48 protein-coding genes (2 of these 48 cut by a window edge) are annotated in these 57,398 nt (G+C 72.7%); 30 read left to right on the top strand and 18 right to left on the bottom strand.

What is annotated here, in order from left to right; genetic code table 11:
- Nucleotides 1–295 carry the 5' portion of a DUF1003 domain-containing protein gene (locus tag Sri02f_RS20570; protein ID WP_109002782.1) on the bottom strand. 329 nt of this gene lie to the left of the window's left edge, so the window shows 295 of its 624 coding nt (coding positions 1–295); its start codon is at nt 293–295; its stop codon lies beyond the left edge, outside the window.
- Entirely contained in the window at nt 285–1,595 is a 1,311-nt protein-coding gene (locus tag Sri02f_RS20565; protein ID WP_109002781.1) for a magnesium transporter MgtE N-terminal domain-containing protein, read from the bottom strand. Before Sri02f_RS20565 ends, Sri02f_RS20570 begins: the two co-directional genes overlap by 11 nt.
- Before the next feature lie 211 nt (nt 1,596–1,806).
- On the opposite strand from Sri02f_RS20565, the gene Sri02f_RS20560 reads away from it, so the two are divergent.
- Nucleotides 1,807–2,556, top strand: coding sequence for a hypothetical protein (locus Sri02f_RS20560; RefSeq protein WP_109002780.1), 750 nt, complete (start codon nt 1,807–1,809; stop codon nt 2,554–2,556).
- Nucleotides 2,557–2,611: 55 nt separating this feature from the next.
- Here Sri02f_RS20560 and Sri02f_RS20555 read toward each other — a convergent pair whose 3' ends face one another.
- Both Sri02f_RS20555 and Sri02f_RS20550 read right to left on the bottom strand, forming a co-directional pair.
- Nucleotides 2,612–3,142: a hypothetical protein gene (locus Sri02f_RS20555; RefSeq protein ID WP_109002779.1), complete on the bottom strand. Its 531-nt coding sequence runs from the start codon at nt 3,140–3,142 to the stop codon at nt 2,612–2,614.
- A 49-nt stretch (nt 3,143–3,191) separates the two neighbouring features.
- Entirely contained in the window at nt 3,192–4,322 is a 1,131-nt protein-coding gene (locus Sri02f_RS20550; RefSeq protein WP_109002778.1) for a magnesium and cobalt transport protein CorA, read from the bottom strand.
- 514 nt (nt 4,323–4,836) lie between these two features.
- Here Sri02f_RS20550 and Sri02f_RS20540 point away from each other — a divergent pair.
- A complete protein-coding gene (locus tag Sri02f_RS20540) occupies nt 4,837–5,421 on the top strand; it encodes a suppressor of fused domain protein (RefSeq protein WP_109002776.1) in 585 nt (194 codons plus the stop codon).
- Nucleotides 5,422–5,488: 67 nt separating this feature from the next.
- Here the strand turns inward: Sri02f_RS20540 and Sri02f_RS20535 are convergent, their stop codons facing one another.
- Nucleotides 5,489–6,712: an MFS transporter gene (locus Sri02f_RS20535; protein WP_109002775.1), complete on the bottom strand. Its 1,224-nt coding sequence runs from the start codon at nt 6,710–6,712 to the stop codon at nt 5,489–5,491.
- 168 nt (nt 6,713–6,880) lie between these two features.
- Here Sri02f_RS20535 and Sri02f_RS20530 point away from each other — a divergent pair, with 168 nt between their 5' ends.
- The 3 genes from Sri02f_RS20530 (at nt 6,881) to Sri02f_RS20520 (ending at nt 9,252) form a co-directional block, all read left to right on the top strand.
- Nucleotides 6,881–7,522 carry a DUF6758 family protein gene (locus Sri02f_RS20530; RefSeq protein WP_109002774.1) on the top strand — a complete coding sequence of 214 codons (642 nt, stop codon included), beginning with the start codon at nt 6,881–6,883 and terminating at the stop codon, nt 7,520–7,522.
- 213 nt (nt 7,523–7,735) lie between these two features.
- On the top strand, nt 7,736–8,593 hold the full coding sequence (locus tag Sri02f_RS20525; protein WP_109002773.1) for a PHP domain-containing protein: 858 nt from the start codon (nt 7,736–7,738) through the stop codon (nt 8,591–8,593).
- Between the two features lie 53 nt (nt 8,594–8,646).
- Nucleotides 8,647–9,252 carry a MarC family protein gene (locus Sri02f_RS20520; protein ID WP_109002772.1) on the top strand — a complete coding sequence of 202 codons (606 nt, stop codon included), beginning with the start codon at nt 8,647–8,649 and terminating at the stop codon, nt 9,250–9,252.
- A gap of 85 nt (nt 9,253–9,337) precedes the next feature.
- Here the strand turns inward: Sri02f_RS20520 and Sri02f_RS20515 are convergent, their stop codons facing one another.
- Nucleotides 9,338–9,490: a DUF8834 family protein gene (locus tag Sri02f_RS20515; protein WP_007384531.1), complete on the bottom strand. Its 153-nt coding sequence runs from the start codon at nt 9,488–9,490 to the stop codon at nt 9,338–9,340.
- Nucleotides 9,491–9,692: 202 nt separating this feature from the next.
- Here Sri02f_RS20515 and Sri02f_RS20510 point away from each other — a divergent pair, with 202 nt between their 5' ends.
- Nucleotides 9,693–10,586: an NYN domain-containing protein gene (locus Sri02f_RS20510; protein WP_109002771.1), complete on the top strand. Its 894-nt coding sequence runs from the start codon at nt 9,693–9,695 to the stop codon at nt 10,584–10,586.
- A gap of 104 nt (nt 10,587–10,690) precedes the next feature.
- On the opposite strand, the gene Sri02f_RS20505 is transcribed toward Sri02f_RS20510, so the two are convergent.
- Together Sri02f_RS20505 and Sri02f_RS20500 are read right to left on the bottom strand one after the other, a co-directional pair.
- Entirely contained in the window at nt 10,691–11,560 is an 870-nt protein-coding gene (locus Sri02f_RS20505; RefSeq protein WP_109002770.1) for an alpha/beta fold hydrolase, read from the bottom strand.
- A gap of 115 nt (nt 11,561–11,675) precedes the next feature.
- Nucleotides 11,676–14,468 carry a DEAD/DEAH box helicase gene (locus tag Sri02f_RS20500; RefSeq protein ID WP_245970705.1) on the bottom strand — a complete coding sequence of 931 codons (2,793 nt, stop codon included), beginning with the start codon at nt 14,466–14,468 and terminating at the stop codon, nt 11,676–11,678.
- A gap of 513 nt (nt 14,469–14,981) precedes the next feature.
- On the opposite strand from Sri02f_RS20500, the gene Sri02f_RS20495 reads away from it, so the two are divergent.
- A complete protein-coding gene (locus Sri02f_RS20495) occupies nt 14,982–15,725 on the top strand; it encodes a ferritin-like fold-containing protein (RefSeq protein WP_109002768.1) in 744 nt (247 codons plus the stop codon).
- Between the two features lie 182 nt (nt 15,726–15,907).
- Here Sri02f_RS20495 and Sri02f_RS20490 read toward each other — a convergent pair whose 3' ends face one another.
- The 4 genes from Sri02f_RS20490 to Sri02f_RS20475 all read right to left on the bottom strand — a co-directional run bounded on the left by Sri02f_RS20490 (nt 15,908) and on the right by Sri02f_RS20475 (nt 17,759).
- Nucleotides 15,908–16,177, bottom strand: coding sequence for a hypothetical protein (locus Sri02f_RS20490; RefSeq protein ID WP_109002767.1), 270 nt, complete (start codon nt 16,175–16,177; stop codon nt 15,908–15,910).
- Nucleotides 16,178–16,344: 167 nt separating this feature from the next.
- Nucleotides 16,345–16,572, bottom strand: coding sequence for a DUF3107 domain-containing protein (locus tag Sri02f_RS20485; protein WP_020130831.1), 228 nt, complete (start codon nt 16,570–16,572; stop codon nt 16,345–16,347).
- 146 nt (nt 16,573–16,718) lie between these two features.
- Nucleotides 16,719–17,360, bottom strand: a complete 642-nt coding sequence (locus Sri02f_RS20480) for a TetR/AcrR family transcriptional regulator (protein ID WP_069771643.1) — start codon at nt 17,358–17,360, stop codon at nt 16,719–16,721.
- Nucleotides 17,361–17,540: 180 nt separating this feature from the next.
- Entirely contained in the window at nt 17,541–17,759 is a 219-nt protein-coding gene (locus tag Sri02f_RS20475; RefSeq protein WP_109002766.1) for an Rv3202a family protein, read from the bottom strand.
- 229 nt (nt 17,760–17,988) lie between these two features.
- Between Sri02f_RS20475 and Sri02f_RS20470 the strand changes: the two genes are divergently transcribed.
- The 12 genes from Sri02f_RS20470 to moeZ all read left to right on the top strand — a co-directional run bounded on the left by Sri02f_RS20470 (nt 17,989) and on the right by moeZ (nt 32,837).
- Complete coding sequence (locus Sri02f_RS20470) at nt 17,989–18,960, top strand: alpha/beta fold hydrolase (protein ID WP_109002765.1); 972 nt, start codon at nt 17,989–17,991, stop codon at nt 18,958–18,960.
- A 7-nt stretch (nt 18,961–18,967) separates the two neighbouring features.
- Nucleotides 18,968–20,392 (top strand): DUF3152 domain-containing protein, encoded by a 1,425-nt coding sequence (locus Sri02f_RS20465; protein ID WP_373865107.1) that lies wholly within the window; start codon nt 18,968–18,970, stop codon nt 20,390–20,392.
- 56 nt (nt 20,393–20,448) lie between these two features.
- A complete protein-coding gene (locus tag Sri02f_RS44120) occupies nt 20,449–20,541 on the top strand; it encodes an Ms4533A family Cys-rich leader peptide (RefSeq protein ID WP_359441884.1) in 93 nt (30 codons plus the stop codon).
- Nucleotides 20,542–20,691: 150 nt separating this feature from the next.
- Nucleotides 20,692–22,410 carry an ABC transporter substrate-binding protein gene (locus Sri02f_RS20460; RefSeq protein ID WP_109002763.1) on the top strand — a complete coding sequence of 573 codons (1,719 nt, stop codon included), beginning with the start codon at nt 20,692–20,694 and terminating at the stop codon, nt 22,408–22,410.
- A gap of 4 nt (nt 22,411–22,414) precedes the next feature.
- Entirely contained in the window at nt 22,415–23,464 is a 1,050-nt protein-coding gene (locus Sri02f_RS20455; protein WP_109002762.1) for an ABC transporter permease, read from the top strand.
- Nucleotides 23,465–23,559: 95 nt separating this feature from the next.
- Nucleotides 23,560–24,558 carry an ABC transporter permease gene (locus tag Sri02f_RS20450; protein WP_109003185.1) on the top strand — a complete coding sequence of 333 codons (999 nt, stop codon included), beginning with the start codon at nt 23,560–23,562 and terminating at the stop codon, nt 24,556–24,558.
- Nucleotides 24,555–26,369, top strand: coding sequence for a dipeptide ABC transporter ATP-binding protein (locus Sri02f_RS20445; protein WP_109002761.1), 1,815 nt, complete (start codon nt 24,555–24,557; stop codon nt 26,367–26,369). The genes Sri02f_RS20450 and Sri02f_RS20445 overlap by 4 nt, the downstream gene beginning before the upstream one ends.
- A 233-nt stretch (nt 26,370–26,602) precedes the next feature.
- On the top strand, nt 26,603–28,384 hold the full coding sequence (locus tag Sri02f_RS20440) for a DUF3492 domain-containing protein (RefSeq protein WP_109003184.1): 1,782 nt from the start codon (nt 26,603–26,605) through the stop codon (nt 28,382–28,384).
- Nucleotides 28,381–29,622 carry a hypothetical protein gene (locus Sri02f_RS20435; protein WP_174855678.1) on the top strand — a complete coding sequence of 414 codons (1,242 nt, stop codon included), beginning with the start codon at nt 28,381–28,383 and terminating at the stop codon, nt 29,620–29,622. The genes Sri02f_RS20440 and Sri02f_RS20435 overlap by 4 nt, the downstream gene beginning before the upstream one ends.
- Before the next feature lie 264 nt (nt 29,623–29,886).
- Nucleotides 29,887–30,849: an NAD-dependent epimerase/dehydratase family protein gene (locus tag Sri02f_RS20430; protein WP_109002760.1), complete on the top strand. Its 963-nt coding sequence runs from the start codon at nt 29,887–29,889 to the stop codon at nt 30,847–30,849.
- Nucleotides 30,837–31,595 carry a spherulation-specific family 4 protein gene (locus tag Sri02f_RS20425; protein ID WP_109002759.1) on the top strand — a complete coding sequence of 253 codons (759 nt, stop codon included), beginning with the start codon at nt 30,837–30,839 and terminating at the stop codon, nt 31,593–31,595. Before Sri02f_RS20430 ends, Sri02f_RS20425 begins: the two co-directional genes overlap by 13 nt.
- A 63-nt stretch (nt 31,596–31,658) precedes the next feature.
- Nucleotides 31,659–32,837 carry an adenylyltransferase/sulfurtransferase MoeZ gene (gene moeZ, locus Sri02f_RS20420; RefSeq protein ID WP_109002758.1) on the top strand — a complete coding sequence of 393 codons (1,179 nt, stop codon included), beginning with the start codon at nt 31,659–31,661 and terminating at the stop codon, nt 32,835–32,837.
- An 84-nt stretch (nt 32,838–32,921) separates the two neighbouring features.
- On the opposite strand, the gene Sri02f_RS20415 is transcribed toward moeZ, so the two are convergent.
- From Sri02f_RS20415 to Sri02f_RS20405, 3 genes are all read right to left on the bottom strand, one after another.
- Nucleotides 32,922–34,484 (bottom strand): alpha/beta hydrolase, encoded by a 1,563-nt coding sequence (locus Sri02f_RS20415; protein WP_109002757.1) that lies wholly within the window; start codon nt 34,482–34,484, stop codon nt 32,922–32,924.
- Nucleotides 34,485–34,639: 155 nt separating this feature from the next.
- The gene (locus tag Sri02f_RS20410; RefSeq protein ID WP_109002756.1) at nt 34,640–36,196 is read right to left on the bottom strand and encodes an alpha/beta hydrolase; all 1,557 of its coding nucleotides are present in this window, start codon (nt 36,194–36,196) and stop codon (nt 34,640–34,642) included.
- 85 nt (nt 36,197–36,281) lie between these two features.
- Nucleotides 36,282–38,972 (bottom strand): lysylphosphatidylglycerol synthase domain-containing protein, encoded by a 2,691-nt coding sequence (locus Sri02f_RS20405; protein WP_174855677.1) that lies wholly within the window; start codon nt 38,970–38,972, stop codon nt 36,282–36,284.
- Nucleotides 38,973–39,158: 186 nt separating this feature from the next.
- Between Sri02f_RS20405 and Sri02f_RS20400 the strand changes: the two genes are divergently transcribed.
- From Sri02f_RS20400 to nudC, 5 genes are all read left to right on the top strand, one after another.
- Nucleotides 39,159–39,545, top strand: a complete 387-nt coding sequence (locus tag Sri02f_RS20400) for an MGMT family protein (protein ID WP_109002754.1) — start codon at nt 39,159–39,161, stop codon at nt 39,543–39,545.
- 347 nt (nt 39,546–39,892) lie between these two features.
- Entirely contained in the window at nt 39,893–43,483 is a 3,591-nt protein-coding gene (locus Sri02f_RS20395; RefSeq protein WP_109002753.1) for an ATP-dependent DNA helicase, read from the top strand.
- A 199-nt stretch (nt 43,484–43,682) separates the two neighbouring features.
- Nucleotides 43,683–47,246 carry an ATP-dependent helicase gene (locus tag Sri02f_RS20390; RefSeq protein WP_109002752.1) on the top strand — a complete coding sequence of 1,188 codons (3,564 nt, stop codon included), beginning with the start codon at nt 43,683–43,685 and terminating at the stop codon, nt 47,244–47,246.
- Nucleotides 47,247–47,256: 10 nt separating this feature from the next.
- Entirely contained in the window at nt 47,257–48,669 is a 1,413-nt protein-coding gene (locus Sri02f_RS20385; RefSeq protein ID WP_109002751.1) for a dipeptidase, read from the top strand.
- A 155-nt stretch (nt 48,670–48,824) separates the two neighbouring features.
- Nucleotides 48,825–49,766, top strand: a complete 942-nt coding sequence (gene nudC, locus Sri02f_RS20380; protein WP_109002750.1) for an NAD(+) diphosphatase — start codon at nt 48,825–48,827, stop codon at nt 49,764–49,766.
- A gap of 90 nt (nt 49,767–49,856) precedes the next feature.
- Here the strand turns inward: nudC and Sri02f_RS20375 are convergent, their stop codons facing one another.
- Nucleotides 49,857–50,099, bottom strand: coding sequence for a mycoredoxin (locus Sri02f_RS20375; RefSeq protein ID WP_069771661.1), 243 nt, complete (start codon nt 50,097–50,099; stop codon nt 49,857–49,859).
- Nucleotides 50,100–50,293: 194 nt separating this feature from the next.
- On the opposite strand from Sri02f_RS20375, the gene Sri02f_RS20370 reads away from it, so the two are divergent.
- From Sri02f_RS20370 to Sri02f_RS41285, 5 genes are all read left to right on the top strand, one after another.
- Nucleotides 50,294–52,507 carry an ATP-dependent DNA helicase UvrD2 gene (locus tag Sri02f_RS20370; RefSeq protein WP_174855676.1) on the top strand — a complete coding sequence of 738 codons (2,214 nt, stop codon included), beginning with the start codon at nt 50,294–50,296 and terminating at the stop codon, nt 52,505–52,507.
- 189 nt (nt 52,508–52,696) lie between these two features.
- Nucleotides 52,697–53,014 carry a hypothetical protein gene (locus tag Sri02f_RS20365; protein ID WP_167467585.1) on the top strand — a complete coding sequence of 106 codons (318 nt, stop codon included), beginning with the start codon at nt 52,697–52,699 and terminating at the stop codon, nt 53,012–53,014.
- 178 nt (nt 53,015–53,192) lie between these two features.
- Nucleotides 53,193–53,561 carry a WhiB family transcriptional regulator gene (locus tag Sri02f_RS20360; protein WP_109002747.1) on the top strand — a complete coding sequence of 123 codons (369 nt, stop codon included), beginning with the start codon at nt 53,193–53,195 and terminating at the stop codon, nt 53,559–53,561.
- Nucleotides 53,558–53,881 (top strand): putative WhiB-interacting protein, encoded by a 324-nt coding sequence (locus Sri02f_RS20355; protein WP_109002746.1) that lies wholly within the window; start codon nt 53,558–53,560, stop codon nt 53,879–53,881. Before Sri02f_RS20360 ends, Sri02f_RS20355 begins: the two co-directional genes overlap by 4 nt.
- 140 nt (nt 53,882–54,021) lie before the next feature.
- On the top strand, nt 54,022–54,270 hold the full coding sequence (locus Sri02f_RS41285; RefSeq protein ID WP_159106754.1) for a hypothetical protein: 249 nt from the start codon (nt 54,022–54,024) through the stop codon (nt 54,268–54,270).
- 38 nt (nt 54,271–54,308) lie between these two features.
- Here the strand turns inward: Sri02f_RS41285 and Sri02f_RS20350 are convergent, their stop codons facing one another.
- Nucleotides 54,309–55,715 carry an ABC1 kinase family protein gene (locus Sri02f_RS20350; RefSeq protein ID WP_109002745.1) on the bottom strand — a complete coding sequence of 469 codons (1,407 nt, stop codon included), beginning with the start codon at nt 55,713–55,715 and terminating at the stop codon, nt 54,309–54,311.
- Entirely contained in the window at nt 55,708–56,922 is a 1,215-nt protein-coding gene (locus tag Sri02f_RS20345; RefSeq protein ID WP_109002744.1) for a TOMM precursor leader peptide-binding protein, read from the bottom strand. The genes Sri02f_RS20350 and Sri02f_RS20345 overlap by 8 nt, the downstream gene beginning before the upstream one ends.
- A 239-nt stretch (nt 56,923–57,161) precedes the next feature.
- On the opposite strand from Sri02f_RS20345, the gene Sri02f_RS20340 reads away from it, so the two are divergent.
- A protein-coding gene (locus Sri02f_RS20340; RefSeq protein ID WP_109002743.1) for a M48 metallopeptidase family protein crosses the window boundary here: on the top strand, nt 57,162–57,398 show its beginning. It continues 360 nt past the right edge of the window; only the first 237 of its 597 coding nucleotides appear in the window; it begins with the start codon at nt 57,162–57,164; its stop codon lies beyond the right edge, outside the window.

Here is a 57,398-nt window from a genome sequence, read left to right as displayed (position 1 = left end):
GGTAGTTGTCGAACCGCAGGTTCGGCGGGGCGAAGATGTTCCACAGGACCCAGGCGATGATGACGACCGTCATCCAGACGATGAACCGGCCGGTGCCCAGGAAGCGTGCGATGCGCTCCGACAGCCGTCCGAAGGCCTCCGGGTCCCACTCGGGCAGGATCCGGTGCCGGGGCGACCGCGGCTGGTCCAGCCGGGGCCGGGCCCGGCCGGTCGCCGTGGCGCCCGTGGGGGTGCGCTCGCGGCCCGCGCCGGCCTGGGCGCGCTCACGGCCCGCGCTCTCGCGTTCAGGAGCCATGCCGACCGGCCCCCTCGGTCTCGGGCTCGCCCGCGGGCTCGCCCTCCAGGTGGAACTCCGTCTCCCGCCAGTCCTCCGGCAGCATGTGGTCCAGGACGTCGTCCACGGTCACCGCGCCGAGGAGCGAGCCCGCCTCGTCCACCACGGGCGCCGCGACCATGTCGTACGTCGCGAAGAACCCGGCGACGACCGGCAGGGCCGCGTCCGGCGCCAGGGCCTGCAGATCGTCGTCGAGGAGCGAACTGACCAGCGTGTACGGGGGATCGCGCAGGAGCCGCTGGAAGTGGACCGTGCCCAGGTACTTGCCGGTCGGGGTCTCGTCGGGCGGGCGGCAGACGTAGACCTGCGCGGCGAGCGCGGGGGAGAGGTCCGGGTTGCGCACCCGCGCCAGGGCGTCGGCGACGGTGGCGTCGGGGCGCAGGACGATCGGCTCGGTGGTCATCAGCCCGCCCGCCGTGTGCTCCTCGTACGCCATCAGGCGCCGCATGTCGGCCGCGTCGTCGGGCTGCATCAGACTCAGCAGCCGCTCCTTGTCCTCCTCCGGGAGCTCGGAGAGCAGGTCGGCCGCGTCGTCGGGGTCCATCGCCTCCAGGACGTCCGCCGCGCGCTCCTCCTTCAGCTTGCCGAGGATCTCGATCTGGTCGTCCTCCGGCAACTCCTCCAGGACGTCGGCGAGACGGTCGTCGTCGAGGGCGGCGGCCACCTCGGCGCGCCGCTTGGCGGAGAGATGGTGCAGGACGTTGGCCAGGTCGGCGGGGCGCAGCTGCTCGAACGTGGCCAGCAGACTCTCCGCGCCCTGCCCGTGCTCCTCCAGCGAGAACCCGGTGACGGCCGACCACTCCACGGTCAGCGTCTCGCCCTTGGCCCGCCGGAAGGCGGTCGCCTTCTTGCCCTTGCGGACGAAGACCCGGTCGATCTCCCAGTCGCGGCGGGCCGGCAGCTGCTGCACCGACGCGTCGAGGACGGTGACCTCCTCGCCGGTCTCGACGAGCGTGACGCGCCGGTCGAGCAGCTCCCCGAACACCAGCCGCTCGGTGGGCCGCTGCTCGAAGCGGCGGACGTTGAGCACGCCGGTGGTGATGACCTGACCGGACTCGACGCCGGTCACCCGGGTCATGGGCAGGAAGATCCGGCGCCGGGTGGACAGTTCGACGACCAGCCCGAGCACTCTCGGCGGCCGCCGCCGCACGCGCAGCACGACGACGAGGTCGCGTACGCGGCCCACCTGGTCGCCGTTCGGATCGAACACGGGGATGCCCGAGAGGTGCGAGACGAAGATCCGGGGGGCTCCCGCTGCCATGACCGCCCCTCCTTGTCGTACGCGCAGATGCGCGCTGTTGCCGGTGGTGCTCTTTTCCCGATTGCCCGCTCGTGCGGGCTTCAGGCTAGCCCGTCCCGATCGGATACGCCCTGGTGGGGCGTCCGGACGGACTGGCTCCGCCCGGGTCGCGCGACCCCGGTACGCTGCCGTACGCCGCTCAGCACACCCGCGCAGAAAGGCAGCCTTCTCTGTGACTGCGATTCCCCAGGGCCGTACTCGCCGGACCCCGCTGGTGAGCACGGTGTGCGCACTGGTCGTGGGCATGGGACTGGCCGGGTGCAGCGAGGATCCGGACGCGGGCACGAACGGGGTGGGCAAGCTGTCCGCCGCGCAGATCCAGGAGAAGACCAAGGCGGCCGCCGGCTCCGTGGACGCGGTGCGGCTGTCGGGCAGCGTCGTCACCAGCGGGCGCACGTACAAGCTCGACATGAGCCTGAAGGCGGACGGGGGCGCCGGGTCGGTCACCGCGCAGGGGGCCACCTTCCATCTGCTGCGGGTGGGCGAGCAGCTGTTCCTCAAGGCGGACGCGGCGTTCTGGAAGAAGGAGGACGGCAAGTCCGGCGACGGCTCCGACGCGGCGGCCGCCGACAAGCTCGACGGCAAGTACGTCAAGGTGCCGGCGGGCGATCCCTCGTACAAGAAGTTCAGCGGGTTCACGGACAAGGACCTCCTCCTCGACGGTCTGCTGACGCTGCACGGCGCGCTGGCCACCGACGGCCACCACGAGCAGGCCGGGGTGCGCACCGTCCGCATCACCGGCGACGGCGGTTCCGGCGGCACGCTGGACGTCTCGCTGGAGGGCAAGCCGTACCCGCTGCTGCTGGAACGCGCGGGCGGGGCCGGGACGCTGCGCTTCTCGTCATGGGGCAAGGACTTCGCCCTGGAGGAGCCGGCGAAGGACGAGACGGTGGACTACGGCAAGCAGCTGCCGACGTCGTGACCTGCCGCTGAGCGCGCCATGGACCGGCCGCTGCGCGGATCGGCCGATCCGGCCGCTACTTTCGTCTGCGCTTGCGCAGCAGCAGCTTCGGCAGTCCGGCGGGCGCCGGCTCCCGCGTGGTGGCGGGCGAGGGGACGGGCCGTGCGGCGAGACTCCCCTGCGGGAGCGGCGAGGTGGCGCCCGTCGGCTCCAGGCGGAGCACCCGGCACTCGCGCGCCCAGCGCTCGGTCATGGCCTCGCCGTCGGGCGCGTTCAGCCGCTTGCCCTTGAGCTCGGCGACGGCCGCCTCCCAGGCCTGGGAGCCGGGCGCGAGCTCGGCGACCTTCGCCGTCCAGGTGACCAGCCGGCCGCCCTTGTCCTTGCTGCGGACGGTGACCTCGGCCGAGCCGCCCTCGACGAGTCCCGGCAGCGGCTGCTCGCCCGGCCCGTCGCCGACCAGACAGGCGGCGCCCTCGTGCCACACGTGCCACAGCGCTCGCGCGGCCGTCCCGTCCGCGCCCCGGACCCAGACGAGGCCGGACTTCTTGGTCGCTTCCTCGACGAGGGTCCGGTCGACGAGGGCCTGTCCGAGCAGCTCGCTTGTCATGCCGCCCAGCCTATCCGGGGCAGGTCCGGGCGGGTCCTCGGCGAGGTCCTCACAGCCAGCCGTTGCGCTTCAGCGTGCGGTGGATGCCCACACAGAGGGCCACCATGGCCGACATGACCACGGGGTAGCCGTACTTCCAGTGCAGTTCCGGCATGTAGTCGAAGTTCATCCCGTACACCCCGCACACCATCGTCGGCACGGCGATGATGGCGGCCCAGGACGTGATCTTGCGCATGTCCTCGTTCTGCGCGACGGAGGCCTGCGCGAGGTTGGCCTGCAGGATCGAGTTGAGCAGTTCGTCGAAGCCGATGACCTGCTCCTGGACCCGGGCGAGGTGGTCGGCGACGTCCCGGAAGTACTTCTGGATGTCGGGGTCGACCAGTCGCATCGGGCGCTCGCTCAGCAGCTGCATCGGCCGCAGCAGCGGCGACACCGCCCGCTTGAACTCCAGCACCTCGCGCTTGAGTTGGTAGATCCGGCTCGCGTCCGTGCCGCGCGGGGTGCCCTTGCGGCCCGGCGAGAACACCTCGGTCTCGACCTCGTCGATGTCGTCCTGCACGGCGTCCGCGACCGCGATGTAGCCGTCGACGACGTGGTCGGCGATGGCGTGCAGCACCGCCGAGGGGCCCTTGGCGAGGAGCTCGGGGTCGTCCTGAAGGCGGTGGCGCAGTGCGCGCAGCGAGCCCTGGCCGCCGTGCCGGACGGTGATGAAGAAGTCCTTGCCGGTGAAGCACATGACCTCACCGGTCTCCACGACCTCGCTGTTGGCCGTGAGCCGGTCGTGCTCGATGTAGTGGATGGTCTTGAAGACGGTGAAGAGGGAGTCGTCGTAGCGCTCCAGCTTGGGCCGCTGGTGGGCTTGCACCGCGTCCTCCACGGCCAGCGGGTGGAGTCCGAACTCGCTGGCGATACCGGCGAATTCGGCCTCGGTCGGCTCGTGCAGGCCGATCCACACGAAGCCGCCGTCGCGCCGTACCTGGCGCATGGCCTCCTGCGGGGTCGGCGCCTGCGGGAACACGACGCGCGAGCCGTCGCGGTAGACGGCGCAGTCGACGACTGCCGACGGGGTTCCGGGGTCGCGGGTGGTGTCGTAGGCGCCGGTGTCCGTACGCCCGCCCCCCTTGCGCAGGGAGGGGCGGGCGGGACGGACGACGGCACGGAGGTCGCGGATCATCGACATGGCAGGCTCCTTCGCGACGAGCAAAGAAAGACCGCCACGACGGGTGGAACTGCCCGGAATGGGGACGTCCTGACCGGGGTCTCCCCGGCCTTCGGGCTGGGAAAGGGTTTGGCACGTCCACAAAGCGGGGAGCACCGCTCCGTCGCGGTGGCGAGCTTCGCTGCTGGATCAGACCGGAGAGATCTGCAGATCGGGTGGATCGGGCAGATCGGGCAAAGAACGAACGACGTGCTCTTCCGCATGAAGATGAGCGCGAGAGGCGGCGACCAGCCGGAGGCGAAGAGGCCAGAGCAGCGGTATCAGCGGCGGGAAGAGCGAGTGGTACTGCACGGGTGACTTCGATCCATGACAGCCCCACCTCCTCCAGCCGGTCCCTCGTAAGGGAGTCTCGTCTGCGTCGAGGCAAGATAGCGACGCTTCTGCGTGCTGCCCCGAACCACCGCGCCAGAGTATCAGCCGCCCGAAGTGTCAAGGCGCTGCTTTGCCCCGCCCAGACGAGTTCTATGCTCGCCGCATGGCTGATGTTCTCCCTCTGGTCGAGGCCCGTCTGCGTTCCGCGCTGGGCGAGCCGGACGCCCGTGCCGCGGTCACCTTCCTCGGCACGGACCGCGTCGAGGTGCTGCGCTTCCGCGAGGGCGACGTCGTCCGCTACGCCACGCTCGGCATGTCCGCGCAGCCGATGGGCGATCCCACGGCGATGCTCGCGGATCCGGTCCGGGGGCCGCGCGCCGAGCTGCTCCTGTCCGTCCGGCCGGGCGGCGCCGACACCGACAAGGTGCTCCGACCGCTCGCCGTGCTCGCGGCGTCCCCGCAGGTCGAGGGGGTCGTCGTGGCTCCGGGGGCGTCCCTCGACGTGGGCGGGCCGTTGTGGCCCGGGGCTGCCTTCACCTCGGTCCTGGTCGCCGAGCCGGGCGGTCTGGTCGAGGACCTCGACCTCGACGAGCCCCTCGACCCGGTCCGTTTCCTGCCGCTGCTTCCCATGACCCCCAACGAGGCCGCCTGGAAGCGTGTCCACGGCGCCCAGGCGCTTCAGGAGCGCTGGCTGACGAACGGGACGGACCTCCGGGATCCGTCCCGGACATCCGTCCCGCTCGGCTGAGGCTCCGTGAGGAAGGTCACCAACACGCGGCCCGTAGAGGCCGGTTGACCCGGCCGGGGCGCGAGGCTCAGTTCGCGAAGACCGTGACCCCGTCCTCCGTGGCGTGCTGCGGCTCCAGTTCCCGCGCCTCGTGCGTCAGCGCCGTGCGCCGTACGAGGACCACGACCGCGCCGAGCACCGCCGTCACCGCCGCGACCACGAACGGCATGTGGATGTCGCTCCATTCCTCGATCTTCGGCGCGAAGTAGGGCGCGGCCGCGGCCGCGAACCACCGCACGAAGTTGTAGCCGGCGCTCGCCACCGGGCGCGGCGCGTCCGACACGCCGAGCGCCAACTCGGTGTAGACGGTGTTGTTCACGCCGATGAACGCGCCGGACAGGATCGTGCAGACGACCGCCGTGGTGTGGTCGCCGTAGCCGAGGGCGAGCACGTCGGCGGCGAGCAGCACCAGTGAGCCGCCGAGCACCTTCAGCGAGCCGAACCGCTTCTGCAGGCGCGGCGCCACGAGCACCGAGAAGACGGCGAGCAGCACGCCCCACGCGAAGAACACCGCACCCGACTTGTAGGGGGTCATGTTCAGCACGAACGGGGTGAAGGCCAGCACGGTGAAGAAGGTGTAGTTGTAGAAGAACGCCGAGGCCGCCACGGAGGCGAGACCGCCGTGGCCGAGCGCCTTGAGCGGGTCGAGCAGCGAGGTCCTGCGGGCCGGCTTCGGCTGCTCCTTCAGGAACGCCGTGATGCACAGGAAGCCGACGGCCATCAGGAACGCGGTGCCGAAGAACGGGTAGCGCCAGCTGGCGTCGCCCAGCAGCGCGCCCAGCAGGGGGCCGCAGGCCATGCCGAGGCCGAGGGCGGACTCGTACAGCAGGATGGCCGCCGCGCTGCCGCCGGCCGCCGCGCCGACGATCACCGCGAGGGCGGTGGAGACGAAGAGCGCGTTGCCCAGTCCCCAGCCCGCCCGGAAGCCGACGAGTTCGGCGACCGAGCCCGAGGTGCCGGCGAGGCCCGCGAACACGACCACCAGGGCGAGGCCGAGCAGCAGGGTTCGGCGTCCGCCGATGCGGCTGGAGACGAATCCGGTGACCAGCATCGCGAGCGCGGTGATCAGGAAGTAGGAGGTGAAGAGCAGGGAGACCTGACTGGCCGTGGCGTTCAGTCCCTGGGCGATGGACGGCAGGATCGGATCGACCAGGCCGATGCCCATGAAGGCCACGACGGAGGCGCCTGCCGTCGCCCACACCGCCTTCGGCTGCCGCAGGATGCTTCCGGCTCCGGCGTCGAACGTGTCCATGGTTCCCCTCGTCCCGTAGATGGTTGGTATATACACACAGTAAGTTAGGTCGCCTAATGAATGCAAGTTGCATCTATAACTTTCCGGTGCGGCGCTCCTCGGCCGGATTCGGTCCGGACGGGTGATCGTCCTTGACGCGGGCGGGCTCGGGTAGGACCGTGGGGCCCTATGAGGGGCGAACCCAGTTGCCCGAAGTGTGGTGGCCGGGTCAGGGCTCCCGGACTCTTCGCCGATTCCTGGCAGTGCGATGTGCACGGGACGGTGCATCCGCTGCAGCCCGTGATCCCGCCCAGCGTCGAGGCCCTCAGCGTCGTCGTGCACCGCACGCAGGTGCCCGTGTGGATGCCGTGGCCGTTGCCGGTCGGCTGGCTCTTCACCGGTGTGACGTACGCGGGCGACGATCGCAGCGGGGGCCGTGCCACCGTCGTGGCCTGCTCCGGGCCCGGTCCGCTCGGCGGCATGGGCGAGCTGATCCTGGTCGCCGAGGAGCTGGGCGTCGGCCTCGGCGCGCGGTACGCCGGCGTCGACGGGCCCGATCCGGGGCCCTATATGAGCGTCGAGAAGCCCCCGCAGGCCAAGGTGCTCGCCGCAGGCCGCCCGACCCCCCTCTGGCACGTCTCCGCCACCCCGGACGACCGCGCGGTCTTCGCCGGGGAGGCCCTGGGACTGTGGCTGTGGGCGGTGGTCTGGCCCGAGCAGTCCGGACTGCTGATGTACGACGAACTCGTGCTGACCGACCTGCGGGACGCGGGTGCGGAGGTCGAGCTGGTGCCCTGCGGGGCGCTGTCGCCGCGCCTGCTCGAGCCGTAACGCTCCGTCGTAGCCGCTCGGCCGTAACGCTCAACGCTCCGCCCTAACGCTCCGCCGGAGCGGGCTGCCCGGGTGGTTTCCCTGGCCTCCTCCGGGAAGTGGCGGACGCTGCGTGTAGGGGGTGCTCGGGGGTTTCAGGTGTGACAGGGGTGGGCTGGCGACCGGCTATGCTGGAGCGTCCCCTTCCGTCCGTCACCGCCTGGAGTCCGCGTCGTGCGCATCGATCTGCACTGCCACTCCACGGCGTCCGACGGCACGGACACCCCGGCGGAGCTGGTCCGCAACGCGGCCGCCGCAGGCCTGGACGTCGTCGCGCTGACCGATCACGACACCACCCGTGGATACGCCGAGGCCGTCGCCGCGCTGCCGTCGGGACTCACGCTCGTGACCGGCGCCGAGCTGTCCTGCCGGATCGGCGGCGTCAGCATGCACATGCTGGCCTATCTCTTCGACCCGGAGGAGCCCGCCCTGCTCGCCGAGCGCGAGCTGGTGCGCGACGACCGGGTGCCCCGGGCGCGCGCGATGGTGGCCAAGCTGAACGAGCTGGACGTGCCCGTCACCTGGGAGCAGGTCGCGCGGATCGCGGGGGAGGGGTCCGTCGGGCGGCCGCATGTGGCCGCCGCCCTGGTCGAGCTCGGCGTCGTCCCCACCGTGAGCGACGCGTTCACCCAGGACTGGCTCGCCGACGGCGGGCGCGCCTACGCCGAGAAGCACGAGACCGACCCCTTCGAGGCGATCCGGCTGGTCAAGGGCGCGGGCGGGGTCACCGTCCTCGCGCACCCGGCCGCCGCCAAGCGGGGGCGCACGGTGCCGGAGTCGGACGTCGCCGAGCTGGCCGCCGCCGGCCTCGACGGCATCGAGGTCGACCACATGGACCACGACGCGGACACGCGTGACCGGCTGCGCGGGCTGGCGAAGGATCTGGGGCTGCTGGTCACCGGCTCCTCGGACTACCACGGCAGTCGCAAGACGTGCGAGCTCGGCGAGTACACGACCGACCCCGAGGTGTACGGGGAGATCACCCGGCGCTCCACCGGGGCGTTCCCGGTGCCGGGCGCCGGCGGAGCCTGAGGCACCCCCGCGCGTCCCCCTTCTGACCTCTTCCCCGCAAGGCTCCTGCACTGATGTTCGACGTCGCCGTCTTCGGCTCCCTGTTCCTCACCCTTTTCGTCATCATGGATCCCCCAGGGATCACCCCGATCTTCCTCGCGCTGACCGCCGGACGCCCCGGCAAGGTGCAGAAGCGGATGGCCTTCCAGGCGGTCTGCGTGGCCGGCGGTGTGATCGCCGTCTTCGGGCTGCTGGGCCACCAGATCCTCGACTACCTGCACGTCTCGGTGCCCGCGCTGATGATCGCGGGCGGCCTGCTGCTCCTGCTGATCGCGCTCGACCTGCTCACCGGCAAGACCGACGAGCCGAAGCAGACCAAGGACGTCAACGTCGCGCTCGTCCCGCTGGGCATGCCCCTGCTGGCCGGACCGGGTGCGATCGTGTCCGTCATCCTCGCCGTGCAGAAGGCCGACAGCGTCGCCGCGCAGGTGTCGGTGTGGGCGGCGATCCTCGCCATCCACGCGGTGCTGTGGGTGGTGATGCGCTACTCGCTGCTGATCATTCGGGTCATCAAGGACGGCGGCGTGGTCCTGGTGACACGGCTCGCGGGCATGATGCTCTCCGCGATCGCCGTGCAGCAGATCATCAACGGAGTCACCCAGGTGATCCGGGGGAGCTGAACGGCCCCGGCGCACACAGAGCCCCCCACGGCCGTGCCGTGGGGGGCTCTGAAATCTGTGCGGGACCGTGTTGCCGGGACCGGTGTTATGAGGCCGAGGTGTCGGCCGGACGGATCCACAGCCGCTGCCCGATGGCGGCGGCCTGCTGAACGATCCGGTTGACGGAGGCGGCGTCCACGACGGTGCTGTCCACGGGCGTGCCGTCGACGTCGTCGAGTCGCATGATTTCGAAGCGCATGGCTTCTCCCTTCGTCTGGTCATCCCCCTCGCGGAGGATTGCTGTGCTTGTTGCTACATGAGTAGTCAACGCGGTGCGTGTTACGAACATTCCCTACGCTAAAGAAATTTTTCGAACAACTAATTACTAACGAGTAAGTATTTACGGAGACTGAACGGGACCGGTTGTGTTCGCAGCGTGACCACCGGGACAATGGGAGGCGATGAACGACGACCTCCCGGCCCTCGCCGCCCGCATCGACCGCACGAACGAGCTGCTCACCCGCATGCTCGCCGAGGTGGCCAAGACGCCCTCCACCCACGCGATCTTCGTCGACGCGGGTTACCTGTACGCGGCGGCGGGCCGCCTCGTGGCCGGGACCGAGGACCGCCGGGCCTTCGACCTCGACGCCGAGGGCCTGATCGAGGCGCTCATCGACCGCGCCCGTTCGATCTTCGCCGACAGCCGGCTCCTGCGGGTCTACTGGTACGACGGCGCCCGGCGCCGGATCCACACCGCCGAGCAGCAGTCCATCGCCGAGCTGCCGGACGTCAAGGTCCGGCTGGGCAACCTCAACGCCAACAACCAGCAGAAGGGCGTCGACTCGCTCATCCGCTCTGACCTCGAGTCCCTGGCCCGCCATCGCGCCATCAGCGACGCGGCCCTGCTGGGCGGCGACGAGGACCTGGTCTCGGCGGTGGAGGCCGCCCAGGGGTACGGCGCGCGCGTCCACCTGTGGGGCATCGAGGCGCCGGACGGCCGCAACCAGGCCGAGCCGCTGCTCTGGGAGGTCGACAGCCAGCGCACCCTCGACCTCGACTTCTTCAAGCCGTACGTCTCACGGCGCACCGCCGCCTACGAGGCCAACGGCGCGAGCCGCCCCACCCGCGAGGCCGTCCGCTTCGTCGGCGCGCAGATCGCGGCGAAATGGCTGGCGGCGCGGGGCAGGGAGGCGCTGGCCGAGCTGCTGCCGGGCCACCCCTATCTCCCCGGCTCCGTCGACCAGGACCTCCTCGTGGAGGCCGAGGGCATGCTGCAGTACTCCCTGCGCGGCCAGGCGGACCTCAGGCGCGCGCTGCGCGACGGCTTCTGGGAGCACGTGCAGACCCAGTACTAGCCCCGCGCGCCCGCGGCGCCGGAACAACGCGCGGGGCCCGCACAACACGCGGCGCCGGAACAACACGCGGGGCCGGAAGAGCAGCCGACGCCGGCGGCGCCGGCTCAGCGGTCCCAGAAGTCGGCGAGTGCGTGGGCCGTCAGCAGCGGCTTGTCCAGGTTCGGCGAGTGCTCGGCGCCCGGCACGACCGACCGGTGCGCGCGCAGGTCCACGGCCATGGCGTCCAGAAGGGGCACAGGCCAGGTGTCGTCCCGCGCGCCCGACAGGACGTGCAGCGGCAGCGGCACCGCCGCCAGTTCGCCGACACGGTCCGGCTCGACGCACAACTGACGTCCCGTGGCGAGGAGTTGGGCAGGCTTGTGGTTCAGCCAGCGCAACCGCATCTGATCCAGTTTGCCGAAGCCGCGGGCCGGGCCGCCGACCTCCTCGGGCGGGCCCATCGCCAGGATCGCCGTCCACACCTGCGGCATGGACATCACCGCGAGCGCGTCGTGCAGCAGCTTCACCCGCTGCTTCTGGGACTCCGAGATCTCGCCGGGGCCCGAGGAGACGAGCGTGAACGAGACGAAGGGGGAGTGGTCCAGCAGCACGGCGGCGCGGGCGATCTGGCCGCCCAGGGAGTGCCCGACCAGATGCACCGGAGCGTCGAGGGCGGCCGCCTGCGCGAGCACGTCCCTGGCCAACTCCTCCTGGGCGTACGGTGATTCGTCCTCCGCCGGGCCGTCGGACTCGTTCTGGCCGCGGCCGTCCACGGCGATGCTCCGGTAGCCGCGGGCCGCGAGCGGCTCGTGCAGCCGGTGGAAGTCCTCCTTGCTCCCGGTGAAGCCGGGCAGCAGCAGCGCGATGCCGCGCGGCTCGACACCGGCGGCCACGGGGGCGTCGACGACGGCGAACTCACCGCGCTCGGTCCGCAGCGCGTACGCGCGCGCGCCGGGCGGCGGCGGGAAGGGAGTGGCGATGCTCGGCCTGGTCACGTGCCGAGGCTACCGGCAGGGTCCGCGACGCGCCCTCGCCGGGACCCGCTCCGGGGAACGCCGACGGCCCGGCCCCTCACGAGGAGGGACCGGGCCGTCTGGTCATGCCGTTCGCTCAGCTGTCCGCGGGCTCCGCTGCGGCCGTCGCCTTGCGGGCGCGGCGCACCCGGGGCTTCGCCTCGGCCGCGGCTTCGGCCTCGGCGGGTGCCGGGGCGGTGGCGGCGGTCTTGCGGGTGCGGCGCGGCTTGGCGGGTGCCGCTTCCTGGGTGGCCTGGGCCGGGATCTCGGCGGTGGTGGCCGTCGTCTCGGGCTGGGCCGCCTTGCGGGTGGTCCGGCGGCGCGGCGTGGCCTCGGTCGCTTCGGTCGTGTCGACCGCGCTCTCCGCGGCGGCCGCCGTCTTGCGGGCCCGGCGCGGCCTGGCCACGACGGCCTCGGCGACCGGCTCGGCCTCCGCCTCCGTCGCCTTGACGGCCGCGGCGGCGGTCTTGCGCGTGCGGCGCGGCTTGGCTTCCGTGCCCTCCGCCGTGTCGACCGCGGCCTCGGCCGGAGCCGCGGCTGCCTTACGGGCGCGGCGCGGCTTGGCCTCGGCCTCGACGGCGTCCGCGGCCTGCGCGGTGACCGCGGTCGCCGCCGCGGTCTTGCGGGTGCGGCGCGGCTTGGCCTCGACGGCCTCGGCCGCGTCCACGGCGGCCTTGCGGGTGGCGCGGCGGCGTGGCGTGGTCTCCGTGCCCTCCGCCGTGTCGACGGCGACCTCGGCCGCGGCTTCGGCCTCGGCGGGTGCCGGGGCGGTGGCGGCGGTCTTGCGGGTGCGGCGCGGCTTGGCGGGTGCCGCTTCCTGGGTGGCCTGGACCGGGATCTCGGCGGTGGTGGCCGTCGTCTCGGGCTGGGCCGCCTTGCGGGTGGCGCGGCGGCGCGGCGTGGTCTCCGTGCCCTCCGCCGTGTCGACGGCGACCTCGGCCGCGACCTCGGCGGGTGCCGGGGCCGTGACCGCTGCCTTGCGCGTGCGACGCGGCTTGACCTCGGCTGCCGGAGCCTCGACTGCCTCGACCGCGGCGACTGCCTCGGTCTCGGCCGCAGCCGTCGCCTTGCGGGTCCGGCGGCGCGGCTTGGTCTGCGTGCTCTCCACGGCCTCGGCCGTGTCGACGACGGCCTCGGCCGCGGGGGCCGCGGGGGCCGCGGGGGCCTCGGAGGTCGCCGGCTCCGTCACGGTGGCGGGCGCGGCCTCGGCGCTCTTGCGGGTGCGGCGGCGGCGCGGCGTGGCCGAACCCTCCGTCGCGTCCTGCGCGGGGGCGCTCACGGTGTCCAGGGCGGGGCTCTCCACCGTCGCCACGGCGGCCACGGCGGCCTCGGCGACGGGGTCGGCGGCACTCGTCACGGTCGTCGCGGTCGTCGCGGCGATCTCCGGCGCGGACCCGTTGCGGGTACGACGACGGCGGCGCGGGGTGCGCGGACCGGCCGCCTCCTCCGCCACGGGCGTCTGCTCGGCCGGCAGAGCCTGCTCGACGGCGGCGGTCCCGGTGGGTGCGGCCGTCGCGTCGAGGGGGGAGCCGTTGCGCGTACGGCGGCGACGGCGCGGCGTGCGCGCCGAACGCTCGCGCTCGTCGGAGCGCTCCGCGGGCCGCTCGCCCGAACGCGACTCGCTCCGGCCGCCCCGGTCACCGCGGCCGCCGCGATCGCGGCCGCCCCGGTCGCTGCGACCGCGTGCGTTGCGGCCGCCCGGCTCGCCCAGGTCCTCGAGCTCCTCGGCGTCGAGCCCGGCGCGGGTGCGCTCCGCGCGCGGCAGGATGCCCTTGGTGCCGGCCGGGATGCCGAGCTCCTCGTAGAAGTGCGGGGAGGTGGAGTACGTCTCCGGCGGGTCGCTGAAGTCGAGCTCCAGCGCCTTGTTGATGAGCTGCCAGCGCGGGATGTCGTCCCAGTCGACCAGGGTGATCGCGATGCCCTTGGCGCCCGCGCGGCCGGTGCGGCCGATGCGGTGCAGGTACGTCTTCTCGTCCTCGGGGGACTGGTAGTTGATGACGTGGGTGACGCCCTCGACGTCGATGCCGCGGGCGGCGACGTCGGTGCAGACGAGGACGTCGACCTTGCCGTTGCGGAAGGCGCGCAGGGCCTGCTCGCGGGCGCCCTGGCCGAGGTCGCCGTGGACCGCGCCGGAGGCGAAGCCGCGCTGCTGGAGCTGGTCGGCGAGGTCGGCCGCCGTGCGCTTGGTACGGCAGAACACCATGACCAGGCCGCGGCCCTCGGCCTGCAGGATGCGCGCGACCATCTCGGGCTTGTCCATGTTGTGCGCGCGATACACGTGCTGCTTGGTGTTCGCCACGGTGCGGCCCGCGTCGTCGGGCGACGTGGCGTTGATGTGCGTGGGCTGCGACATGTAGCGGCGCGCGAGACCGATGACCGCACCCGGCATGGTCGCCGAGAACAGCATGGTCTGGCGCTTCGCCGGAAGCATGTTGATGATCTTCTCGACGTCGGGCAGGAAGCCCAGGTCGAGCATCTCGTCTGCCTCGTCGAGGACGAGCGACCTGATGTGCTTGAGGTCGAGCTTGCGCTGGCCCGCGAGGTCCAGCAGCCGGCCCGGGGTGCCGACGACGACGTCGACGCCCTTCTTCAGGGCCTCGACCTGCGGCTCGTAGGCGCGGCCGCCGTAGATGGCGAGGACGCGCACGTTGCGGACCTTGCCGGCGGTCAGCAGGTCGTTGGTGACCTGCGTGCAGAGCTCGCGCGTGGGGACGACGACGAGCGCCTGCGGCGCGTCCGTGAGGGACTCGGGCGCGGCGCGGCCGGCCTCGACGTCGGCGGGGACCGTCACGCGCTCGAGGAGCGGGAGGCCGAAGCCCAGCGTCTTGCCGGTGCCGGTCTTGGCCTGTCCGATGACGTCGGAGCCCGACAGGGCCACGGGGAGCGTCATCTCCTGGATGGGGAAAGCGGTGGTGATGCCGACGGCCTCCAGGGCCTCGGCGGTCTCGGAAAGGATCCCGAGCTCTCGAAACGTCGTAGTCAGGGTGCTGCCTCTTCTGTGTGCGCGGTGCGAGGCGAGCGCGGGGGGTCTTTGACGGACCGTGCCGGGGACGTCGGCGGCCTTACGGGCGAGCCGTGAAGGGCAAGCCGTTCGGCACGGGACCTCTGCCGACGCTCTAGCGCTCGTACCGCTGGAGGGTGTCCCTCTGGCCGGCGTACGCAATGTGCCGTACGAGCCATGAGGGCTGTCGGGTCGGAGCCGATCGGGCCACCGACCGGGCATCCTCATACGTGCGGCCCGTCGAATATTCGGCAGGCGCATTACCACCATACCCCGGAATCGTGCACACGCGATGGCCGATTCGGTCACGTTGTGGTTGTCACAGTGCCGGGGCCGGTCCCTTACGTCTTCGTTGTCACACTGACTGACCAGGGACTTCCACCGCGCGGGGAGCGGGCTATTGTGCGCTTCATGACGACCTCTGACAAGCCCGAGAACACCGCCGCCGCAACCGGGATCGCCGCCCAGGGCTGGGCGACGGCCGCCGCCGACCCGCAGTACCGGGCCGCCGTCGTGGACTTGCTGGGTGCGCTGGCGTACGGCGAGCTGGCGGCGTTCGAGCGGCTCGCGGAGGACGCCAAGCTGGCGCCCACGCTGGACGACAAGGCGGAGCTGGCGAAGATGGCGTCGGCCGAGTTCCACCATTTCGAGCGGCTGCGCGACCGGCTCACGGAGATCGGTGAGGGGCCGACGCTGGCGATGCAGCCGTTCGTCGCCGCGCTGGACGGCTTCCACAAGCAGACGGCCCCGTCGGACTGGCTGGAGGGCCTGGTCAAGGCGTACGTCGGCGACTCGATCGCCAGTGACTTCTACCGGGAGGTCGCGGCCCGGCTGGACAGCGACACGCGCGGCCTGGTGCTGGCGGTCCTCGACGACACCGGCCACGCCGGCTTCGCCGTGGACCGGGTGCGAGGGGCGATCGACGCGGACCCGCGGGTGGGCGGGCGGCTCGCGCTGTGGGCGCGTCGGCTGATGGGCGAGGCCCTGTCGCAGTCCCAGCGGGTGGTCGCGGACCGTGACGCGCTGTCGACGATGCTGGTGGGCGGGGTGGCGGACGGCTTCGACCTCGCCGAGGTGGGCCGGATGTTCTCCCGGATCACCGAGGCGCACACCAAGCGGATGGCGGCACTGGGGCTGGCGGCCTAGGAACCGCGCTCACCGGGCGGTTGCCGCGCCGGCGGACGGTGTCCCTGTCGGCCGGCGTCGTGGGACCGGCGTCGTGGGACCGGCGTCGTGGGTTCGGGGAGCTTTACGCGCTCCCCGCCCCGGCGCGCTCCCCGCCCGGCGGCGCCCTCATGGACCGGTGGGCTCATGGACCGGCGTCGGGGCTACGCCGGCGCTGATCGTCGCCGCCGCAGGCCCGCGGGGCGCAGCAGGAGCGAGAGCGAGGCGGCGGAGACGATCGCCGCGCCGAGGAGGCTCGGCAGAGCGGATCCGGGGCCGAGCGCGCTGTGGGTGACGAAGTCGCCGAACAGGGCTCCCGCGACGCCCGTCGCGTAGACGAGGGTGCGGACCGGCAGGCGGTGGGAGAGGCGGGTGACCGCCGCCCACGCGAGCACGACGCCGAGCACAGTGGAGCCGAGCGCTTCCAAGATCATTCAGGTCCCTCCCGGGCGGCGGGGCTGTGCACGTGGTCGTAGCCCGTCATACCCGTGACCTGCGAAATGCAATCCTCCTTCGCGAGGGGACCAGTGCGCTGTCCGTGGCGTGAACGCAGGAGGGCCCGGCGACCGCTCGGTCGCCGGGCCCTCCTGCGTTCGTTCGCCTACAGAGCGCCGAAGCCCACCTTGCGCGGGGCAGGCTCGCCCAGCTCGACGTAGGCCAGACGGTCGGCCGGAACCAGGACCTTGCGGCCGTGCTGGTCCACGAGGCTGAGCAGCTGCGACTTCCCGGCCAGGGCCTCGGCCACCACGCGCTCGACCTCCTCGGGAGTCTGACCGCTCTCCAGAACGATCTCGCGAGGCGCGTGCAGCACGCCGATCTTGACCTCCACGGCTATGTCCCTCCGACGGTCACGAGTGCGCGGGCGTCCGCGCCGTACGCTGCACACATTAGCCCGGTGAGGGGACGTGCACGGCGCGGCCGTCCACGCCAGGAGCGAACAGCGGGCGGGAACAAACGGCCGACCGCCCCTCGCGGTCAGTGCTGATCGGTTCCGTGCAGCGGGAAACCGGCGATGCCGCGCCAGGCGAGCGAGGCCAGCAGCTGGACCGCCTGGTCGCGCGGGACGCTGCGGTCGCTGTGCAGCCAGGAGCGCGCCACGACCTGTGCGAGGCCGCCCAGGCCGGAGGCGAGCAGCATCGACTCCGCGCGCGAGAGGCCGGTGTCCTCGGCGATGACCTCGCAGATCGCCTCGGCGCACTCGGTGGTGACCTTGTCGACCCGCTCGCGCACCGCGGGCTCGTTCGTCAGGTCCGACTCGAAGACCAGGCGGAACGCGCCGCCGTCGTCCTCCACGTACGCGAAGTACGCGTCCATGGTGGCCCGGACGCGCTGCTTGTTGTCGGTCGTCGAGGCGAGCGCGCCGCGCACGGCCTGGATGAGCGACTCGCAGTGCTGGTCCAGCAGGGCCAGGTACAGGTCGAGCTTGCCGGGGAAGTGCTGGTAGAGCACCGGCTTGCTGACGCCCGCCCGCTCGGCGATGTCGTCCATCGCGGCCGCGTGATAGCCCTGTGCGACGAAGACTTCCTGGGCGGCGCCCAGCAGCTGGTTCCGTCGGGCACGGCGCGGCAGGCGTGTGCCCCGCGGGCGCGCCGCCTCTGTCTGCTCGATGGCTGTCACGCCGCCTCCCTAAGTGGTCCTCATGCGGTGAGCGCCGCGCCGCCATCGTACTTTTCGGTAACCCTGGCGCGCGCGGTGCGAGCGCAGAATTTCACGGACTGGACGACGACAAAAACGGTAGAGATGGTTTCGAAACATCACGTTTCGGGCAAACTCCGGTCCCGCTCCAGCTCAGCGCAGTCAGCGATAGTCCTCCTCGTCGAGCGACACCACGCGTGCCTGTTCGACCAGATCGCCCTCGTCGGCCCGGGCGGGATCCACGTCCTCGAGGGAGTCGTCGCGCTCCGGTTTGACGTCCGTGGACTGCTCGGCGGCGTCGTTCTCCGGCGCCTCGACGTCGATCTCCCCGAAGTCGTCGTCCTCTTCGAACGTGCCCGGGTCGGTGGGGTCAACGGACATGGTGGGCTCCCTTCCTGCGGAAGTCCCTGCGAGGTGCAGGGGCCATGAACGGGTGCCCTCGGTACGAGCCTAGGAGACACCCGATTCGGACGCTATGCGATCGCTGTGCAGGGTGCCCCCGATTCGGGCCGTTATGGCGTGCACGCGGCAACGGCTCGTCATGCGTCCGGCCCGTCCGTGTGACGGCGAACACACAAAGGTGCGCGTGATCGTCTCGTAACATTGCCGCATGTCTTCGACCGAGCTGCCCTCCGTGCCGCCCACAAGCGTGCTGCCGAAGGCGACCGCGGTACGGGTCGCGGAGGGCGAGCGGCTGCGGTCGGTCGGGCTGCCGGGCGTCACGCTGACGGTGCGTTCCAGGCCGCCCGCGCGCGAGGGTCTTCCCCCGGCGCTCTACGTGCACGGTCTGGGCGGCTCCTCGCAGAACTGGTCCGCCCTGATGGCCCTGCTCGACGGGGTCGTGGCGAGCGAGGCCCTCGACCTGCCGGGCTTCGGCGACTCCCCGCCGCCGGACGACGGCGACTACTCCGTCACGGCACACGCGCGTGCCGTGATCCGCTATCTCGACTCCGCCGGGCGCGGGCCCGTCCATCTCTTCGGCAACTCCCTCGGCGGCGCGGTGTCCACGCGCGTCGCAGCGGTCCGGCCCGACCTGGTGCGCACCCTGACCCTGGTGTCTCCCGCGCTGCCGGAACTGCGGGTGCAGCGCACCGCGGTGCCCACAGGGCTGGTCGGACTGCCCGGCGTCGCCGCGCTCTTCAGCCGCTTCACCCGGGAGTGGACGGCCGAGCAGCGTGTCCGCGGCGTCATGGCGCTCTGCTACGGCGATCCCGGGCAGGTGAGCCCCGAGGCGTTCCGGCACGCGGTCGAGGAGCTGGAACGGCGGCTGCAACTGCCCTACTTCTGGGACGCGTTGACGCGCTCCACGCGCGGGTTGCTCAGCGCGTACACCCTGGGCGGTCAGCACGGGCTGTGGCGGCAGGCCGAGCGGGTCCTCGCCCCGACGCTCCTCGTCTACGGCGCCCGTGACCAGCTCGTCGGCTTCCGCATGGCGCAGCGGTCCGCCCGCGCTTTCCGCGACTCCCGGCTGCTCACCCTGCCGGACGCGGGCCACGTCGCGATGATGGAGTACCCCGAGACGGTCGCGCTGGCCTTCCGGGAGCTCCTCGGCGAGACCACGACCGAGACGTCGGGGGGCTGAGGCCGACGTGGGACGCCACAGCCGGCGTGGGCCCGTCCCCAAGGGCGGCGCCGAGGGCTCGTCCGAAGTGCCGCCACAGGGGCCCGGGCGCGGATCCCAGGGTTCCTCGGAAGGAACGTCGCACGGGTCTTCGCAGGGATCTTCGACGGGCGACCCCGGCGGCTCCCGCGTCCGCGCCCCGCACCCCGGTCACGACGGCCCCGCGGCGCACGGAGCGCCCGGCTTTCCCGGCTTTCCCGACGCGATGCCCGGCCGCGGGGTGCCGCAGGTGCGCGGCGGCCATCCCGAGCAGCGTGAAGCCGGAGGCGGCTGGGGTGAGTTGAGGGAGCGGCAGGCGGGTACCGGGCAGCCCGTGATACCGCGTCAACGACCCAACCCCGAGGGCGGCCCGCGCCAGGGCCCCCGCCCGGGCCCGCGCCAGGGCCCCCGCCAGGACTACCTCGCCGCCTTCGAGGAGGACGACGACGTCTTCGCGCGCGCCGGGATGCCTCACGCGTCCACGCGCACGCGTGAGGGGAGTCCGCCCGCCGCGGCCGCCCGCACCGTCTCCCGGGGCCCGCACCCGACCGTGTCGGTGGGCCTCGACGTGGCCGACGGGGCGGCCTCGACCGCCGTTCCGGCCCCGGCCAAGGCCGCCAAGGGGCGGACGTTCACCGGCATCGCGGCCGCCGCCGTCACCACGGTGCTGGCCGTCGTGGTGGCCGGGCAGGTCGCCGACGGGCGGGACGACACGGTCCGCCCGCAGGCGGCGGTCGACCGGGCCGGCGCCGCCGGCGACACCGCGCGCGGGGACGGCCGTCCCGCCCCGTCGGCGTCCACCGGCGCGATCGCGCTCACCTACGCGCAGAAGATGGCCGTCAGGTACCCCCTAGGCGCCCAGTTCAAGGGGTCGGGCCGGTTCGACGCGGTCCCGGGCGTCGACAAGGCCCCCGGCAAGGGCCGGAAGTACACCTATCGCGTGGACGTGGAGCAGGGCCTCGGACTCGACGGCGCGCTCTTCGCCGAAGCCGTGCAACAGACCCTCAACGACGACCGCAGCTGGGCGCACGGCGGTGCGCGCACCTTCGAGCGCATCCACTCGGGCAGACCCGACTTCGTCATCACGCTCGCCAGCCCGGGCACCACCGCCGTCTGGTGCGCCAAGTCGGGGCTGGACACCGCCGAGGACAACGTCTCCTGCGACTCGGCCGCCACCGAGCGCGTGATGATCAACGCCTACCGGTGGGCGCAGGGCTCGAAGACCTTCGGCGACGAGATGTACGCCTACCGGCAGATGCTGATCAACCACGAGGTCGGTCACCGCCTCGGCTTCGGCCACGTCACCTGCGACAAGGACGGCGAGCTCGCGCCGGTCATGCAGCAGCAGACGAAATTCCTCGACCACGACGGGATCCACTGTCTGCCCAATCCCTGGGCCTTCCCCGGGAGTTGACGGACGGCGGCGGGATCACATTGACATGCGCAGAAAGTTCGACCATATTTCTGCGCATGTCGCCCCGTCCCGCCCCTGCGTGCGCCGCCATCGAGCTGGCGCTCATCGGTGTGACCGTGATCTGCGTGGCCGACATCCTCTGTAGCTGACGCCCCGCCTCTGGCGTTCGCGTCGCGATTTCTCTCCCTTCACCGTGGCCTGGCCACGGCTCTTTCGACGACCTGACGCCGGGCAGACGTCTGCTCCTCTTCGTCTCACCCCTCGTCGCTATGTCTCATTATTTGAGAGGTCGTTCTCCGATGCGTCAACCGCCCCTTACCGCGCGCCGCGTGGCCGCGGCATCCATAGGCCTGCTGGTGGCAGCCGGCGCCGCAGCCTGCGGGCCGGAAGACAACGATGCCAAGACCTCCGGCGGCGGCTCCGCACCCCACCAGGGCGGCACGCTGACGATCCTGAACCGCAACCCCCAGCAGGACTTCGACCCCGCCCGGCTGTACACCTCCGGCGGCGGCAAGGTGCCCACCCTGGTCTTCCGCACGCTCACCACGCGCAACCGCGAGAACGGCGCCGCAGGCGCCCAGGTCGTCCCCGACCTCGCCACCGACACCGGGCGGCCGAACAAAGACGCCACCGTGTGGACGTACACCCTCAAGGAGGGGCTGAAGTACGAGGACGGGAGCGCGATCACCTCCGCCGACGTCAAGTACGGCATCGAGCGGTCGTTCGCGCCCGAGCTCTCCGGCGGCGCGCCCTACCTGCGGGACTGGCTGGTCGGCGCGGCCGGCTACCAGGGGCCGTACAAGGACCCGAAGGGCCTCGCCGCCATCGAGACGCCCGACGCCCGCACCATCGTCTTCCATCTGAACAAGCCCGAGGGCGAGTTCCCCTACCTGGCCACCCAGACCCAGTTCGCGCCCGTGCCGAAGGCCAAGGACACCGGTACCAAGTACGAGGAGCACCCCGTCTCGTCCGGGCCCTACAAGGTCGTCAGGAACGACAACGACGGCGAGCGGCTCACCCTGGAACGCAACACGTTCTGGTCCGCGAAGACGGACGCCGAGCGCAAGGCCTACCCCGACCGGATCGAGGTGCGGTCCGGACTCGACTCCTCCGTGATCAACCAGCGGCTGTCCGCGTCCCAGGGGGCGGACGCCACGGCCATCACCACGGACACCAACCTCGGCCCGGCCGAGCTCGCCAAGGTCAGCGGCGACAAGAAGCTCGCCGCCCGCGTCGGCACCGGCCGCTTCGGCTACACGAACTACCTCGCGTTCAACCCGCGCGTGAAGCCGTTCGACGACATACGGGTGCGCCAGGCGATCTCGTACGCCCTCGACCGGTCCTCGGTCGTCAACGCGGCCGGCGGTTCGTCGCTGGCGGAGGCCGCCACGACGTTCCTGCCGAACCAGAAGTCCTTCGGCTACGAGCCTTACGACCTCTTCCCGGCCGGCGCGACCGGCGACGCCGCGAAGGCGAAGGAACTGCTGAAGGAGGCCGGCCACGCCAGCGGGCTGACCGTCACCCTCACCCACTCCAACAGCCAGGACTTCGAGACCAGTCCGGAGATCGCGACCGCGATCCAGGACGCGCTCAAGAAGGCCGGCATCACGGTCAAGCTGCAGGGGCTGGAGGACAACGACTACTCCGACACGATCCACGACGTGAAGACCGAACCGGGCTTCTTCCTCGCCCACTGGGGCGCCGACTGGCCTTCCGGCGGCCCCTTCCTCGCCCCGATCTTCGACGGCCGGCAGATCGTCGAGGACGGTGCGAACTTCAACACCGGCTTCCTCGACGACAAGTCCGTCAATGCCGAGATTGACGCGATCAACAAGTTGACGGATCTTGACGCGGCCGCCAAGAGGTGGGGTGCACTGGACAAGAAGATCGGCGAACAGGCGCTGACCGTGCCGCTGTTCCACCCGGTCTACAAGCGCCTGTACGGCGCGGACGTCCGCAACATCGTCATCAGCGACTGGGACGGCGTCCTGGACCCCTCGCAGGTCGCGGTCAAGTAGCACCGTGAGCGAGACAGTCACCAAGGCGGCCGCCGAGGCCGTCGTCGCCGCCCAGGTCACCGGGACGGACCCCGCGTCCGTCCCGGCGACCACGGGGGCCCGACAGTTCCGGCGGCGGCTGCGGACGCAGCGCGCCGCCCTCGTCGCGGCGTGCGTCGTCGCGCTGCTCGTCCTGGTCGCGCTCGCCGCGCCGCTGCTCACCGCGCTCGAAGGCCAGGACCCGACCACCTACCACCCCTCCCTCATCGACTCCGCGCGCGGAGGCGTGCCCGTCGGGCCGCTCGGCGGGGCCGACGGCGACCACTGGCTGGGCGTCGAGCCGCAGACCGGCCGCGACCTGTTCGCCCGGCTCGTCTACGGCGCCCGGGTCTCGCTGGGCGTCGCACTGGCCGCGACCGTGTTCCAGGTGGCCATCGGCGTCACCATGGGCATCGCCGCCGCCCTCGGCCGACGATGGGTTGATCAACTGTTGAGCAGGATCACCGACGTCTTCGTCGCCCTGCCGCTGATGATCATGTCGCTGGCGCTGCTCGCGATCGTCCCGGCGAGCTTTCCCCGGCCCGTCCTGGTCACCCTGGTCATCGGCCTGCTCTCCTGGGGCAACATCGCCAAGGTGGTGCGCGCGCAGACCCTCACCCTCAAGGAGCTCGACCACGTGTCCGCGGCCCGCCTCAGCGGCTGGGGCCCGTGGCGCATCGCACGCCGCGAACTGCTGCCCGGCCTCGCCGCCCCCGTCATCACGTACGCGGCCCTGCTGGTGCCGCAGAACATCACCGTCGAGGCCGCCCTGTCCTTCCTCGGCGTCGGAGTGAAGCCGCCCACGCCGTCCTGGGGGCAGATGCTCACCGCCGCCGACGTCTGGTACCAGGCGGCCCCGCAGTACCTGCTGCTGCCCGCCGGCGCGCTCTTCGTGACCGTCCTCGCGCTGACCGTGCTCGGCGACGGGGTGCGCACGGCCCTCGACCCGCGGGCGGCCTCCCGGCTGCGGGTGGGCACGGGGCGCAGACGGGAGAACAAGGCCGCCGCGGCCGCGGAGCAGGGGGTGTCCTCATGAGCCGCCTCAGCGCTCTCAAGGGCCTCAGCAGCCTCAGCGGTCTCAGCGGTCTCAAGGACATCAACGGCCTCAGGGGCCTCAGCGGGTTCGCCGTCCTGAGCGGGTTCGGCGGCTTCCTGGTGCGCCGGGCGGTCGGCGTGGTCCTCACCCTGTTCGCCGTCTCGGTGATCGTCTACGTCGTCTTCTACGTCACCCCGGGAAACGTCGCCCAGATCACCTGCGGTCCGCGCTGCTCGCCCGAACAGGTTCACCAGGTCGCTCAGCAACTGCGCCTGAACGACCCCCTGTACGTGCGCTACTGGCACTTCCTGGAGGGACTGGTCGCCGGCCAGGACTACTCGACCGGCACCTCCGTGGAGCACTGCGCGGCGCCCTGCCTGGGGCTGTCCTACCAGAGCGACCAGCAGGTCACCGGGCTGATCCTGACCAAGCTGCCGGTGAGCCTGTCCCTCGTCTTCGGCGCGATGGTGCTGTGGCTGGTCCTCGGCGTCGGCACCGGAGTCCTCTCGGCCTGGCGGCGGGGCCGGCCCACCGAGCGCGTGCTGACCGCCGTCACCCTCGCCGGCACGGCCACACCCGTCTTCGTCATCGGCCTGATCCTGATGATCGTCGTCTGCGGAGAGCTGCAACTGCTGCCCTTCCCGCAGTACGTGAACCTCACGGACGATCCCGAGCAGTGGGCCTGGAACCTGCTCCTGCCCTGGCTCTCGCTCGCCCTCATCGAGGCGGCGTCCTTCGCCCGGCTGACCAGGGCGGCGATGCTGGAGACCCTCGCCGAGGACCACGTGCGGACCTTCCGCGCGTACGGCGTCGCCGAGCGGTCGATCATCGCGCGGCACGCCCTGCGCGGGGCGTTCGCGCCGGTCATCGCGCTGAACGCGAACAACTTCGGCTCCGCGGTCGGCGGTGCGGTGCTCACCGAGACCCTCTTCGGGCTCCCCGGGATCGGACAGGAACTGGTGCACGCGGTCAACGTCGTCGATCTGCCGGTGGTCGTCGGCATGGTCCTGGTCATCGGCTTCTTCGTGGTCCTCGCCAACGCCGTCGCGGACGTCCTGTACGCGCTGGCCGACCGACGGGTGGTGCTCGCATGAGCCTGGTGGACGTCACCGATCTGACGGTCGAGTTCGGCGCCCTGCGCGCCGTCGACGGCCTCTCCTTCCGTCTGGCGCAGGGCGCGGCCCTCGCCCTGGTCGGCGAGTCCGGCTCCGGCAAGTCCACGGTCGCCTCGGCCCTGCTGGGGCTGCACCGGGGGACCGGGGCCGTGGTCGGCGGCTCGGTGCGGGTCGCCGGGACCGACGTACGGGCCGCGTCCGAGGAGGAGCTGCGGCGGTTGCGCGGCGGCCGGGCGGCGATGGTCTTCCAGGACCCGCTGTCCTCCCTCGACCCTTACTATGCGATCGGCGACCAGATCGCCGAGGTGCATCGCGTGCACACGCGTGTGTCGCGTCGTGCGGCACGCGCGCGTGCGGTGCGGGTGCTGGAGCGGGTGGGCATCCCGGACGCGGCTCGGCGCTCCCGGTCGCGGCCGCACGAGTTCAGCGGCGGCATGCGCCAGCGCGCCCTGATCGCCATGGCGCTGGCCTGCGAGCCCGACCTGCTGATCGCCGACGAGCCGACCACCGCGCTCGACGTGACCGTCCAGGCCCAGATCCTGGACCTGCTGCACACCCTGCGCGAGGAGACCGGCATGGGGCTGCTGCTGGTCACCCATGACGTGGGCGTCGCCGCCGAGAGCGTCGACGACGTGCTGGTGATGCGGCACGGGAAGCTCGTCGAACAGGGACCGGCGGGGACCGTCCTGGCGGCCCCCGCGCACGCCTACACCCGCGAACTGCTCGCGGCCGTACCCCGGGTGCACGTCCGCCGCGAGGCCGAGACGTTGGAAAGCCGAGCCCCCGGAAGCGGGGACCCGGCGGCCCTGGGGCAGGGAGGAACGGGTCACGAGAGCGTGGGCAGGCCCGCGGAGACGGAGGACGTGCGGCAGCCGGACGGACCCTCGGCGGACGCCTCGGACGAGCCCGCTGAGGCCGCTGAAGCCGCTGAGACCGCTGAGGTCGCCGAGACCGCCGAGACCACTGAGGCCGCCGAGACCGCCGAGGTCGTCCTGGAGGCGAGCGGTCTGCGCCGTGAGTTCGGGCGCGGGAGGCGTGCCTTCGCGGCCGTGGACGGCGTCTCCCTGACGGTCCGGCGGGGCGAGACCCTCGGTGTCGTCGGGGAGAGCGGCAGCGGCAAGACGACGCTGGGCCGGATGCTGGTCGGACTGCTGGAGCCGACGGAGGGCGAGGTGCGCTACCGGGGACGGGCGCGGGCCGGGGTGGACCCGACCGTGCAGATGGTCTTCCAGGACCCCGTCTCCTCCCTCAACCCCCGCCGCAGCGTGGGCGAGTCCATCGCCGACCCGCTCCGCGCGCGGGGCGAGAAGGACGAGGCGCGGATCAGGCGGCGCGTGACGGAACTGCTGGAGCGCGTGGGGCTCGAGGCGGCGCACTACGACCGCTACCCGCACGAGTTCAGCGGGGGCCAGCGCCAACGCGTGGGCATCGCGCGGGCGCTCGCGGCCGACCCGCGGGTCATCGTCTGCGACGAGCCGGTCTCGGCGCTCGACGTGACGACCCAGGCCCAGGTCGTCGCCCTGCTCGGCGAGTTGCAGCGCGAACTCGGGCTCGCCCTGGTCTTCGTCGCCCACGACCTGGCCGTGGTGCGCCAGGTCAGCGACCGGGTCGCGGTGATGCGTCGGGGCCGCGTCGTGGAGGAGGGACCCGCCGACGAGGTGTACGAGTCACCACGGGACCCGTACACCCGGCAGCTGCTGGACGCCGTACCGGCGCTCGATCCTGCGGTCGCGGCCCGGCGACGCGCGCGGCGGCGGAGCACGGAGCGACGGGAGCCCGCCCTGACGTGACGCGCGCCGTGCGGGCCGTGGTGTACGTGACGTGATGTGACGTAACGTTTCGCGGTCGAATGATCTCTTAGCGCGACCGAACGCGACCTGCACGGGAAAGTTACGTCCGTTCACCCCTTTTGGTGGTGCGATGGACAACCGTCCGTCGTACCACCGCCTTGTCCGCATACGTTCGTCCCGCTGCGAGCCGTCGGGTCAACGGCGGCTCCCCAAACGGGAGATCGGGGGTGCGCGTGCGCATCGGACTGCTTACGGAGGGCGGCTATCCGTATGTGAGCGGTGAGGCCGGGGTCTGGTGCGACCGGCTCGTGCGCGGGCTCGGGCAGCACCGGTTCGACGTCTACGCTCTCAGCCGGGCCGAACACCAGGAGGAAGCCGGCCGGGTCGCGCTTCCGCCGCAGGTCGGCCGGGTGCGCACGGCGCCGCTGTGGAGGGCCGAGGAGGACGGGGTCGCCTACGGGCGGCGCGCGCGCCGGCGTTTCGCGCAGTGTTACGAGGAGGTGGCGGCCGTCCTGTGCGAGGGCGGATCCCCGGACGCGACGGCTTCTTCCGGAGCCGGTTGCACCGCTCAGGCGGACCGTTTCGCCAATGCGCTGTACGGCCTCGCCGAGCTCGCCCGGGACGAGGGCGGACTCGTGGGGGCGCTCCGTTCCGAGGGCGCGGTGCGCGCCCTGGAACGCGCCTGTCGCGCGCCCGGCGCGCTGCGCACGGCGCGCGAGGCGCGCGTACCCGATCTGCTCGCCGTCGCGGCCCACCTCGAACGCGCCCTGCGCCCCCTCTCGCTCGACTGGTACGACGACCACGGCCGCGGGGGCGGCGGCGAGGGCGAGGGCTTGGGCGCCGTCGACCTGTGCCATGCCACGTCCGGCGGCGCGGCGGCCCTGCCGGGACTGCTCGCCCGGCACTTCTTCGATGTGCCGCTCCTGGTGACCGAGTACGGGGTGCGGCTGCGCACGCACTACCTGAGCGCGGGCGGCTCCCCGTCGCCCGCGGGCGACGGGAGCATGCCTTCCGCCGAGGCCGCACCCGCCGTGCGCGCCCTGCTCGCCGCCCTCCACGGCCGGCTCGCGGCAGAGGTCTACCGGCAGGCTGCCTGCGTCACGCCGGGCAACGCACACGCCCGCCGCTGGCAGGAGCGCTGCGGCGCCGACCGCGCCAAACTGCGCACCGTGTACCCCGGGATGGACGCGTCCCGCTTCGCCGAGGTCGGCGACGCCCCGGACGCGGCCGACCCGTACACCCTCGTCTGGGTGGGCCGCGTGGAGCCCGCGAAGGACCTGGTCTCCCTGCTGCACGCCTTCGCGGAGATCCGGAAGGAGGAGCCCAGGGCTCGCCTGCGGATCGTCGGCGCCGCGGCCGGCGCGGAAGGCCGGGCCTACCTCGGCCACTGCAGGATGCTGGCCGCGCAGCTCTTCCCCGACGAGGCGGACGGACCGCACTGCGTCGGCGACAACCCGGTGTCCTTCGAGGAGGTCGGCGACCCGGAGGCCCCCACCGTCGCCGACGTGTACGCGTCCGGTGCGGTGGTCGTGCTGTCCAGCGTCGTCGAGGGGTTCCCGGTCGGTCTGGTCGAGGCGATGTTCTGCGGCCGCGCGACCGTGTCCACCGACGTGGGCGCGGTGGTCGAGGTCATCGGCGGCACCGGGCTGGTCGTCCCGCCGCGCAATCCCCGGGCGCTCGCGGAGACGTGCGCGGCGCTGCTGCGCGACCCCGAGCGCCGTGCGCGCCTGGGCGCGGCCGCCCGCGCTCGCGCCCTCGAACTGTTCACCGTCGAGCAGAACGTGGCGGCCTTCCACGGCATCTACCTGGAGCTCGTCTCCCAGGCCCCGGTGAGCCCGTACGTCTTCGACGACGACGGCGAGCCCCGGCCGTTCGCCGTCCCGGCCGAGGCGCGCCTGCCCGGCCTGTGGATCGACCTGGCCGCGCGAGGCGCCGCCCGGCACGGGCCGCCCTGGGCGGCGGGACCGCCGGTACGAGGGGCCTCGTCGGTCGCCGCCACGGAGGGAGCACGATGAGCGGGCTCGGCGAACTGGACCGGCCAGGGGCATCGGGCGGCCCCGACACCGGCCCCGACGCACGCTTCGACGCAGGCCTCGACGCGCGCCCCGACGCCCGCTCCGACGCGGGTGTCGGCCCCGACCGCCGCGGGCCGGTCGGTGCCCGCCGTGCGGCGGCTGATCCGGTGAAGGCCCTGATGCACCGTCACCGCGAACTGTGCGAACGGGCCGTCGACCCCCTGGAGATCGCGGCCGGCCTGGAGGCGCACGGGGTCACCGACCGCACCGCGGCGCGCTTTCGGCACCGGGACGTCTTCTCCCTCGCCGAGGAGATGTACGCCCGCGTGCCCCGTGACGCCGACGCGCCCCCGCCCGCCGTGCCCCCCGCCCCACCCCGGCCCCGACTGGACCGGGCGCTGCTCACCCTCCTGCCGGGGGCCCTGTGCGCCGCGGCCTTGACCGGAGTACGCCTCACCGACGGGCGGACCTGCCTCCTCGTCGCCGCCACGGGCCTCCTCGCCGTGGCGCTCGCCGTGCACGCGACGCTGCGCCGGGGCCCCCTGAGCGGGCCCCGCCGTGCCCACCACGGCCTGCGGACCGAGGCCTGGACCTGCTGGCTCATCGGCTACACCGCCCTCGGCGACGGCCTGCTGCGCGCCGCCGTCGACGGCGGCCCCGACGCCCTGCCCGACGGCACGTCCGGCGGCCCCTGGCCGTTCGCCGCCGCCCCCCTGCTGACTCTCACCCTGGCCTGCGCGCCCGCGGCCTGGAGCGCCCACTTCCTCGCCGTGCGGGCCCGCCGCCGCCTGAACTCCAGCCGTGGCCTGGAGGAGTTCGCGGCCGGTGTGCAGCCGCTGCTGCTCGCCGCCCTCGCCCTGTTCCTGTGCGCGCTCACCGCCCTGACCGCCCTGTGCGCCGCCGTGCTGGGCGAGCCCGCCGACTACGCCCCCGTCCTCACCCTGGGGGCCCTCCTCTTCCTCGCCCGCCTTCTCACCGTGCACGGCTTCTCCCACGCCCCGGCCGTCGTCATCGCGGGCGTCGGAGCGGCGGAGGTGCTCGCCCCGGCCACCGTCTTCGCGGGCCGCCTGCCCGGATGCGGCTTCCTGGCCACACCCGTCGAGAGCCTCTTGGCCGAATGGGGCCCGGCCGGCATCCCCGCCCTCGTCTGCGCGAGCGCCGCCCTGATCCTGCTGATCCACGCGTCCCGGACGCTGACCAGGGCCTCCGCCCACGTCCGATCGGACCAGCCGTGCTGAACCGAGCCCGCCATCGCCCGCACCTCCGGCCGCCTCGCGTGACGCAGCCCCCACCGTGCCCCGCGGGCACGACGCGCGCGTGCCTCCACCCGGCCGCAACCCACCGCAACACCCTCGAAGGAGAGACCAGATGACCACCTCCCGATCCGGAGCGACCGGTGCCACCGGTGCCACCGGGGCACCCGCGGTCGCCGGAGCACACGGGGTGACCGGAGCACCCACGGCCCCCGCTACCGCCGCGACGCACACCCCGGGAGCGGCACGATGAGGGTCCTGCTGATCGGAGCCAACGGCTACCTCGGCCGGTTCGTCGCCGACCGTCTGCTCGCCGACCCGGCCGTCCAGCTCACCGCGCTCGGCCGCGGCGACGACGCCGACGTCCGCTTCGACCTCGCGTCCGGCAGCCCCGGCGCGCTCACCCGGTTCCTCGACGCGGTCCACCCCCAGGTCGTCGTCAACTGCGCGGGCACCACCCGCGGCGGCGCCCGCGAGCTCACCCGGCACAACACCGTCGCCGTCGCCACCGTCTGCGAGGCCCTGCGCCGCAGCGGCTGCGGCGCCCGGCTGGTGCAGATCGGCTGCGGCGCCGAGTACGGCCCGAGCCAGCCCGGCTCCTCCACCGCCGAGGACGCCGTGCCGCGCCCCGGCGGCCCGTACGGCGTCAGCAAACTCGCCGCCACCGAACTCGTGCTCGGCTCCGGTCTGGACGCCGTCGTGCTCCGGGTGTTCTCGCCCGCGGGCCCCGGCACGCCCGCCGGCTCCCCGCTGGGCCGGCTCGCCGAGGCCATGCGCCGCGCGATGCAGTCCGGGGACGGCGAGCTCAAGCTCGGCGGCCTCGGCGTCCAGCGCGACTTCATCGACGTCCGGGACGTCGCCCGAGCCGTGCACGCGGCCTCCCTCTCCGCCGCGCAGGGCGTCATCAACATCGGTTCGGGTCGCGCCGTCCGGCTGCGCGACACCGCCGCGGTCCTCGCGCGCGTGGCCGGGTACGGCGGCGCCCTCCACGAACTCGACGGCCCGCCCGGCGGGCACCTCAGGAGCGCCATCGGGCATCCCCGCCTCGAAGCCGACCATGCCGGGCCGGTCGCGTACCCGTATCCGGACGGCTGCGGCAGCTGGCAGCAGGCAGATGTGCGCACGGCCCGCGACCGGCTCGGCTGGCGGCCCCGCATCAACCTCGAGGAGTCCCTGGCCGACATCTGGATGGAGGCGGCATGTCGTATCTGACCGGTAGACCGGCGGGCACCGCGAGCGCCGGCGCCACCGACGTCCGCACCGGCCTCGGCGTCCCGGGCCTCGCGCACCCCCTTCTCGCACCGGCCGAGTGGGCCGAGCTCGCCCGCCCCGGCCGGCCGCTGCACTGGGTCGTCCTCGACGTCGCCGACGGGCCCGGCGTCCGGCCCGACCCGCGCTGCCTGGAGTCCGCGGGCCGACTGCGCAACGCGGGCGTCCGCGTCCTCGGACGCCTCGACCTCCGCCACGGCGCCCGCGCCTTCGCCGAGGTGATCTCCGACGCACGGCGTCATCTCGGCTGGTACCAGGTCGACGGCTTCCTCCTGGACCGCTGTCCGGCCGAGCGGGCCGTGCTCCCCGCGGTGCGCCGCACGACCGACACGCTCCGGACGCTCCATGACACGCCCCACCTCGTCCTGGGACACGGAGCCCACCCTTATCCCGGCTACGCCGAGCACGCCGACCAGTTGGTCACCTTCCGCGGCCCCTGGACCGACTACCGCTGGTCGCAGGTGGCGGAGTGGACCGCCGAGCATCCGCCCGAGCGCTTCTGCCACCTCGTGCACGGGGTGCCGCGCTGTCATCTCGACGAGGCGCTGCGCATCGCCCGCTGGCAGGGCGCGGGGACGATCTGGTTCACCGACGGCCCCGACCGCGCGGGCCTGGCCGACCCCTGGGAGACCATGCCCGGCTACTGGGACGACATCGTCTCGCGCATTGGAACAGGTGTCTCGGAATGAAGAAGGCCGTGGCAGTGTTACGGGGAGAACAACTGTAGTGATCGACCGACCAACGGAGTCCCCGTGTCGCTGCCACCCCTGGTCGAGCCAGCCTCTGAGCTCACCGTAGACGAGGTCCGACGGTACTCCCGCCACCTGATCATCCCCGATGTGGGGATGGACGGGCAGAAGCGGCTGAAGAACGCCAAGGTGCTCTGTGTCGGCGCCGGCGGCCTGGGCTCGCCGGCGCTGATGTACCTGGCCGCGGCGGGCGTGGGCACGCTCGGCATCGTGGAGTTCGACGAGGTCGACGAGTCGAACCTCCAGCGGCAGATCATCCACAGCCAGGCCGACATCGGCCGCTCCAAGGCCGCGTCCGCCCGCGACTCCGTCCTCGGCATCAACCCGTACGTGAACGTGGTCCTTCACGAAGAGCGGCTCGAAGCCGAGAACGTGATGGAGATCTTCGGTCAGTACGATCTGATCGTCGACGGCACGGACAACTTCGCGACCCGCTACCTGGTCAACGACGCGTGCGTGCTGCTCAACAAGCCGTACGTGTGGGGCTCGATCTACCGCTTCGACGGACAGGCCTCGGTCTTCTGGTCCGAGCACGGTCCCTGCTACCGCTGCCTGTACCCGGAGCCCCCGCCCCCGGGCATGGTCCCCTCCTGCGCCGAGGGCGGCGTCCTCGGCGTGCTGTGCGCGTCGATCGGCTCCATCCAGGTCAACGAGGCCATCAAGCTCCTCGCGGGCATCGGCGAGCCGCTCGTCGGCCGTCTGATGATCTACGACGCCCTGGAGATGCAGTACCGGCAGGTCAAGGTACGCAAGGACCCCGACTGCGCGGTCTGCGGCGAGAACCCCACCGTCACCGAGCTCATCGACTACGAGGCCTTCTGCGGCGTCGTCTCCGAGGAGGCCCAGCAGGCGGCGGCCGGTGCCACGATCACTCCCAAGCAGCTCAAGGAGTGGATCGACGACGGCGAGAACATCGAGATCATCGACGTCCGCGAGCCGAACGAGTACGAGATCGTCTCCATTCCGGGCGCCAAGCTGATCCCGAAGAACGAGTTCCTGATGGGCACCGCCCTGGAGGGCCTGCCGCAGGACAAGAAGATCGTCTTGCACTGCAAGACGGGTGTCCGCAGTGCGGAAGTCCTCGCCGTGCTGAAGTCCGCGGGCTTCTCGGACGCCGTGCACGTCGGCGGTGGCGTGATCGGCTGGGTCCACCAGATCGAGCCGAGCAAGCCCGTCTACTGACGGGACCGTTCGCTCCGCCCATCGGGTCGCCCGGTCGGATCGGCGGGGGCTGCGCGCCACGAGTGCGCGCAGCCCCCGCCGTCGTCATGAGCAGACCTTGCCGTCCTTCGGCACCGTCCCCTTCAGCAGGTAGGCGTTCACCGTCGAGCCGACGCAGGCGTTCCCGCTCGTGTAGGCGCCGTGCCCCTCGCCCTTCCACGTGAGCAGCACTCCGACCCCCTTGCCGAGCTCGTCCGCCATCCTGCGCGCGCCCTCGTAGGGCGTGGCCGGGTCCCCGGTGTTGCCGACCAGCAGGATCGGAGCCGAGCCCGCCGCGCTCACCTCCGGGGTGTCGTACTGTCCGGCCACCGGCCAGTCGTGGCACCAGCCGGCCGTGTCCCAGCCCAGGAAGTCCCCGAAGACGGGCGAGATCTTCTCGAACTCCGCCAGCCGCTTCTTCGTCGCCTCCGCGGTCGGCCTCTGCCGGTCGTCCAGGCACGATATGACCCGTTGGGAGTGGGCCGACGTGCCGTAGTGCCCCGAGGAGTCGCGGTCGTTGTAGCCGTCGGCGAGCGCCAGAAGCTCGGTGCCGTCCCCGTCCTTCGCCGCCGCCAGGGCGGTGGTCAGGCGCGGCCAGCTCTGCTCGCTGTACAGCGGCACGACGATGCCGGTGAGGGCGAGCGTCTGCGTCAGCTTCCGCCCGCCCGAGGTGGGCAGCGGCCTGGCGTCGAGCCGGTCCAGCAGGTCCGCGATCTCCTGGCTGCCCTTCTTCGGGTCCTCACCGGTCGACTCGAGGTAGTCGTCGAGCGCGCGCTGGAAGCCGCGCGCCTGGTTCCGCGCATGGCCCACCGCGTCGGCGCTCGGGTCGACGACCGCGTCCAGGACGACCCGCCCCACGTTCTTCGGGAACAGGTGGGCGTACACGCCGCCCAGTTCGGTGCCGTAGGAGATGCCGAAGTAGTGCATCTTCCGATCGCCGAGCACCTCGCGCATCAGGTCCATGTCGCGGGCGCTGTCGGTCGTCGACGCGTGCGCCAGCAGCGTGCCCGCCGCCTTCGCACAGCCCTTGCCGAAGTCGGTGGCGTCCTGGAAGAAGGCCTGTTCCTCGGCCGGGGTGTCGGGGGTGTAGTCCAGCGACTCGGCGGCCTGGATGTCCTTGTCGCTGCGACAGCGGACGCCCTCGCTGGCGCCGACCGAGCGCGGATCCCAGCTCACCAGGTCGTAGTGCTCGCGCAGCGAGGAGAACACGGACCCGAACGCGGGCAGCGTCGAGACGCCCGAGCCGCCGGGGCCGCCGAAGTTGAACAGCAGCGAGCCCGCCCGGTCGCCTCCGCTCGCGCGGGACCTGGCGCGCACCAGGGCGATGCCGATCGTGTCGCCGTCCGGCCTCGACCAGTCCAGGGGCGTCTTCATCGTGGCGCACTGCCAGTCGCCGTCCGGCGCGGCGGAGTCCGCGGTGTTCTTGCAGCGTCCCCAGTCCAGCTTCTGCCGGGTCAGAGAGGAGGGCAGGGCGACCGCGGCGCCCGGCGTCGCGGAGGAGCCGGTCGGGGCGTGCGCGTCGGCCGTGCTCCCCTTGCCGTCCCCGCTCCCGCCCGACGCGCCGCCACAGCCCGTCGCCAGCAGTGCGGCGGCGGCCCCCAGCGCCGTCCATCGTCCCCATCGCGCCATTGCACTTCCCCCCTCGCAGGCCGCCCGCGCTCGGCGGCGGACGGCTGTCAGGCCATGGTAGGCGGCGGACGATCCGCCCGTCGGAGCCTGTGGATAACCTTTTGACCTGCGGGTTTTCGCAATCCGCAGAGGTCCGTCCGGGAGTGCGGCGGGCGTCAGGAGCAGACGGTTCCGGCGGCGGGCACAGTGCCGTTCAGCAGGTAGCCGTTCACCGCTGCCTGCACGCACTTGTTCTTGCTGTCGTACGCGCCGTGACCCTGCCCCTTGTACGTCAGCTCGACCCCGACCCCCCGGCCCAGCGCGTCCACCATCTTGCCCGCGCCCTCGTACGGGGTCGCCGGGTCCCCGGTGTTGCCCACGACCAGGATCGGCGCGGAACCCCGCGCGCTCACGTCCGGATGGTCGGCGGCGCCCGGCACGGCCCAGTCGGTGCAACTCACCATGCCCCAGGCCAGGAAGTCCCCGAAGACGCGGGAGGCGGCGCGGAACCGGGGCAGCCTCTCCTGCACGTAGGAGGTCGAGTAGCGAGGCTTGTCGTCGGCGCAGTTGATGGAGACGTTGGCGGCCGTGAGGTTGCTGTACTCGCCGTTCTCGCTGCGCCCGTTCATCAGGTCGGACAGCAGCATCAGGGTCTGGCCGTCCCCCGCGTAGGCCTGTTCGAGGCCCTCGGTGAGGTACGTCCAGAACTCCTTGGCGTACAGCGCTTGCGCGATGCCGTTCGTCGCGGCGCTCTGGGTCAGCACCCGCGGGAAGATGCCCGGGATCGGCTTGCGGTCGAGGGCCCGCAGAAGTTCCGCGATCCGGTCCTCGACGTCGCGCGCCGTGTCCCCGACGGGACAGTCCTCCGTCTTGGACGTGCAGTCGTCGGCGAAGTTGTCGAGCGCGAGCTGGAAGCCCCTGGCCTGTCCGAGCGAGCCCTGCTCGGACGTCTGCGTGGGGTCGACGACGCCGTCGAAGACCGCCCGCCCCACGTTCTTCGGGAACAGGTGGGCGTACACGCCGCCCAGTTCGGTGCCGTAGGAGATGCCGAAGTAGTGCATCTTCCGATCGCCGAGCACCTCGCGCATCAGGTCCATGTCACGGGCCGCGTCGGTGGTCCGCACATGCGGCAGCATCTTCGCGGAGTTCTTCTCGCAGGCCGCGTTGAACTTCTTGGTGTTCTTCAGCAGGGCGGTGCGCTCCGTGGCGTCGTCGGGTGTGGAGTCCTGCTGGAAGTAGGCGTCGAGCTGCTGGTCGTTCTCGCATCGCACGCCGGCGCTGCGGCCGACGCCGCGCGGGTCGAAGCTCACCAGGTCGTAGCGGGTGCGCAGGGCCGCGTACTGGTCGCCGAAGGCGGGCAGCGTGGAGACGCCCGAGCCGCCCGGGCCGCCGAAGTTGAAGATCAGCGAGCCGATGCGCCTGCTGCGGTCGCCGTCGGCCCGGACCCTGATCAGGGCGATGCCGACGGTGTCGCCGTGCGGGTCCGCCCAGTCGAGGGGCGCCTTCATGGTGGCGCACTGCCATGCCCCGCCGTGCGGCAGCGCGGAGGGCGCACCGCCCCCTCCTTCCGCCTGCGAGGGGGCGGGACAGTCCTTCCAGGTCAGCTTCTGGGCCGTCAGCCCCTCGTCGCGTGCCCCGTCGTGTGCCTCGTCGCCGCAGCCCGCCACCAGGGAGGACAACAGCGCGCAGGCGGCGGTCACGGCGGCGACGCGCGGACGCGAGGGATTCGGCATGAACCCATCCTGCGGCGGTGTGCGGGCACGCGCGCGGGGCGCGGGCCCGTACGAGGGACGGCAGTCCGGCTCGGCCGGGCGGGCCCTACAGGGCGCCCTTGCGGCTCAGGTGGTTGAAGGCGAGCCAGCCCGGGAGCACCGGCAGCCACAGCGTCAGCAGACGGAAGAGCAGCACCGCGGGAGCCGCGACCTCCTTGGGCAGCCCGACCGCGATCAGACCGACCGTCAGGGTCGCCTCGACCGCGCCGACCCCGCCCGGCGTCGGCGCGGCGGAGCCGAGCGCGTTGCCGGCGAGGAAGACGACGGCGACGCTGGCGATGCTCAGCGAGGTCGACCCGTCGCCGAACGCGCGGATGGACGCGTCCAGGCACATCACGAAGCACGCGGTGAGCAGAAGCATGCCGCCGATGCCGGTGACCAGCTTCTGCGGCCGCTGCAGCACGTCCAGCATGCGCGGCACGACCCCGGCGAACAGCGACCTCACGCGCGTGGAGACGAACTTGCGCAGGAACGGCACCGAGGTCACCACGAGCACGAGCACCGCCACCGTGAGCAGACCCGCGATGACCGTCCGGGACGGCGACAGTGACGGCGTCTTCTCCGTCCCGGTCAGATAGCCGAACGACAGCAGCATCAGGATGTGACAGCCGAGCCCGAACAGCTGCGAGGCGCCGACGCTGGCCACCGCGAGACCCGGGCGCACCCCCGCGCGCTGCAGGAAGCGCGTGTTGAGCGCGACCCCGCCGACCGCGGCCGGAGCGACGATCTTCACGAAGGAACCGGCGACCTGGGCGCCCACCGTCCGCGGGAACGGCACCCGCTCCGGGACGAAGCCCAGCAGGCTCATCGCCGCAGCCACGTAACTCAGTGCCGAGAAGAGCACGGCGGCGGCCACCCAGCCCCACTGCGCGTTCTCGATGAGCGGGCCGAACTCGATGTGCGTGAGCTGCGTCAGCAGGAAGTACGCGCCGATGGCGCCCGCGATGAAGCTCATCAGGGTGCGCGGCCGCACCCGCTCCAGCCGGGCCGGCTCGACCGGCGCCTGGGGGCGGATGAGCAGCACCTGGTGCCGGATCTGCGTCAGCAGATCCTCCTCGCGTGCCTCCTCCACCGCCTCGTCGATGGCCCGCTTCTCGGCCCGCGCCTCAGCGCGTTCGGCCTTCTTGCCCGGCTTCTCCGGGGCGACGGTCCCGGCGTCGTCGTGGTGCGTCGCCTCCAGGCGTGCCTGTTTGGCCTGCTGGGACGCCAGCAGGACAGCCTCGCGCTCCCGCTGAGCCCGCTCGCGTGCCAGCCGGCGCAGCGTCGCGCGCGTGGAGCGCGTCAGCGCGATGGGCTGCAGCATCGGCAGGCAGTCCGCGACCGCGTCCGGTCCGAGCACGCCCACCGCGGAGGTCACCGCACGCTCGGCGCCGACCCGCAGCCCGAGCGTGGTCACCAGCTGGGCGACGTCCATGCGCAGCAGCAGGTCGCCGGCCGCGATCTCGCCGCCGCGCAGATCGGTGAGGATCACCGTGCCGGAACGATCCACCAGGATCGCGTCGCCCGCGAGCCGGCGGTGCGCGATCCGCCGCGACTGCAGCGCCCGCACCTGGTGCCAGGCGTTGCGCAGCAGATCGTCGGTGATCTCCTCGTCCGCCAGCGAGTCGAGAGTGCGGCCGCCGGTGTGCTCGTAGACGAGCATCACCGCGTCGGGGCCGAGTTCCGAGGTCGCGATCAGCTTCGGCGCGTTGGCGCCCGCCGCGATGGCCGCGTAGGCGAGCAGCGCCTCCTGCTCCAGCGCCTGGCGCAGCGACTGCAGGCTGCTGCGGGTGGCGAAGCCGCGCAGGGCCAGATTGCGCCACGCGCGGTAGAAGAACCCCTGGGCCTGCTGCTCCCGGTCGACGACGGTGACGTCCAGCGGCGGACCGTCCTCCAGGGTGACGAAGTAGCGTCGGCCGCGGTCTCCCTCGGCGGCGTCCGGGACCTCTTCGCGGGCCGCGCTCACCGGGCGGAACCCGACGTGCCGCAGGCCCGCCATCAGCGTCCGTCCCGTGGGGCGCACGTTCGGTGAGCCGACCGCGTACAGCGTCCCGTACGCGACGGTCCAGCCGATCAGCACCGTGAGGATGATCGAGAAGGGCGTCGTGTAGCCGGTGACGAGCATGGAGAAGGCGTCCAGCAGCAGCACGATCCACAGCACCGAGCGCCAGCGCGGCCGCCGCGACATGCCGACGGCCGTCATGTAGGCGATGACGGGCGCCAGGTAACCGTGCACCGGGTCGGTGAGGGCGTGGATGTCACCGGGGGAGGGCTGGGTGAGCGCCTCCTGGATCGATCCCGGAGCGCCCTGGGCGACCCACAGATCGGTGGCGAGGGTCACGCCGTGCGCGAGGACCGCCGCGAGCACGCCGTCGGCGATGCGCAGTCCGTCCCGCTTGATCAGCCGCTCGATCGCGAACGCGACGGGCACCAGCAGGATCGCGATGCTGGACGCCAGCCCCGCGATCTTGATCAGGAGATCGGGCGCCTGCCCGGTGCCCTTGTTGATGTCCTGTTCGAGGCCCGAGGTGGTTCCGTGCGCGAAGGCGGCGATGGCCAGCAGGACGACGACGGCGAGCACGCCGATCAGCAGGCGCATCAGGTCGGAGGGACGGTGCACGCGCGCGGGAAGCAGGGGTTCGTCGCCCTCCACCTCGTCGATGTGCACCTCCTCCGGCGGCTCGTCTGCGACGTCAGGGCGCGACGCAGCGTCAGAGGTGCTTTCCGCGCCCTCAGGTTGCACGCCCTGCTGCTTCATCGTCTCTTCTTGGTCTCGTATCACCGGTCACCGCCCGCACGATGGTGGCATGCCGCACCGACACACGGGGGCATCAGGGTGCAAATGCGGGGGCGCACAGTCTGCCCGACGGACCGCCGGTGTGCGAGGGGCACACGGAGTCACGGGCCCGTCGCATTGTCGGTGCCGTGAGGCAGGATGGGGCGGATGAGTGAGCAGAGCCTTCCGGACGACGCCCGCCCGGAGTACACCGACGCGCTGCCGGAGTACGCCGAGCGGGTCCTCGAGGTCGCGGAGCTGATCCCGCCCGGGCGGGTCATGACGTACGGGGACGTCGCGGAATGGCTGCAGGAGGGCGGGCCGAGACAGGTAGGCCGGGTGATGGCGCTCTACGGCGGCGCCGCCCCGTGGTGGCGTGTGGTGCGCGCGGACGGGGTGCTGCTCCCCGGCCACGAGCTGCGCGCGCTGAACCACTACCGCGCCGAGGGCACCCCGCTGAAGGAGGCGAGCAGGGCGGCCGAGGGCCATGTGCCGCGTCTCGACATGAGACGGGCGAGATGGGACGGCGGCGAGGACGCGGGAGGTCACACCTGACAGCTTCCGCCATCGCGGGAGGCTGGGGGGATCTTGTGGCCCGTACGGGGGAAACGGCGCGAAAAGGGCACGTCCGTGACATGGCGTACGTTCGAGGGGCGAGGGACGCGCCGGGCCTGCGGGCCGGGAGGGCTGTGCGGGCAAGCCAAGCCGTCCGGGCGACCAGGGTCGCGTGGGCGACGAGGGTCGCGTGGGCGACCAGGGTCGCGTGGGAAGAAGCGGAAGCTGTCTTTCCGGGCTGCCGGTCGGCGTAGCGTCGGCTGCACACGTCCCCCTCATCCCGCGATCACCGCTCTTCCCGAGCGTCGCTCCGTCAACCAGCACACCCACCAGGACCGGCGAACCACGTGAGCTCCTCTTCCTCCACCAGGCGCCTGCCGCACCCCCAGGGGCGACAGGGCAACCGTGGCGCTTACCGACTGGTGCGTACCCCGGCGGCCCGGGTGGACCCCCCTCGTCTGGACGCCGCCCAGCGCTCGGTGGTTGACCACGGCACCGGTCCGCTGCTCGTCCTGGCGGGACCGGGCACGGGGAAGACCACCACGCTCGTCGAGTCCGTGGCGGCGAGGATCGCCCGCGGCGGCGACCCCGCGCGCATCCTGGTGCTCACCTTCAGCCGCAAGGCGGCCGTCGAACTGCGCGACCGGATGGCCCTGCGCATGGGCGCCGCCCACGCGCCCCAGGCGACCACCTTCCACTCGTACTGCTACGCCCTGGTCCGCGCCCACCAGGACGCCGAGCTGTTCGTCGAACCCCTGCGGCTGCTGTCCGGCCCCGAGCAGGACGTGGCGGTCCGTGAGCTGCTCGCCGGCCAGCTCGACCTGCAACGGCTCGGCCTCGCGCACGTGCGGTGGCCGGGCGAACTGCGCGCCTGCCTCACCACCCGCGGTTTCGCCGACGAGGTCCGCGCGGTGCTGGCCCGCACACGCGAGCTGGGCCTCGACCCCGCTTCCCTGGACGCCTTCGCCCACCGCATCGGCCGTCCCGACTGGCGGGCCGCCGCCGCCTTCCTGGCCGAGTACCTCGACGTGCTCGACCTGCACGGCGTGATCGACTACGCGGAACTCGTCCACCGGGCGGTCCTCCTCGCCCACCGCGCCGAGGTCGCCGAGCAGCTCGCCGCGCAGTACGACGCGGTGTTCGTCGACGAGTACCAGGACACCGACCCCGCCCAGGTGCGGCTGCTGCACGCCCTCGCCGGCGGCGGCCGCACCCTGGTCGCCTTCGGCGACCCCGACCAGTCGATCTACACCTTCCGCGGTGCCGACGTGAACGGCATCCTGGACTTCCCGCAGGCCTTCCCCCGCCGCGACGGCCGTCCGGCCCCCGTCGAGGTCCTGCGCACCTCCCGTCGCTCCGGAGCAGCCCTGCTGGCCGCCACCCGGCTGCTGACCCGGCGGATGCCGCTGACCCGCCTGCCCGCCGAGAAGGTCCGCGCGCACCGGGAACTCTCCGCCGCCCGGGACGGCGGCAGCGTCGAGGTCCACACGTACCCGACCTCGGGCGCCGAGCTCGACAACGTCGCCGACATCCTGCGTCGGGCGCACCTGGAGGACGGCGTGCCGTGGGGCGAGATGGCCGTCCTGGTGCGCGCCGGCTCCCGCACGATCCCGACGGTCCGCCGCGCCCTCACGGCCGCCGGCGTCCCCCTCGACATCGACGGCGACGACCTCCCCCTGCGCCACGAACCGGCGGTCGCCCCCCTTCTGGCGGCACTGCGGGCGGTCGCCACGGCAGAGGCCGCCCCGCCGCAGGCGACCGCCTCGACGCCACCCGCCGAGGACCCCCAGCCCGAGGACGCCGAGCCCGAAGGCGCGCATGCCCCGGAGACGGCACGGGACATCGAGGACGCGCGGAACACCGGTGGCCCGGGGGACAAGGACAGCGACGACGCGCGGAACCCCGAAGGCCCGCGGGACACCGATGGCGCGGGAAACCCCGACGCTACGGGGGACCCCGAGGGTGCGGGAAACCCCGACGGCGCGGGGGACCCTGACGGCGCCGAGGGCGCGGAAGCGGTGGTGTCCGTGGAGCGCGCCCAGGACGCCGGAAGCGCCGACGGCTGCTGGCTCGACACCGACACCGCCCTCACCCTGCTCGCCTCGCCTCTCGCCGGCATGGACGCCGCCGATCTGCGCCGCCTCGGCCGTGCGCTGCGCGACGAGGAACGTGCTGCTGGAGACCCGCTGCCGCCGCCCTCCGACGTTCTGCTCGCACGTGCGCTGGCCCAGCCGGAGCGGCTGGTCGCCCACGACCCGGCCTACGCGCGCGGCGCCCAGCGCCTGGGCGCGCTGCTGGCTACGGCCCGTGAGCGTCTCGCGCGTGGCGGCACGGCCGAGGAGGCGTTGTGGGACCTCTGGGACGGCACACCCTGGCCCGCGCGCCTGGAGCGGGCCGCCCGGCGCGGCGGCGCGGCCGGCCGCAACGCCGACCGGGACCTTGACGCCGTGTGCGCGCTGTTCGCCACCGCCGCGCGCGCGGAGGAACGCACCGGCGGGCGCGGCGCCCTGAACTTCCTGGCCGAGATCGAGGCCGAGGACATCGCCGCCGACACCCTCGCGCGGCGGGCCGTGCGCCCCGACGCGGTGCGTCTGATGACCGCCCACCGCGCCAAGGGCCTGGAGTGGAGCCTTGTCGTGGTGGCCGGCGTGCAGGAGGGCCTGTGGCCGGACCTGCGCCGCCGCGGCTCCCTCCTGGAGGCCGACCGCATCGGCCGCGACGGACTCGCCGAGCCGCTCACCCCGGGTGCGCTGCTCGCCGAGGAGCGCCGCCTCTTCTACGTGGCCGCCACCCGCGCGCGGGAGCGGCTCGTCGTCACCGCCGTGAAGGCGCCCGCGGACGACGGCGACCAGCCCTCCCGCTTCCTGACCGAACTCGGCGTCGAACCCAAGGACGTGACGAGCCGCCCCCGCCGCCCCCTGTCGGTCGCCGCTCTGGTCGCCGAACTGCGCGCCACGACGGTCGACCCGCGCGCCTCCGCCACGCTCAGGGAGGCCGCCGCCCGTCGCCTGGCCCGGCTCGCGGCGCTCGCCGACGAGGACGGCAGGCCCCTGGTGCCGGCCGCCCACCCCTACCGCTGGTGGGGCATGTTCGAGCCGACCGAGAGCAAGGTGCCGCTGCGCGACCGCGACCAGCCGGTCGTGCTCTCCGGCAGTGCCCTCGACCAGCTCGCCAACACCTGTGCGCTGCAGTGGTTCCTGGGCCGCGAGGTGAAGGCCGACGCCCCCGCCACCGTCGCCCAGGGCTTCGGCAACGTGGTGCACGTCCTCGCCGACGAGGTCGCCTCCGGGCACACCCCGGCCGACCTCGACGTCCTCATGGAACGCCTCGACTCCGTGTGGAACGCCCTCGCCTTCGACGCCCCCTGGAAGTCCGCACAGGAGAAGGCACACGCGCGTGTGGCGCTCGAACGCTTCCTGCAGTGGCATGTGATGGACCGCACGGGCCGCACACCCGTCGCCAGCGAACACGACTTCGACGTCACGCTCGAAGCCGGCGAGTACGAGGTCCGCATCCGCGGCCAGATGGACCGCGTGGAGGCGGACGGCGACGGCCGCGCCTACGTCGTCGACTTCAAGACGGGCAAGCAGGCGCCCACCGCGCGCGAGGTGGAGCGGCACCCCCAGCTTGCCGTCTACCAGCTCGCCGTGCGCGAAGGCGCCGTCGACGAGGCCTTCGACGGCGTACGGCCCGTGCCGGGCGGGGCCGAACTCGTCCAGCTGCGCCAGGGCGCCGCCAAGCGGGACGGCGGCGACGTCCTGCCCAAGGTGCAGGCCCAGGGGCCGCTGGAGGGGGAGTGGGTCGGCGACCTGCTCGCCACGGCCGCCGGCAAGGTCCTCGACGAGCGGTTCACCCCGACCGCCGGCCAGCAGTGCGCCCACTGCGCGTTCCGCGCCTCCTGCAGCGCCCGGCCCGAAGGGCGGCACGTCGTCGAGTGAGCCGAGCCGCCCGCGCGAACCGAAGGAGCCGGGGTGGACGAGTGAGTCGAGAAAGCCGGGGGAACAGGCGTCGGCAGCTGCCGGGCGATGTCCTCCGGCGCCGGTGTGACGGACCGCACCACCACCGCTGACCTGTGCTTCTCCCGGAGTGGCGGGCGATTTGTCATCGAGTGTCAGTGGCCGCCGCTAGCCTCTCCTCATGCCCGCCCGTATCAGCGATCCCGAGCAGCTCAAGGAGCTCCTCGGGATCCCCTTCACCCCGGAGCAGACGGCCTGCATCACCGCGCCGCCCGCCCCGCAGGTGATCGTGGCCGGAGCCGGGTCGGGCAAGACGACCGTGATGGCGGCGCGCGTGGTGTGGCTGGTCGGCACCGGCCAGGTCGCTCCCGAGCAGGTCCTCGGCCTGACCTTCACCAACAAGGCCGCCGGAGAACTCGCCGAGCGCGTCCGCAAGGCACTCGTCAGGGCAGGCGTCACCGACCCCGACGTCATCGACCCCGACAACCCGCCGGGCGAGCCCGCGATCTCCACCTACCACGCCTTCGCCGGCCGTCTGCTGACCGATCACGGCCTGCGCATCGGGCTGGAGCCGACGGCCCGCCTGCTCGCCGACGCCACCCGCTACCAGCTCGCCGCGCGCGTGCTGCGCGAGGCGCCCGGCCCCTACCCGTCGCTCACCCGCTCCTTCGCCGACCTGATCAGCGACCTCCTCACGCTCGACGCCGAGCTCGCCGAGCACCTCGTGCGGCCCGAGGACCTGCGCCGGTGGGACGCCGGGCTGCTGCACTCCCTGGAGGGGGCCGAACTCACCAACGCCGATCTGCGCAAGGCGCCGGAGACGGCCGCCGCCCGGCGCGAACTGGCCGACCTGGTGCTGCGTTACCGGGCCGCCAAACGCGAGCGCGACCTGCTCGACTTCGGCGACCAGATCGCCCTGGCCGCCCGACTGGCCCAGGTTCCCGAAGTGGGCCCCCTTCTGCGGGACGAGTTCCGCGTGGTCCTGCTCGACGAGTACCAGGACACGTCGGTGGCCCAGCGCATCCTCCTGGCCGGCCTGTTCGGCGGCGGCACCGGCCACCCCGTGACCGCCGTCGGCGACCCCTGCCAGGCGATCTACGGCTGGCGCGGCGCGTCCGTCGCCAACCTCGACGACTTCCCAGAACACTTCGCGCACGCCGACGCAAGCAGGGCGCGTCGCCAGTCCCTCAGCGAGAACCGCCGCAGCGGCGGCCGCCTCCTGGACCTCGCGAACGGCCTCGCCGAGCCCCTGCGCGCCATGCACGCGGGCGTGGAGGCGCTCAGCCCCGCCCCCGGCGCCGAACGCGACGGAGTGGTCCGCTGCGCCCTGCTGCCCACGCATGCCGAGGAGATGGACTGGATCGCCGACAACGTCGCCCATCTCGTGCGCACCGGCAAGGCGCCAGGCGAGATCGCCGTCCTGTGCCGCACGGCCACCGACTTCGCGGAGATCCAGGGCGCGTTGGTCGCCCGGGACGTGCCCGTCGAGGTGGTGGGGCTGTCCGGGCTCCTGCATCTGCCCGAGGTCGCCGACCTCGTCGCCGTCTGCGAGGTCCTTCAGGATCCCGGAGCCAACGCGTCCCTGGTCCGGCTGCTCAGCGGCCCGCGCTGGCGCATCGGCCCGCGCGACCTCGCTCTCCTGGGCCGGCGGGCCCGGCGGCTCGTCAGCCACGCGCGCGGGGACGGCGAGGACGACCCGGACCGCCGGCTCGCCGAGGCCGTCGAAGGGGTCGACCCGTCCGAGGTGATATCGCTCGCGGACGCCCTCGACACCTTCCTGGAGACGCCCCTGTACGGCGACGGAGGCGCCGGGGACGACGACGGGCTGCCCTTCTCGCCGGACGCGCGCGTGCGCTTCGCACGCCTCGCCGCCGAACTGCGCGACCTGCGCCGCTCGCTGGCCGACCCTCTGATGGACGTCCTGCACCGCGTCCTGGCCGTCACCGGGCTGGAGGTCGAACTGTCGGCGTCCCCGCACGCCCTGGCCGCCCGCCGCCGCGAGACCCTGTCCAACTTCCTCGACATCGCCGCCTCCTTCGCCGCCCACGAGAGCGAGGCGAGCCTGCTGGCCTTTCTCGGCTTCCTGCGAACCGCCGCCCAGTACGAGAAGGGCCTCGACAACGCGCTCCCCGGCGGCGAGAACACCGTCAAGGTGCTCACCGCGCACCGCTCCAAGGGCCTGGAGTGGGACGTCGTGGTCGTCCCCGGCCTGGTCGACGGCGCCTTCCCCAGCGGTCAGGGCCGCGAGAAGTGGACCGCGCAGGCCAAGGTGCTGCCGCACGAGCTGCGCGGCGACGCCGACACGCTCCCCGACGTGGCGTCCTGGGACGCGCGCGGCATGAAGGCCTTCCACGAGGCCATGAAGGAACATCAGCACACCGAGGAGCTCCGCCTCGGCTACGTCACCTTCACCCGGCCGCGCTCCCTCCTTCTGGGCTCCGGCCACTGGTGGGGTCCCACCCAGAAGAAGCCGCGCGGTCCATCCGTCTTCCTCCAGGCCCTGCACGACCACTGCGCGGCCGGACACGGCGAGATCGAGGTCTGGGCGGACGAGCCGGAGGAGGGCGCGGAGAACCCCGCCCTGCACCGGGCCACCCTCGACCAGGTGTGGCCGCTCCCGCTGGACGACGCCGCGCTGGCCCGCCGCCGCGCCGCCGCCGAGACGGTCCTCGCCCACCTGGAGAACCTCGCCGCACACGAGGACGGCCACGCGGCGGCCGCCCACGACCCGGACGCCTACGACGACCCCGACTGGCCCCCTCCGCCGGACGAGGACGAGGACGAGCCGCCCTACGACGAGGCCGACCCCTTCGAGGACGAGCCCTTCGAAGACGTGACCTTCGAGGACGCGCCCTTCGAGGACACGACTGCTGAGGCCGCGCCCTTCGCGGACCGCCCCGTCGCAGCCCGCCCCTCCGTGCCACACCAGGCCACGGCCCCCGAGCTCGGCGCCGCGCGCCCGCGCGGGAACCGTCTCACCCCCGAGGAGGCCCGCGCCGTCGCCTCCTGGGACCGTGACCTCGACGCGCTCGCCGGGGAACTGATGCGCGCCCGCCGGAGCGTGACGGACGTCCCTCTTCCGACGACCCTGACCGCCTCACAGGTGCTGCGCCTGGCCGCGGACCCGGACGGTCTCGCCCAGGAACTCGCGCGCCCCATGCCACGCCCCCCGCAACCGGCCGCGCGCCGGGGCACCCGGTTCCACGCCTGGGTGGAGGCCCGCTTCGAGGAACTGACGCTCCCCCTGCTCGGGCCGGACGAACTGCCCGGGGACGACGCCGAGATCGCCGACGAACGCGACCTGCAGGAGCTCAAGGACGCCTTCGAACGCAGCGAGTACGCCCACCGCACGCCCTACCGCGTCGAGGCGCCCTTCCAGCTCGCCCTCGCGGGCCGCGTCGTGAGGGGCCGCATCGACGCCGTCTACAAGGAGGGCGACGGAGACTCGGCGACCTACGACATCCTCGACTGGAAGACCCACCGCGCTCGCACCGCCGACCCCCTCCAGCTCGCGCTGTACCGGCTGGCGTGGGCCGAGCAGCAGGGCGTCCCCGTGGAATCCGTCACAGCGGGGTTCCTGTACGTGCGCACCGGCGACGTCGTACGCCCGCAGGGACTGCCCGATCGTGCCGCGCTGGAGCGCCTGTTGACCGGGGAAGAGGCCGCCGGGAGCGACCGCGACGCGCCGGCCGGGCGGGCACAGCGCGTCCATGGGCCCGGCGAGGACGCCGGCGCGGGCCGATAGGCTCGTGACCATGAGCCATCCCGTTGACAGTGCCGTCAGCGCCGTCCGCACGTACATCGAGCAGCATCGCGCCGCCTTCCTCGACGACCTCGCCGAGTGGCTGCGCATCCCGTCGGTGTCGGCCCAGCCCGACCACGCGCCCGACGTGCGGCGCAGCGCGGACTGGCTCGCCGCCAAGCTCAGGGAGACCGGCTTCCCCACCGTGGAGGTCTGGCCGACGCCGGGTGCGCCGGCCGTGTACGCCGAGTGGCCGTCCGGCGATCCGCAGGCTCCCACCGTCCTGGTCTACGGCCATCACGACGTGCAGCCCGCCGCCCGCGAGGACGGCTGGGACACCGACCCCTTCGAGCCCGTCGTGCGCGAGAACCGTCTCTACGCGCGCGGGGCGGCCGACGACAAGGGCCAGGTCTTCTTCCACACCCTGGGGGTACGCGCCCACCTCGCCGCCACCGGCCGCCCGGCCCCGGCCGTCACCCTCAAGCTGCTGATCGAGGGCGAGGAGGAGTCCAGCTCCCCGAACTTCCGCGAGCTGGTCGAGCGGCAGGCGGAGCGGCTCGCCGCGGACGCCGTGATCGTCTCCGACACCGGCATGTGGTCCGAGGACACCCCGACCGTGTGCACCGGCATGCGCGGTCTCGCCGAGTGCGAGATCCGGCTCTTCGGCCCCGACCAGGACATCCACTCGGGCTCCTTCGGCGGCGCCGTGCCCAACCCGGCCACCGCGGTCGCGCGCCTGGTGGCGGCCCTGCACGACGGCCACGCGCGCGTGGCCGTCCCCGGCTTCTACGACGGAGTCGTCGAGCTCACCGACCGTGAGCGCGAACTCTTCGCCGAGCTGCCCTTCGACGAGGAGCAGTGGCTGCGCACCGCCAGGTCGCACGCCGCCCACGGCGAGGCGGGACACTCCACCCTGGAGCGCATCTGGGCCCGCCCCACCGCCGAGGTCAACGGCATCGGCGGCGGCTACCAGGGCCCCGGCAGCAAGACGATCGTCCCGTCCTCGGCGTTCGTGAAGCTGTCCTTCCGACTCGTCGCCGGCCAGGACCCCGAGCGCGTCGAGAAGGCCGTCCGCGCGTGGGCCGCCGAGCAGCTGCCCGCCGGGATCCGGCACGAGATCACCTTCAGCCCGGCCACCCGCCCGTGTCTGACCCCGCTCGACCACCCGGCGCTGCAGTCCGTGGTCCGCGCCATGGGCCGCGCCTTCGAAGCGCCCGTCCGCTTCACCCGCGAGGGCGGCTCCGGACCGGCCGCCGACCTGCAGGAGGTCCTCGGCGCCCCCGTGCTCTTCCTGGGCATCTCCGTCCCCTCGGACGGCTGGCACGCGCCGAACGAGAAGGTCGAGCTGGACCTCCTCCTCAAGGGCGTCGAGACCGCCGCCCACCTCTGGGGCGACCTCGCGGAGAACTGGCGTCATGCGCCCTGACGTCGCCGATCGGCCCGGAGGGCCCGCGCGCGGGGCGCAGACTGGAGAGACCGCCCCGCACCACGGCACCGCACCCGAACCGGTCGTCGCCTTCTGTACGTCCCACTGAACCGCCCGCCGAAACAACCGTTCCACCGGGGGAGTTGGAAGTACCCGTGACCACCTGGACCGACCAGAACGCCGATCGACCCCTCTCGCTCACCGCGCCGAGCGGCGTCGACCGGGCCGCCCACCACCGGCTCGACGAGGCCTGGCTGGCCGCGGCGTGGAGCCACCCGACGACGCGATGCTTCGTCGTCTCCGGCGGCCAGGTCCTCATCGACGAGGCGCCCGACGGCCGCACCGAACTCGTGATGACCCCGTCGTTCGAGGCGCCCCTGACCGAGGCGCACCGCTACTTCCTCGGCACCGACGACGACGGCGTCAGCTACTTCGCCCTGCAGAAGGACGCGCTGCCCGGCCGTATCGACCAGTCCGCCCGCCCGGCCGGACTGCGCGAGGCGGGACTGCTCCTGTCACCCCGCGACGTGGGGCTCATGGTGCACGCGGTCGGCCTGGAGAACTGGCAGCGCACCCACCGCTTCTGCTCCCGCTGCGGCGAGCGCACGGTCATCGCCGCGGCCGGCCACGTCCGCCGCTGCCCCGCCTGCGGCGCCGAGCACTACCCGCGCACCGACCCCGCGGTGATCATGGCCGTGACCGACGAGGACGACCGCATCCTCCTCGGCCGCCAGGTCCACTGGCCCGAGGGCCGCTTCTCCACCCTCGCCGGGTTCGTGGAGCCCGGCGAGTCCATCGAGCAGTCCGTGCGCCGTGAGGTCTTCGAGGAGGCCGGCATCACCGTCGGCCCGGTCGAGTACATCGCCAGCCAGCCCTGGCCCTTCCCGTCCAGCCTCATGCTGGGCTTCATGGCCCGCGCCACGTCCACCGACATCGACGTCGACGGCGACGAGATCCACGAGGCCCGCTGGTTCTCCCGCGACGAACTCGGCGCCGCCTTCGAGTCCGGCGAGGTGCTTCCCCCCTACGGGATCTCCATCGCGGCCCGTCTGATCGAGCTCTGGTACGGCAAGCCGCTGCCCACCCGCGGCGTCTGACCCGACACGCAGACACGGACGAAGGGCGGCCCCGAGAGCTCGGGGCCGCCCTTCCTCGTACGGCTGCGCCCGGTCACGCGCCGGACACGGTCACACGCCGATCTTCTGCTTCACCTGCGCCAGCGACGGGTTCGTCAGCGTCGAACCATCGGGGAAGAGCACGGTCGGCACCGTCTGGTTTCCGCCATTCGCCTTCTCGACGAACGCGGCGGAATCCGGGTCCTGCTCGATGTTGATCTCGGTGTACGCGATGCCCTCGCGGTCCATCTGCTTCTTCAGCCGCTGGCAGTAGCCGCACCACGTGGTGCTGTACATCGTCACGGTGCCCAGCATGTCTCTCGTGCTCCTTCGGCGGGTCGGGGGGACAGGCGGTCGTAGGGGGAGAACGTCCGTGACAGGGCTGCCATTCCCGCGAGCCGACGCCGGGGGCGGGCGCCGAGGTGACGCTCGCCGCATTAGTACGACTGCAAGGGCCCGCCTGTGGACAACCGACCCGCCCGCCTCCGGGGACCTGGCAGCATGGCGGTGTGACAGCAGCAACGCACTCCTCCCTCTTCCCGCAGGCACCGGACTCGGCCGACGCGGTGCTCGAAGGGCTCGACCCCGAGCAGCGCGAGGTCGCCACCGCCCTGCGCGGTCCGGTGTGCGTGCTGGCAGGAGCCGGGACCGGCAAGACCCGCGCGATCACCCACCGCATCGCCTACGGAGTCCGCGCCGGCATCCTGCAGCCCTCCAGCGTGCTCGCCGTCACCTTCACCAACCGTGCCGCAGGCGAGATGCGGGGCCGGCTGCGCCAGCTCGGAGCCCAGGGCGTCCAGGCCCGCACCTTTCACTCCGCGGCCCTGCGCCAGCTCCAGTACTTCTGGCCGAAAGCGATCGGTGGATCGCTGCCCCGGCTCGTCGACCGCAAGATCCAGCTCGTCGCCGACGCGGCCGCCGCCTGCCGCATCCGGCTCGACCGCGGCGAGCTGCGGGACGCCACCGCGGAGATCGAGTGGTCCAAGGTCACCCAGACCGTCCCGGCCGACTACGCCCTGGCCGCCGCCAAGGCGGGCCGCGAGATCCCCCGCGATCCCGCCGAGATCGCCCAGCTCTACGCCGCCTACGAGGACGTCAAGCGGGCCCGCGCCGTCATCGACTTCGAGGACGTCCTGCTGCTGACCGTCGCCGTCCTGCAGGACCGGCACGACATCGCCGAGCAGGTGCGCGCCCAGTACCAGCACTTCGTGGTCGACGAGTACCAGGACGTCAGCCCCCTGCAGCAGCGCCTGCTCGAACTGTGGCTCGGCGAGCGGGACGACCTGTGCGTGGTCGGCGACGCCAGCCAGACGATCTACTCCTTCACCGGGGCCACCCCCGACCACCTGCTCGACTTCCGCACCCGCCACCCCGGCGCCACCGTCGTCAAGCTGGTGCGGGACTACCGCTCCACCCCCCAGGTCGTCCATCTCGCCAACGGCCTGCTCGCCCAGGCCCGCGGCCGCGCCGCGGACCACCGTCTGGAGCTGGTCTCCCAGCGGGCCCCAGGGCCCGAGCCCGCCTACAGCGAATACCCCGACGAGCCGGCCGAGGCGGAGGGCGCGGCCCGCCGTATCCGTGAACTCCTCGCCGCGGGCGTCCCGGCCGCGGAGATCGCCGTCCTGTTCCGCACGAACGCGCAGTCGGAGACCTACGAGCAGGCTCTGGCCGACCTCGGCGTCCCGTACCAGCTGCGCGGCGCCGAGCGCTTCTTCGACCGGCCCGAGGTGCGCAAGGCGGGGGTCGCCCTGCGTGGCGCGGCCCGCTTCGGCGGCAACGACGCCCTTCTCGAAGACGCCGTCGACCTGCCCTCCCAGGTGCGTGCCGTCCTCTCCGGCGAGGGCTGGACCAACCAGCCGCCGGCGGGCTCCGGAGCCGTCAGAGAACGCTGGGAGTCGTTGGCCGCGCTCGTCGCCCTGGCCCAGGACTTCTCCGCGGCCCAGCCCGGCGCCACGCTCGCCGACCTGGTCGCCGAACTCGACGAGCGGGTGAGCGCCCAGCACGCCCCGACCGTCCAGGGCGTCACCCTGGCCTCCCTGCATTCGGCCAAGGGCCTGGAGTGGGACGTCGTCTTCCTCGTCGGCGTCGCCGAGGGCATGATGCCGATCACCTACGCCAGGACCGACGAGCAGATCGAGGAGGAGCGTCGTCTCCTCTACGTCGGGGTCACCCGGGCCCGCGAACGCCTCCACGTCTCCTGGGCGCTCTCCCGCTCACCGGGCGGCCGCCCCAACCGTCGTCCCAGCCGCTTCCTCGACGGCCTGCGCCCCGGCTCGGGCGCCGCAGCCGGCCGCGCCGGCGTCGGAGGCGCAGGAGGCGCGGGAGGCATCGAGCGTGGCTTCGCCGGCGCGGCGGCGCTCGCGCCCGTCGCGCCGCGCCGCACCCAGCGCAGTCCGGCCCGCTGCCGGGTCTGCGGACGGACCCTGACCGACGCCGGCGAGATGAAGCTGATGCGCTGCGAGGACTGCCCCTCCGACATGGACGAGGGGCTCTACGAACGGCTGCGGGACTGGCGTGCGGTCCAGGCGCGGCGAAGCGGACAGCCGGCGTACTGCGTCTTCACGGACAAGACGCTGATGGCGATCGCCGAGACCGTGCCCGAGGAGGAGGGCGAGCTCGCGCGGATCCCGGGGGTCGGCGTGCGCAAGCTCAACCGCTACGGCGCCGACGTTCTGGCCATCTGCGCAGGCCACGACGTTGCGGAGGGCGACGCGGAGGACTGAGGGGCGAGGCCCGGGGGATTGATCCGAACTCGTCGAAAAAATAGTTTGCGCATGCCCCGGCAATCCCCATAGGTTCTTAGACACGGGAACGGCGGCCTTCTCCAAGGCCCTGATTCCGTGCTGTACTTGCATATCCGTCGGACTGGGCTCACCCCCGGTCCCCCGAGACGCCGAGAGGAGGCGATTCCAGTGATCATCATCAACCGCAGCTCCGCCGCCAAACTGACCGATCTCTCTGTCGTCTCCACCTGCACGCTCGGCGCCTCGACCCTGGGCACCGGTCTGTCCGGCATCAGCGCCGGCCGGCTGGCGTCCTCCTCCGTTGCCTCCGCGGATCTTCCCGTCCGCGAGCGCAATGAGCGACCGACCAAGGCACTGGAAGCAGTAAAGGGACAGGCGCATGCCTATGCCTTTGCGGCAACCGGTGCCGGCTTCCGGAAGCAGACGACGCAGCACTACCTGATGTGGGCCTTCCGTGGGCCGGAACCCTGGAGTGATCCAGCCTGATCGTCGATCAGGCCGGCGCCTTCAGGGCCGCGGAACCCCACCCGGGATCCGCGGCCCTTCTGTTTGTCCCGATCACGGGGACGACGGAGCGAAGGGGCCTCGGGACAAGAAAAGAACCCGGTACCCGCCGACAACCGGTCCTACCGGACCGGACCGACCAGACGAGGAAAAACACACCGTGCAACTCGAAGCGCACGCCCCGTCCGTACCGCCTTCCGACACGTTCCCCCCGCCCGGCCTCACGAAGGACCCCACCTTGACCCCGCTCACGGCGCTCACCGCGCTCGACGACGCCATCGAGAACCTCGGCGTGCCCGTCCCCTGCCGTTCCTACGACCCGGAGGTCTTCTTCGCCGAGACGCCGGCCGACGTCGAGTACGCCAAGTCCCTGTGCCGCACCTGCCCGCTGATCGAGGCCTGCCTCGCCGGTGCCAAGGAGCGCCGCGAGCCCTGGGGCGTCTGGGGTGGCGAGCTGTTCGTCCAGGGTGTCGTCGTCGCCCGCAAGCGGCCGCGTGGTCGCCCGCGCAAGAACCCGGTCACAGCATGAGCATCGCAGGAACGATCGACCGCCCCCTCACGCAAGACCCCAAGAAGCAGGCCCCGATGAAGCCGTTCACCAGCGAGCCCGCAGGCTCCGCGACCGAAGACGTCACCACCACCGGCGCGTACGACTCGCGTCAGAACAGGACCCGCGAGATGCAACTCATCCCAGAAGCCCTGGCTCGTGCGCATATGCACGACCGACTGCGCGAGGCCGAGCAGGGCCGTCAGGCCGCGCGCCTGCTGGCCGCTCGCCGGATGCAGCGTCGGGCGGAGCGCGCCTCGCTGCGCGCCCGCCGGGCGCTCGCCATGGCCGTGATGCAGTAACGACACCCGCCTGAAGCGGTGGCCTCCCGACTCACCGGGGGGCGAAGCTCTCCCCGCGGGGGCCGGTCCCTCCGAACGGGCCGGCCCCCGCGGTGCGTTGTACGAGCGGACCGCTGGGCTGCGGGGTTATCGTCCCGAGGATGACGAGTCCTCCCGGAGCCAGTGACCGAGCCGGAGCCAGTGACCGAGCCGGAGACGGCGACCGGGACGACTCCTCGTCCGAGCCCGGCCCTGTGACCTGCGCGCGCTGCGGCGCGCAGACCGCGCAGCCACCGCCCGTCACCTGGACCTGCTCGGTGGAGCACGGCGTCCGGCGCTACTACTGCGAGGCCTGTGCCCGCGACAACCTCAGGGCGATCGAGGGGCGACTGGACTCCGAATGGTGGTGAGAAGCGTCACACCGTCCGCTCCTCACGCCGTCCGCTCCTCACGCCTCCGCGACCGAATCCCCGGCCTCCAGCTCTTCCAGTTCCTCCAGCGCTCCCTGGTCGTCCGGGGTCTCCTCCGGGAGGAACCCGGGCAGCCATTCCTCCAGTTCCTCGCGCAGCCGCACCGTCGCGCCGAGCTGGCACAGCACGCCGATCGTGCTCAGGGTCACCCGGTGTATCAGGAGGTAGGCAGGCGGCAGGTTGAGCTGCTTGCCCAACTGGTGGGCGGGGGAGCGTATGTCGGCGATCCTGGCCGCCTGGCTGCGCATCCAGCCGCGGGTGAACGTGAACTCCTCCACCCGGGCCGGCTCGATGATCGGCAGGAGGTAGTCGAGGACCGCGTCGGGGTCCAGCTCGATGGACTCCTTGACGAAGCCCTCCCTGCGGAGCAGTTCGTAGACCGCCTCCGCCTCGCCGTCCAGGGTCATGCGCAGCGACTCGCCGATCGGATCGGGCAGCCCGCCCTGGAGCCGGTCCACGGTGCCGAAGTCCAGCACCCCCAGCCGCCAGTCGTCCTCGCCGCCCGGGCCGCCCGGCAGGAGACGGAAGTTGCCGGGGTGCGGGTCGGCGTGCAGCAGGCCGGTGCGTGCCGGACCGGAGAACAGGAAGCGGGACAGCAGCTGACCGGCGCGATCGCGCTGCTCCTCGGTCCCGTCGGCGATCACCTCGGAGAGCGGCACGCCGTCGATCCACTCGGTGACCAGGACCTGGTCGCACTGGTGGACGACCGCCGGGACGACCACGTCGGGGTCGGCGGCGAACTCCTCCGCGTGGGCCTGCTGGGCCTGCGCCTCCAGCCCGTAGTCGAGCTCCTCGGAGACCCGGTCCCTGAGCTCGGTGATCAGGGGCTTGACGTCCATGCCCGGGATGAGCGGGCCCAACAGCCTTGCGAACCGGCTGAGTTGGTTCAGGTCGGACAGGAGTGCCTCGCCGGCCCCCGGATACTGGACCTTGACGGCGACCTCCCGGCCGTCGTGCCACACCGCTCGATGCACCTGGCCGATCGAGGCGGCCGCGGCCGGCTTGTCGTCGAACTCGAGGAACAGCTCGGACCAGTCCGCGCCGAGCTGTGCCGTGAGCACGGAGTGCACCGTGCGCGTCGGCATCGGCGGCGCCGCGTCCTGGAGCTTGGTGAGCGCCGCGCGGTAGGGGCCGGCCACCTCCTCGGGCAGGGCGGACTCGAAGACGGACAGCGCCTGCCCGAACTTCATCGCGCCCCCCTTCAGCTCGCCCAGCACCTTGAAGAGCTGCTCGGCGGTGCGCTGCTGCAGCTCGCGGCCGACGATCTCCGCGGACTCGCCCACGATCCGCTTGCCCAGGCCCCAGGTCGCCCGCCCGGCGAAGCCGAGCGGGAGCGCGGCGAGCTTGGCGGTCCGGGTGACCGCCTTCCGGGGAAGATCAGACATGCGCCCTCCAAGTCCCAGACAGCCGCGTCGCGTCCGCCGTACGGCGATGCTCCGTCGGATGCCGATGCCTGTCCATTGTCGCGTGTGATCCCCGGTCCTCGGAGGGGTGTTCCCGCTCACCTTTGCGGGCGGCACCGCACGGGCACGCGGAGTGGGGCCGTACCGGTCGAGCGCGCCACTGCAGGGCGGGGGCGCTGACCTCCCAGCGTGTGCCTTCGCCGGCCGGGGTCCGGCCGTCGAGGAAGGCGAGGGCATGGGCGGCCGCCAGCCCTGCCACGGTCGTGGCCAGGGCCAGGTCACAGGCGCGTGCCGCTCGTTTTCCGCCGGAGTGCCACTGGGCGACCAGCCGCGGCCAGGCCGGATCGCGGTCGACGCGCTCCTGCTGCAGGCACCCCGCGCAGCCCGTCTCACCCGGCAGCACCAGCGGACCGACTACGCCCGTGCCCTCCACGACACCGGTATAGAGGTGGGGCGTGCCCGAGGCGATCAGGGGCTCCGCCGCCGAGGGCGCGGGGGCGTGCACGGACACGTCGTCCCGTGGAGCCAGGATCACCAGGCCGAAGCCCGGGGTGTCCGACCGGTGCGGCGACCCCGGGGACCTGCGCGGCGGGCGGTCCGGTGCGGCCCGGCGCACGGCGCGGCGGGCGGACTCGTCCCGGCGCTCGCCGATCGCCTCGGCCGGCAGTCCGCCCGGAGCGACGTCTCCCGGCTCCACCCGGCCGCCGTCCTGCACGTCCACCTCGCCGATCCCCGCCCCCGACAACAGCGCGGCCAGCACCGCACCGACCCGGCCGGCGCCCCGCACCTGCACCCGCAGCCCGCGCCGGGCGGCCAGGTGCTCGATCGCGTCGCCCGGTTCCGGCGTCAGAAGGGAGAGCGCGGCGAGATCGGGGCGCAGCCGGTCCATGACCTCCTTCTTCTCCCGCAGCGCGTGGGCGTCCGGTCCGCCGCCGTGCGCGTCGTCGAGCAGTCCCGCCCGGGACAGCCGCTCCACCAGCCGGTCGACGTGGCCGTCGGGCAGGTCCATGCGACGGCCCTCCTCCCGTAGCAGCGCGAGTCCGCGCGTGCCGTCCAGCAGGTCGAGAAAACTCCCGGTGGCCGTGTCCACCGGACCGAGCGTCAGTGCGTGCGCCGGCGTCATCCCGAACTGCACCGTGTTGAGGTCACGCCAGCCGCGCCGCAGCGCGGGCTTCACCGTCGGATGCATCGAAGGCCCCCGTATGCCTGGAAACTCCCCGTCACGTCGACGGAGCGGGGCGTGGGGTGTCCTCGCTCCGCCGACGAGTGCCAGCATGCCCGGCCCCGCCGGAGCCCGCCGAAAGTTGTCCACAGGTAGCGGTGTTCATCGTACAAATGCGTCGTACGAGGCAAACGTGACAGGAGAGATCGGAACCGAACCGCCCCGGAGTCGGGACTTCCCCCGTGTGCAGCGGGTAACGTCGGGGCGTGTCCGCCGACCCACTGCACCGCGCCGGAACACCACAGCGCAGTACGACGAGCCAGCCGCCGAGCGGCCCACGGGCGAGCGCGATCGAGGTCCGCAGGAGCGCCCGTCGACGGCGGACGGTCTCCGCGTACCGCGAGGGCGACCGCACCATCGTGCTGATCCCGGCCCGCATGTCCGAGGCCGAGGAGAAACGCTGGGTGGGCGTCATGCTCGACAAGCTCGCCGCCCAGGAAAGC

Source organism: Streptomyces rishiriensis, from assembly GCF_003112535.1.
GTDB classification, from domain to species: Bacteria; Actinomycetota; Actinomycetes; order Streptomycetales; family Streptomycetaceae; genus Streptomyces; species Streptomyces rishiriensis.
The sequence above is the reverse complement of the archived record's forward strand: the minus strand, read 5'-3'. Positions and strand labels throughout refer to the sequence as shown.

What these genes read in the sequence shown, in the direction of transcription:
- Sri02f_RS20565 (WP_109002781.1), bottom strand. Translation starts at nt 1,595, where the DNA reads ATGGCAGCGGGAGCCCCCCGGATCTTCGTCTCGCACCTCTCGGGCATC.
- Sri02f_RS20555 (WP_109002779.1), bottom strand. Translation starts at nt 3,142, where the DNA reads ATGACAAGCGAGCTGCTCGGACAGGCCCTCGTCGACCGGACCCTCGTC.
- Sri02f_RS20550 (WP_109002778.1), bottom strand. Translation starts at nt 4,322, where the DNA reads ATGTCGATGATCCGCGACCTCCGTGCCGTCGTCCGTCCCGCCCGCCCC.
- Sri02f_RS20540 (WP_109002776.1), top strand. Translation starts at nt 4,837, where the DNA reads ATGGCTGATGTTCTCCCTCTGGTCGAGGCCCGTCTGCGTTCCGCGCTG.
- Sri02f_RS20535 (WP_109002775.1), bottom strand. Translation starts at nt 6,712, where the DNA reads ATGGACACGTTCGACGCCGGAGCCGGAAGCATCCTGCGGCAGCCGAAG.
- Sri02f_RS20530 (WP_109002774.1), top strand. Translation starts at nt 6,881, where the DNA reads ATGAGGGGCGAACCCAGTTGCCCGAAGTGTGGTGGCCGGGTCAGGGCT.
- Sri02f_RS20520 (WP_109002772.1), top strand. Translation starts at nt 8,647, where the DNA reads ATGTTCGACGTCGCCGTCTTCGGCTCCCTGTTCCTCACCCTTTTCGTC.
- Sri02f_RS20515 (WP_007384531.1), bottom strand. Translation starts at nt 9,490, where the DNA reads ATGCGCTTCGAAATCATGCGACTCGACGACGTCGACGGCACGCCCGTG.
- Sri02f_RS20510 (WP_109002771.1), top strand. Translation starts at nt 9,693, where the DNA reads ATGAACGACGACCTCCCGGCCCTCGCCGCCCGCATCGACCGCACGAAC.
- Sri02f_RS20500 (WP_245970705.1), bottom strand. Translation starts at nt 14,468, where the DNA reads ATGACGCTCCCCGTGGCCCTGTCGGGCTCCGACGTCATCGGACAGGCC.
- Sri02f_RS20490 (WP_109002767.1), bottom strand. Translation starts at nt 16,177, where the DNA reads ATGATCTTGGAAGCGCTCGGCTCCACTGTGCTCGGCGTCGTGCTCGCG.
- Sri02f_RS20475 (WP_109002766.1), bottom strand. Translation starts at nt 17,759, where the DNA reads ATGTCCGTTGACCCCACCGACCCGGGCACGTTCGAAGAGGACGACGAC.
- Sri02f_RS20470 (WP_109002765.1), top strand. Translation starts at nt 17,989, where the DNA reads ATGTCTTCGACCGAGCTGCCCTCCGTGCCGCCCACAAGCGTGCTGCCG.
- Sri02f_RS44120 (WP_359441884.1), top strand. Translation starts at nt 20,449, where the DNA reads ATGTCGCCCCGTCCCGCCCCTGCGTGCGCCGCCATCGAGCTGGCGCTC.
- Sri02f_RS20460 (WP_109002763.1), top strand. Translation starts at nt 20,692, where the DNA reads ATGCGTCAACCGCCCCTTACCGCGCGCCGCGTGGCCGCGGCATCCATA.
- Sri02f_RS20445 (WP_109002761.1), top strand. Translation starts at nt 24,555, where the DNA reads ATGAGCCTGGTGGACGTCACCGATCTGACGGTCGAGTTCGGCGCCCTG.
- Sri02f_RS20435 (WP_174855678.1), top strand. Translation starts at nt 28,381, where the DNA reads ATGAGCGGGCTCGGCGAACTGGACCGGCCAGGGGCATCGGGCGGCCCC.
- Sri02f_RS20430 (WP_109002760.1), top strand. Translation starts at nt 29,887, where the DNA reads ATGAGGGTCCTGCTGATCGGAGCCAACGGCTACCTCGGCCGGTTCGTC.
- Sri02f_RS20425 (WP_109002759.1), top strand. Translation starts at nt 30,837, where the DNA reads ATGTCGTATCTGACCGGTAGACCGGCGGGCACCGCGAGCGCCGGCGCC.
- Sri02f_RS20415 (WP_109002757.1), bottom strand. Translation starts at nt 34,484, where the DNA reads ATGGCGCGATGGGGACGATGGACGGCGCTGGGGGCCGCCGCCGCACTG.
- Sri02f_RS20410 (WP_109002756.1), bottom strand. Translation starts at nt 36,196, where the DNA reads ATGCCGAATCCCTCGCGTCCGCGCGTCGCCGCCGTGACCGCCGCCTGC.
- Sri02f_RS20405 (WP_174855677.1), bottom strand. Translation starts at nt 38,972, where the DNA reads ATGAAGCAGCAGGGCGTGCAACCTGAGGGCGCGGAAAGCACCTCTGAC.
- Sri02f_RS20400 (WP_109002754.1), top strand. Translation starts at nt 39,159, where the DNA reads ATGAGTGAGCAGAGCCTTCCGGACGACGCCCGCCCGGAGTACACCGAC.
- Sri02f_RS20390 (WP_109002752.1), top strand. Translation starts at nt 43,683, where the DNA reads ATGCCCGCCCGTATCAGCGATCCCGAGCAGCTCAAGGAGCTCCTCGGG.
- Sri02f_RS20385 (WP_109002751.1), top strand. Translation starts at nt 47,257, where the DNA reads ATGAGCCATCCCGTTGACAGTGCCGTCAGCGCCGTCCGCACGTACATC.
- Sri02f_RS20375 (WP_069771661.1), bottom strand. Translation starts at nt 50,099, where the DNA reads ATGCTGGGCACCGTGACGATGTACAGCACCACGTGGTGCGGCTACTGC.
- Sri02f_RS20355 (WP_109002746.1), top strand. Translation starts at nt 53,558, where the DNA reads ATGAGCATCGCAGGAACGATCGACCGCCCCCTCACGCAAGACCCCAAG.
- Sri02f_RS41285 (WP_159106754.1), top strand. Translation starts at nt 54,022, where the DNA reads ATGACGAGTCCTCCCGGAGCCAGTGACCGAGCCGGAGCCAGTGACCGA.
- Sri02f_RS20350 (WP_109002745.1), bottom strand. Translation starts at nt 55,715, where the DNA reads ATGTCTGATCTTCCCCGGAAGGCGGTCACCCGGACCGCCAAGCTCGCC.
- Sri02f_RS20345 (WP_109002744.1), bottom strand. Translation starts at nt 56,922, where the DNA reads ATGCATCCGACGGTGAAGCCCGCGCTGCGGCGCGGCTGGCGTGACCTC.